Genomic DNA, 57,671 nt, shown 5'->3' with positions numbered 1-57,671 from the left:
TGGGCCTTTTATTCGCGCAAAAAGCACACGACAGTGTTTTGGAAAAAATTATAATGTGAAGGAGAAATGAAAAATGAATCAAGTAAGTTTAGTGGGAAGACTCGCACAGGAGCCGGAAATATTCTACAGCAAAGAAGGAAAGGCAGTTGCCAAGTATCGTCTTGCCGTTCCTAAAATGAACAAAAAGCAAGCAGATTTCATTCAATGCGTATCGTTCGGCAAAACTGCCGAAACCATCGGAAACTATGTAACGAAAGGCCAGCAAATCGGCGTTACCGGCCGCATTGACACCGGCAAGTACACAACACGGGAAGGTCAAACGCGCTATTATACGCAGGTTATCGTACCAACCTTTACCTTTGGCGCGAAACCACAGAATTCCAGTCACTCTTCTCCCATTTCAGAAGAAATTCCATTTTGAAAAGGCTTCGCCTAGCATCGCTTGACGCCAAAACTGACGTCAAGCGATGCTTTTTATTAAAAAACGTAAAAATACCGGCTATCTTGCCGGTAGTAATTCTATTGCAAAAATATCGATTCTGGCATAAATAAAGGAGGTTGTTTACGATGGCAATTGCATTCAAGGTTATTAGCGAGGTGCAAAAAGTGGTTGACAATAAAGGAAGGGCGCGAGGCTTCGGTGTGTTGTTGGAACTATATTTCCCTGACGGCCAAACACGGCAATACCGGTATACGGGCCGCAGAAAAAAAGATGTCATGGCGGACATGCATAACGGCAGGATGGCAAGGTGGGTCAATTGCGCCCGACTGGATGACCGGGGCCATCTGGTATTTGAAATTCAGCTTTGCTAAGTAAAATCCCTGACCAGTGCAAATCAGCCAGAACCGGCCGATATTCAATATCCCATTCACTCCGAAAGGATGGTTGTAGCTTGGATTTTTTCAAGATAAAGAAAGCAGGTGATAAATAATGACACTCATAGAAGCGTTAGAAATTTTAAAGGACAAAGGGATTACTAAATTGTCCGGTATGATGGGAGAAAGCGACATTGATAAATACATTGACCGTGCTGTACAAAGCCATGAAATCAGTGCAAGCCTGGCTCACATCCCCTGTCACCAATACCACCTAGACCATGAGAATGACCATTATATCGTTGAAACCAATGGGCATTTCATCATTGCCACCCATTATGGCACTTTTGACATGGCCACTTATGGCAATTATGACATGGAAGAAGAAATGTATGCCGACTTTGACGAGTATAGAATCATTAAACAAGCGGAAGCCATTGCGGACCAAAAAGTTAAAGATGGAAGCAATTGTCCGCGTGCCGTATGGCTAGCTGTAGCTATTAACGAACTTCGACAGGCTCACGCCGCAGCCCATGCCGCATTTGAACGTGAATATGGATGCCGGACCGCTAATAAAGGGGAATTGAAATGATTGGTTACGAAATCAGCCAAGAAGAAACGAATATAACTACCACGGTATCCACCAGCAGTATGGTGTTTGATTTGATATATGAAATCATGAATGATGAAGCCATCGCAATCGAAGTGTCTAGCTGGTCAGAAGTGGCAAGCGTTGGCAACAGTTACGAAACAGACAATTTTACCGTGAAAGTGATTTGGTTAATGTAAAAGGGAATCAGGCATCCACCCGGAACAGTCCGCTAGCTGCGAAAAAAATCCCAGTTTGAGCGCTATATGCACAACAGCACTTGACGCAACAATGACGTCAAGTGCTGTTTTTTCTTGAGAAACGTAAAACTACCGGCTTATCCTGCCGGTAGCTATTCTATTGCAAAAATATGGGGAGGTAAGGATATGGACATCATGGAACAGGCCATTTACAAACTGGACACGGAGCTGGAAAAGGCAACCGCGGATCGCGGCTACCTTTGCGCGATCAACCAAATTGTCCGCATGTTGCTCATCGAAGATGAAAACTATGCGGACAAGGTATTGGAAGAGAAAAACACGCTGGAACGCGCCTATAAAACCATGCGGCATATCGCACAAAAAAATCGGGGAACCGCTACCTGCGTATGCATCGCGCCTGATGAAGCCCAGGATATTATCGGCAGATTTTACGGCTTTTGGGGAGATCCCTTTGATTTTGATCCGGATGAAAAAATCAAACAAACAATTCCTGCGGCAGCCAAACAACGGTTAATTCCCGCTGCTAAGAAAGACAAGCTAATGCCTCCGCCAGCGGCAAGCAAGCCTGCTGACCAAATCAGCCTGTTTGGGGAGGTATAAGCCATGCTGCCACAGACTACCGACCAAATACTAGCTCATTTTTGCAAAGACCCCGTTACGAAAAACTTACAGGAATTCGTAAGAAAAAATGCATTTGAGCACCAATATCTATTTATCCGCGAGAAAGGCGCTGCAACGGGGTATTGTTCGTTCTGCCAAAAAGACATCCCCCTCAAGGACCGTTCGTCAATGCCCCACAATACGGAAACGACCTGCCCGCATTGCCAGCAAGAAGTCACAGTAAAACATGTCTGGCGCGGCATAAAAGGTATTGCTGACGTTGCCTATGTGTACCATTTCGCACGGTCTGTTAAAAATAAACAGATGATTACCTGCCAGACATTCTATGTCTACCGTTTCTTGGACGGCAAACCGGAAATGATGGAATACTCCCCTTCCTGCTATTATGTTTTCTCCGTTGAAGGCAGCAAAATGATGTATGTTTACCCCTACACCGGAAGTCATAACTTAACCAAAAGCATATATATTAAAAATCCTGCCGGTGATTTTTACCAGCACTGGCGTGGCAAAATTTCCGCCAACTTAGACAGTCTCGCACGCGCAATACGCCAGACGCCGTTTCAGTACAGCGCCTGGGAAAAATACACCGATATGGAAGAAAAAATTCTACTTTATATGGCACAGTTTGCTAAATACCCGCAGCTGGAATATCTCAGTAAATGCGGCCTCAGCGCATTTATACAGTCCTATCTGGAAAGATATCCAGTCACCAGAGGACTATTGAATTGGCGGGGAAACTCCTTGCGAAAAGTGCTAGGCTTTCAGCCAACGAAACAAGAGCTTCAGTATATCGAAAAGAAGAGTTTATCCGGAGTGACACTCGCCTGCTGGATTGCACTTAGACAGAGCGGCTGCCCGGTGCTCTTGCCGGACCTCCATACCTATGGCTGGCTCACGGAAACTCAGGTTCTTAAAAATTTAAACGAAACAGTTCCGTTTGATAAACTTCTTGCTTACCAAAAACGTCTGGAAAAGCGCGGTGAATTAACCGCGTATTTTTTTCGCGATTATCTCGACTATTTACGGGAATGCAGGCAGCTTGGCTATGATCTATCCCATAAAGACGTCTTATGTCCAAACAAGCTGGCAGAAAAGCATTTGCAAAACCAACTACGAATCAAACAAAAATCGAACCGGCAGCTTGATAAAAAACTCACCGAACGGTATCCCAAACTGGTGGAGAAATATCAATATGCCTCTGCTGACTTTTGTATCGTTATTCCCAGAACATCCGGTGATCTTATTGCCGAAGGTTATCATCTGCACCACTGCGTCGGTGGTTATATCGACCGTTATGCCAACGGGTTAACAGATATTGTCTTTTTGCGGAGAACGGCAGAGCCGGCGGTTTCTTACTACACGATGGAAATCCAAAACGGCAGAATCCTACAATGCCGGGGATTTAAAAATTGTGTTCCCACAGATGAAATCTATGCTTTTTTAGATGAGTTTAAGCATTCCTGCTTCACGAAAAAGCGGCAAAAACGCGCCGGCTAAAGGAGGGTTTTACCTTGACAAAAGAAACACCGGAAATCGACTTTGCTTTTCATACGCTCTTATACCGCGCTTCTATTTATGCCCGAAATCGGTATTTAACGCAAAAACACCGTCAATTGATTCGCTACTATGGCTCACTGCTTGAATATTCCCGGGAAGAAATCGACCAACACATCTTGGAAAACCATAAATACGCGCTGGCTGTCCGTAGACGCAAGGAAAAAGCGGCTATGAAATATTCCAGTAAACCGGCATAGCAAGCCAAATTTCAAAAGAAGCAGATCCTTCCGAATTCACTCGGAGGGATCTGCTTCTTCTATGTCTTCAGGGCCACCCATAATAAGCGTCCAATTTCTCTTGTTGTGTAAAATACGATGTATCTCGATCACTGACCCATTCCAGACCCATAGAGCTGAATAGTTGGTGTGTACGGAAAATCGGAAGTATCCTTGTTCAGCTAAAAAAGGATACGCTCTAGGCGGTAAACATATATTGGGACTGTTCACTAAAACATCATTTATTCTAGCCCTTACGTCTGCGACAAATTTTCTGGCATTAGCAGGACTATTTTGAGCTACATACATAGCTGCATCCCGAAGGTCTTTCTTAGCCGTAGGTACGATTTTAACCTGATACTTTTCGTTCTGTTTGCCTGTCGTCATTTTCCCTCTCCCTTAATTCAGCGTCTAATTCGTCCAGGACATCATTAACATCCTGACTTTCACCTCTACGGCTCTCACTTGCCGCTTGAATAAGAGATTTATACAATTGATTTTCTTCTTTAAACTTTTCGATTTCGGACACTAGGTTTTCATAGTGTTCGTGACCAAGGACAACCAGCCTGCCAGTACCTTTTTTCGTGATATATACAGGTAGGCTTTCTGTAATACAAAAATGTTCAATTTCGTCCATTTTTTTTGCCAAATCTGTCATTGGACGAATTATAGCTTTCATATTTTTTTGCACCTCTTTACATGAGATTTCTCTCTATATTATACCCAGATAATCAATATAAAATCAATATAAAATCGTTTTATAATCAAATATATCTTGATTATAAAGCGATTTGTCAGCGCTAGTATCAAAATATCGTGTAATGAGCGTTGCTTTAAAAGGCCTAGACAGAATTGTCATACCTCATTCGCGGTGGTGGTTTAGCGCTCACTTTACCATCCGTCATAGCCCAAAGCAAGGGTACGCTTACGCCTCACGCCCTTGCTTTGGGCTATGACGAATGGTTTTTCTCACGCATAAATCACCACACGAATGCAGAAAGGATGGATAAGAGAATGGCTCAATTGGAGAAAACACAGCAAGAATTGGAAACTTTGGTATTAAAACAAATCATATCAAATATGGCAGCTTGGAAAGCCTTTTTGGCGACAGTCGGAAGAATGTATAAATACCACTATACCGATCAACTCATGATCCATGCACAGCGCCCACAAGCCCAGGCTTGCGCCGAAATGGAACTCTGGAACCGCTGCTTTCAGCGGCGAATTAAACGCGGTGCAAAAGGGATCGCTTTATTCTGCCAAAACGGGCGCTGGCAGAAAATCAAGTATGTTTTTGAACTTAATGATACCTACAAGAAAGACGCCGCAGCTCCGTCGGTTCTGTTATGGACCCTGGAAGAAACCGGGGAACATTTGGTTTGTCAGACGCTGAAAAATATATACAAAAGTGAAGAAACGAGTTTTTTGCCGCTGATTTCAGATATCACCACACGACTGATTGACAATGCAGCTGACAAAAAAAATATATTCGCCAGCCTGCCGGCCAGCTCTTTTACACAAGGCGATAAAAACAAACTGGAAAGCAGTCTGCGGAGATTTATCGTTGATAGTACCTGCTATGCCATACTCTCCCGCTGCCATAAAGAACTGACCGTATCACTGGACGAATATGAAACATTGTTGCCTGCTTTTTCAACTATGGAAAGCATCTTTTGTATCGCAGAATATGTTAGCCACTATACGGCTAATCTGTTGCGCTCCATCGAAAATGCTATTAAAGCACCGCAACCGTTGCAGCCGATTTTGTCACAACCTGCAAAACTTCATGTTGTGACAGAAAAGGAAACGCAGCCTGCCGAAGCGGAAACAACTTCACAAACGCCAAACGATCAAATTGTTCCCCCGCAGCCATTGCCGCTGGAAGAAAAGACATTGGTAACACCACCTCTCCCGCCATCCACTGCCAGAAGAAATTATCGTTTGACAGTAAAAAGTTATCCCGCGGGCGCCAAAGCCCGATATCAGCGCACATTCAATGCCTTAACGCTTCTAAAACAGTTGGAAGCAGCGAATGGTCAGGCAACCGAGGCGGATCAAGAAATTTTAGCCGGGTATGCCGGCTGGGGCGGACTTTCTCAGGTTTTCGCGCCAAACAATCTGACCTGGCAAAAAGAATCTCAGGAAGTGCATGAGCTATTGACTGAAAACGAATACCGTTCAGCACGCGCCTCAACCCTAACCGCGTTTTACACGCCATTGCCGATTATCCAGGCGATGTACGAAGGGGTTGGCCGTTTGGGCTTTCAAGGCGGTAACATTCTGGAGCCGTCGTGCGGAATTGGCAACTTTATCGGTGCGCTGCCGGAAGACTTAGCAAAAAGTTGTTCCTTTTACGGCGTAGAAATTGATGATCTCACAGCACGCATTGCCAAACAATTATATCCCCAAGCAACACTGCAAAGCATTGGCTTTGAAAGAACCAAATTCCCGAATGACACTTTCGATTTGGTGATCGGAAATGTCCCCTTCGGGAATTTTACTGTTTATGACCCGAATTACAAGGAAAAGCTGTCCATTCATGAATACTTTTTTGCAAAATCTTTGGGTGTATTAAAAGAGGGTGCGCTACTGGCGCTCATCACCAGCAAATTTTTACTGGATAAGCAAGACTCTGCATTCCGTGAATATTTAGCACAGCGCGCACATTTGCTAGCTGCTCTCCGACTGCCGGATACAGCTTTTTTGCAAGCTGGCACAAGTGTGTCAATGGATATTTTATTTTTTAGAAAAACAGCGGTTCCCCCTGTGTCAGATTGGCTGGAGCTTGGTGAAACTGCGGATGGAATTGTGATAAACCGCTATTTTCTTGAACATCCTGACCATATTCTAGGCACACTCACCAAGAGCAGCAACCGTTTTTCCGGCGGCAGCACCTGTATGCCAAATAAGGAAAAACTGACTTCGCTTTTGTCCGGTATCATGGAAAGCTGGTCAACCGATTCTCCCCAAAGTGAAGGCAGCAAAAATACAGATCAACCTTCCGCCCTACTGCATGACGAACCATCCGGCGTTACTCTTGAGCCTCAGATCCCTTCCTTATTTGAATTTAACTTTGCAGTAACCCCCAGTGAACCGGAAACGCCGGACGAAACGGCTGCAGCTGCATCAGATATAAAGAGGCCTTCCCCCAAAAAAGAAATGGCTGTATCTCCAGCGCTGCACAAGGCAACCACTCCTGCCGACTTATTTAATGATGAAGACGAAACTGTCCTTAAAACGCTGAAAGCACCTGATGAAATTCGGAATTTCTCCTATGTTCTAAAGGATAACCACCTGTATTACTGTGAAAATCAGGAACTTATTATACAGGAAGTCTCTGACGGAACCTATCGCCGGATCGCTGCGCTCATTACCCTGCGGGATATTGTGCACGATCTTTTATTTGCGCAAATGCATTCACTGGATACGGCTTTGATTCAAGCCAAACAAGCGATATTAACCCAGCGCTATGATGCTTTTGTCCGCACCTACGGCTTAATCAACGGCCGCGCCAATAAACATGCCTTTGCAGAGGATTCTTCGTATTATCTGCTTTGCTCCCTTGAAATCCTGGACGAAGACGGTAACTTGGAACGCAAGGCGGATATTTTCACCAAACGGACAATCGCTCCGCATCAACCTGTGACACAAGTTGAAACCGCCAGTGAAGCCCTCACCGTATCCATGAATGAAAAAGGCCGAGCTGATCTTCCTTTTATGGCAACCCTGCTCGCCAAAGAGCCAACTGAAGAGAGTTATAAAGCAATTACCAATACCTTAAAGGGAACACTTTTTTTCGACCCTGAGCGGGAAACCTGGCAGACGGCAGATGAGTATCTGTCAGGGAATGTTCGTACAAAGCTTTTCTTTGCCGAACAACTGGCAAAAAAGGACCCGTCTTATGAAATCCACGTGGAAGCCTTAAAACAAGTACAGCCGAAACTGCTCACGGCCGCGGAAATTGATGTCCGCCTGGGCGCAGTATGGATTGATACAAAGTATATTCAAGCATTTATGTTTGAAGTTTTTCAAACCCCAAACAATCTCCGCCAACACATGCAAGTGGAATATTCCGCCTATACTTCTGCATGGAATATTTCCGCCAAGCTGCAAGTATCTAGCGATGATGTCGCCGCCTATACCACTTATGGCACGAAACGCATAAATGCCTATCAGCTCTTGGAAGAGTCCTTAAACTTAAGAGACATACGAATCTACGACACCGTTATCGAGCATGGTCAGGAACAACGGGTTTTTAATCAACAGGAAACCACACTGGCGACACAAAAACAGGAAGCCATCAAACGCGCTTTCCGGAACTGGATTTTTGCAGATGTCGAACGGCGCCAGACACTGGTTTCCTTGTATAATGAACGGTTTAACTCAACACGACCGCGCGTTTACGACGGCAGCCACCTGAATTTTCCGGGAATAAATCCATCCATTTCGCTCCGCCAGCATCAAAAAGATGCAATAGCCCATATCTTATACGGCAATAATGTCCTGCTGGCACACAAAGTCGGTGCCGGCAAAACCTTTACGATGGCGGCAGCGGCAATGGAATCCAAACGGTTAGGGCTTTGCACAAAATCGATTATCGTTGTCCCTAACCATTTGGTAGAACAATGGGCAATTGAATTTTTACGGCTGTATCCAGCAGCTAATTTACTGGTGACGCGCAAAAAAGACTTTGAAAAATCCCACCGGAAACGGTTCTGCTCCAAAATTGCTACCGGCACCTATGATGCGATCATCATCGGGCATTCGCAATTTGAAAAAATTCCAATTTCCCAGGAACGCCGGGAAGCGATGATTAAAAAACAAATTGACGATATTACCGAGAGTTTGGAAGATTTAAAAAGAGAACACGGTGAATCCTTTACCATTAAACAGATGGAAAAGACCAGAAAGCAACTGGAATTTCGTTTGGAAACATTGCTTAAAACCGAACGCAAGGATGATGTCGTAACCTTTGAACAGTTGGGCGTAGACCGGTTATTTGTCGATGAGGCGCATTCGTACAAGAACCTTTTCATTTATACCAAAATGCGCAATGTAGCCGGCCTATCCACGACCGACGCGCAGAAATCTTCGGACATGTTAGCCAAATGCCAGTATATTGATGAAATCACTAATAACAAAGGCATTGTATTTGCCACAGGCACACCGGTGTCCAATTCCATGACTGAGCTATATACCATGAAGCGCTATCTCTTATATAAACGTTTGGAAGAAATGGGTTTAAGCCATTTCGATTCCTGGGCGGCAACATTTGGCGAAACGGTTACGGCCATTGAATTGGCTCCGGAAGGAAAAGGCTACCGCGCCCGGACCCGGTTTGCCCGCTTCTTTAATTTACCGGAATTAATGAACGTATTCCGGGAAGCAGCCGATATCCAGACCGCCGATATGCTTAAATTGCCTGTACCGGAAAGCGTTTACGAAACCATTGTCGCCAAACCGACAGACTATCAAAAAGATATGGTAGAAGCTTTGTCCAAACGTGCCGAACGGGTTCATAAAAAAATGGTCAAACCTAATGAAGACAATATGCTTAAAATCACTGGTGACGGCAGAAAGCTGGGGCTTGACCAGAGACTTATTAATCCTGTTCGGCCAGATGATGCCGATAGCAAAGTCAATCAATGCGTGCAGAACATCCTGAAATTCTGGAATGACGGCAAACCGCAAAGATTAACGCAGTTGGTGTTCTGCGATCTATCCACTCCGAAGACAGACGGCAGTTTCAATATTTACGACGATATGCGTGAAAAACTCATTCGCCTGGGTGTTCCGTGCGAAGAAATTGCCTTTATTCATGAAGCGGAAACGGACCAAAAGAAAAAAGACCTTTTCGCAAAAGTCCGGGCAGGCAAAGTACGCATTCTGTTTGGCAGCACACAGAAAATGGGCGCCGGCACGAATGTGCAGGACCGGTTAATTGCCATTCACGATCTGGATTGCCCGTGGCGGCCCGGGGATTTGGAGCAGCGCGCCGGCCGTATTGTGCGGCAAGGGAATAACAATAAGACGGTCTATATCTTCCGCTATGTAACAGAAGCCACCTTTGACAGTTATTTATATCAGACGATTGAAAACAAGCAAAAATTCATTTCACAAATTATGACCAGCAAAGCGCCTGTCCGGTCTTGTGAGGATGTGGATGATGAAGTACTTTCCTATGCGGAAATCAAGGCGCTATGCGCCGGCAATCCGTTGATTAAAGAAAAGATGAATCTGGATATTGAATTAGCCCGCCTACGGCTTTTAGCGGCAGATGATCGGTCTAAACGCTATCGGCTGGAAGATAAACTTATAAAAAGCTATCCGGCACAACTAAAAAACACGGAGGATACTATCGTTGCCTTACAAGAAGATCTACAGACGGAAAAGCAGCACCCGCTTGTAAAAGATACGTTTATCGGCATAGAAATATTGGACAAATTCTATACGGACAAAAATATAGCCGGTGAAAAGCTGATTGATATTTGCCGGGAAAAAACCGATTGCGAACCAACCCTTATTGGAAAATATAGGGGTTTTCTTTTTTCCGTGCGTTATGACACGTTTGACAGTGCTTTTATCATTCAATTAAAAGGAAACCGTACGCACGAATGCACGATGGGTACCAGCGTAACCGGTAATTTTACCCGCATGGATAATTTATTAATGGACATCTCTAAAAAACTATCTGAAAGTCAGGATAAGTTACAAAGCATCCATACGCAAATTGCCGCCGCCCAAAAAGAACTCGAAAAACCGTTTGCGGAAGAACAGGAGCTAAAAGAAAAAGAGGCCCGGCTGATAGAACTCAATGCATTATTAAGTACAGAATCGCAGGACAATACATCCTCTGAAACAGCAAACCAACGCGAAGAGTACATTGCATAGCTAATTAAAATTTCTGTTCCATGCATGACAGCCGCAACAAGAAGGACTGGTTAAGGATTGTTTTTTCTTTCCAGTCCCTTTTCATTTTCTTAAGTATCAAAACTTATAATTCCCAACCCATCTATTGACAATTCTCCCTATCAGGGATACATACTAAAGGAGGCCATTTGTTATGCTCATAACTTTTCAAAAACTAGCTATTGTGAAAGAAGAAAGAAAACAGTATTCCCTGGCACCCTTCATTCAATCGCCAAGCGATGCGGCCCAGGCCTTCCAAACCATATTTGAACTTGAAAAAGCTGCAGAAGAAATTTTCTGCGCTTTATTCTTAAATACCAAAAACAAAATCATCGGTGCCGCCGAAGTATCGCATGGCACTCTCAATGCCTCGTTGGTCCATCCCCGTGAACTCTTTAAAAAAGCGTTGTTTCACAATGCGGCGGCTGTCATTATAGGTCACAATCACCCAAGCGGCAATCCGCAGCCAAGCCATGAAGATATTCATATCTTAAAAAAGTTGAAAGCGGCCGGTGAAATACTGGATATCCAGATTCTTGACCAAATTATTATCGGTGAAAACGGAGATTTTTACAGTTTTTCACAGCACAGTCCAATATAACTTACCGTCTCTTTTTCAAAACAATAGATTTTTTCTAATGCTGTTGTGGCAGTCTAGATAAGGTGTCTTTGATCCACCTGCAAAAAGAGCAAAAAAGCATCTGCCATGAACAGATGCCTGAAAGCCTATACCAGCTTATATTAATTTGGAATAATCCTGCGCACTATAGAAAACGCGCATAATACTAACGGTTCGGGAATTTTCATTGACTTTGTACACAAGCACGTAATTTCTAATTACCGCTTTGCGGTAGCCCTCTTTTCCTAATCGCCTATCTTGGCACCGTTCATACATCATCGGATTATTTTTCAAAAAGCTATAGCATGTAGTCACTTCATCCAGAAAGTCTCCGGCTGCCTTTGAATTAGATAACTGTATGTCAATATAGGAAACAATATTATCTAAATCCTGGTGCGCCAGCTCCGTAACAAACAGTTTATACATTATACTTTTCTCTTAAACTTTTTAAAGAAGCGTCACCGTCAAGCACCTTTCCCTCCGTCAATTGCTCTTCGGCAGCGATCAGTTTGCTGTAAACGTCGAGCATGAACATTTTCTCTTCATACATCTTCATACTCATAATGACCATATCACCATATCCATTTTTTGTAACAAAAATAGGCTCATTAGATGCATGACACCTTTGAGAAATCTCGCTAGTGTTTTTTAAATCCCGAATTGGAATGATCTGGGGCATAATACCAACTCCCTTCGTGGCTTTATTATACCACAATTATGCCCCGCTCTCAATATTTTTAGCATGAAGATAGTATTACTTCATGCTAATTCTTTATATTCCCGCCACTTTTGGACAAACTTAGCTTTGCCATATTCAGTTAGAATTCGTTTGCAAGCAATTAAATCCTGTTTATTAACCGCGCAATACGCCAAAGCTTCTTGTCCCAAATCCAGTTCGTAAAGCCGGCAGCCAAGCTCCGATACATAATAGTATTCTTTTTTCGGTGTTGCCTGCGTAAGAATTTGCAGTTGCCGGTCGTTTAACCCAAAAGCCCGGTACATTTTTTTTGAACGTTCCTCAAACGCATTTTTATTCGGCAGGAAGATCCGCGACGGACAGGATTCAAGAATGGTAGAAAAGATTGGCGAATCCGCAATATCCGCTAAGGACTGCGTTGCAAAAATAACGGCTGCGTTGCTTTTGCGAAGAACCTTAAGCCATTCCCGGATTTTAGCCGCGAAAGTTGGGTTGTCAAAGAATATCCAACATTCATCCAAATCAATCAAGGTTGGTTTTCCATCCAGGGTCTGCTCAATACGATGGAAAATATACATCAGCGCTGGCGATAAAATTGCCGGTGTATTCATTAGGGTTTCCATTTCAAAGCTCTGCCAACTGGAGAAGGAAAGCCGCTCTTCCGCCGAATCGAACATTTTTCCGTAGGCACCCTCAATCGTTAATGGCACCAAGGCGTCTTTCAACCTTTTATCCTGCACTGTCGTTTTTAACGTAGAAATGGTGCGGTAGCATTCCGGGAGTACGGCCATAGACGATAAGGCTGTCCAGATATACTTTTTAATTTCCGGCGTAATTGTCACGTTTTCTTGCCGCAAAAAATCATAAATCCATTCCGCTGCCCACATTCGTTCTTTCTCATCATCAATCCACCGCAAGGGCTGGAACGACAGCTCTGTTTCATTGCCGAGATCAAAATAATTGCCGCCGACGGCCTCTGTTAAAATACGGCTGGAACCGCCTTTATCAAAAATAAACACCCTGGCGTCTTTATATTTTCGAAACTGAGCGACAATAAGATTCAGGTGCACGGATTTCCCTGCGCCAGTCGGCCCAATAAGCATGGTGTGGCCGACATCGCCAACGTGAAGATTTAAGCGAAAGGACGTATTCTCACCGGTTTTTGTGTACAACAGCACTGGCGCTTTTAAATGGTCATTGCGTTTTTTCCCTGCCCAAATGTCCGTAATCGGCAACAGATGAATTAAATTTCCTGTTGATAGCATGGGACGGCGGATACCATAATACACGTTACCGGGAATACTGCCGAAATAGGCTTCCAAGGTATGCATTCCCTCTACTTTTGCGTTGATAGAGCCTTGCTCCATATTTGTAAACAGCTGCACAATTTCTTCTGCATGCTTTTGCAAACGGGTTTTATCCTGATCCATAAGCAGCAAAGTGGAAGAATAATAGCCACACCCTACGGTATCGGATTCAACAAGCTGTTCCATATCCCGGATTTCCTCGACTTTTTCCACCGCATTTTCATTGACCTCGTTGCCGGCAAATCCCGTAAGCAGCTCTTTGAGCGTCGCCGTAAACGGCTTTACCTTCGACCGCCAGCCACGCGCAAAGGTTTTTATTTCAGAAAGGGCATCCTGCTTATCCAAGAAATAATAGCGCGTGATAAACCGGTAGGAAAACGGCAGCGTATTTAAAACATTCATCATGCCAAACATACTGCGGTCCGGATACTTTACAGGCGATACGACTGCTAAATAGTTATCACCAAGACAGGGTTCCATCCCGCCGTAAAGCGGGGTGTCATAAAGTAATCCATCCAGAAGTATAGGGTTTTTCGGCAACTTCAACGAAACCTGCGTTAAAGAGATCGTCGAATAGAGATAGGAAAGAAGGTCATCCGGCCCCAGCCACTCGGTTTCCGGCATACCGATAGTGGAACACGATGCAAACAACAGCGCTAATTGTTTGGTATAATCTTCAATATATTCTGAAGCGTCGGTGGGCGTTTCCGTTTGTGCCGCACCCTCGACGAAGAAGTTTTTGAGCTGGCTAATAGTATCAGCTGGCGGCATCCAGTACAGCGAAAGATAATAACTGTTTTCAAAGTGCTGTCCGCTCTGAAAGTTTTTTCGCCGTTCCTCGTCTATGGCCCGTGTCACTACATCTGGAAAACAAACATCCGCATCATAGCTAACCGAAGGAGCGCGCTGTGCCTCAGCGTACAGCACCCAGCCTGTACCCAGCGTTAACAAGAGGCTGTTCATCTGTCCGGTCATCCAGGCAAGTGTTTCCTCAATGGCGCTGTCTAAATCCGGACCGCGATAACGTAGCGTCGAAAGAAAAGCGCCATCTTTTAAGACGCAAAGCCCTGCGCCGTTGTCTAAATACAGAATGCGCCCAAAGGGCATGACATTTTGTAAAAGCACACGCTTTTCCCGGTATTTCTTCAGATGAATCATGCCGAAGCCCCTTCTTCTCCCAGAAACAGCATGCCTATATCGTCAAGTTGAAACATGGGCGCAAGCAGGTAAGCGCGAAAATTACCCGGAACAGCGGCAAACCATAGTTCCGGCTGCGCATGTTCGGCATTAGCAAGCTGCCCTGTGGAGGAGATAAGGAACTCTTTTATCTGCCTACTTTGCCGGGCAAGGGCTTCCGCGTCCCTATTCCAGTGCACTAAAAGATGGGCGTAAAAGCCGCAAAGCTTCTGGGGATTTTCTTCATAGTCAAGAAGGGGAGCAATGGTCCGGCGATTTTTGCACCATCCCGCCATATAGCGATTTGCCTCCTCTGCCGCTTCGTCTTCAGTAAGGAATAAAAAGCGCCGCACCGAACGGAACGGAATGGAATTGCTTCTCAAAAAGGCATATAGCCGACCGGCTTCCGCTTCCATAAAGCCATTTAAAACCAGTACCGCTATTTGAAATCCGTCGATATAAATTTCTTGCGGATTTAGCTTATATGTCTGCTCAAGAGAAAGCATCGCATCTAAATACATCGGTATAGCAGGAAATGCAATTTGTTTTTGAATGGCAATGCTCTCAAAAAGATACTGTAACAGTTCTCCTGTATATAAACGCTGCAAGGGCAGGGTTTCTGCTAACGCATTCAACGTTTGGTCAAATTGGCCGGCAGGGTCTTCATGAATAGCTTTCGGCAGCCAGGAAAATGCCACGTAGCATCTGCCTTGCCGGTTCTCGCACCATATCGCCCACCCGGAACCCCATTCCCTGATTTGTTGAGCCAGACAATCACTGTCAAACTTCACTTCGCAGGAATAAAAAAATGCCCCAAGAAAAGAATGGTCCTTATTTTCCACGACTCCCGCCATAGGCATGGAAGCCCAGGGCAGCCATTCGGCTACTTTCGTTAGATCCCTCTGGTATTCCTGAAATATATTCATTCGTTCCTCCTCATACACCGTAATATGTTTTTTTGTGCAAATAACGCCTTAAGATGTCAAAAAACTGTTCATCCTTTTTGGTCAAATACACCGCCGATAAATGAATCAGCAGATTGACCGGCACAATCCAGGGAATATGCAGCGCCATAAGAAAGATGGACGCAAGACACATATTGAGGACAATCATACCGCGCGGCGCACCGGCAACGAGCAATTGCCCGGTAAGAGCGCGAAACAGCGGCTGAACAGCAAGCGTTTCCCCTTCCGTTTTCTGCACCATCAAAATAACACTCCCGCCGATACATCAGGCGCAAATACCTGGATTACCTGCGGAGCTAACAGGGCAATACCCGTACCGATACAAATTCGCATAGCCGTGCGCGTCATTTGCCCTTCCCCCAGCATGTACATGGCCCCGCCGACTGCGATGGCAATTGTCCCGCCAATCAAGGGAACCGTGCCCGTAAGCTCCGTATACATCGTTGCCAGGGCCGTCTTATACGGCAACTTCATACTGCTAGCATCGGTTGCCATGCCAGTACCGTGCAAAAGAAAAATACTGGCCAGCACTACTGCAAATAATAGATACCGGCTGTTTTTCCCTGTTCTTGTTTTTCGCTTTTTCATTTGATTCACTAAACTCGCCTCCTCAAAATCCATTCATGGCTCCGATTTGAGGATAATAAAAAAAGAGCGGCTGTGTGCCACCCTTTTTCCGCATTTCGTTTATACCCAAAAACGAAGCTTATGAATCAGATTCGAGTATGTTCATCCAAAGCTTCTAAACGTTTTGCTTCCCCATAAGCGCGATCCAGTTGGCTTTGGTTCACCAACACGATTGACCATGGGCCAAGCTTCATACAATTTTGCGGGCAGTAAAAACTAACCACATCCATAGCATTGACTTCCACCATTTTCTGACCGCAGACATGACATTTTGCGTGCCATATTATCGCATCGTCCTGGGCGCTACCTGGCTCATCGCCGCTTAATAAAATACGATGCACAACTTTTTGAAAAATTTCCGATGTGTGAGGCTTTACGATAAAGGCGTCAATGCCTATACAAACACTTTCCTGAACGGCATCTTCTGCATTTCGGCTGCTGCACATGATAATTTTGGCCGCAGGCTGCGTTCGCTTCACTTCTTTCAGCACCGTGACACCGTCCACATCGTCCATAATGATATCTATGATGAAAAGATCAAAGGTCTTTTCTTTTATTTTTTCCAGCGCTGCTCTCCCGCTGCCGGCCTGCTGTACTTGTTCTTCGTTAAATCCTATAGTAAGCAATTCTCGTGTAATCAAGGTCCGTGAAAATATAGAATCGTCAATAACCAAGATTTGCGCTTGATCATATGATTCTTTAATTCTATCACTGATTTTTTGTTCCATAGGAAAGCCTCCATTCTAAATTTTAGTGAAAGGTGGTCAATTTGACCACCTCCCTTTAAGCACACAAATCTCTGACCAAATATTCTTCCTTGGCAGCATCCCAGCCGTCAACTGCAAGAATCTGCTCTACTCTCCGTTGCAGCCCGCTGTAGCGCAGATACACGATAATGTCAATGGCTTCCCCGATCATGTACTGGTGTGCCCGTGCCTCGGCCCGCGCTGCCAATTCTTCCAGGCGGCGCAGTGTCTGCCGCGCGCTGTTGGCATGGACGGTTGACGCCCCGCCTTTATGGCCGGTGCTCCATGCATCCAGCAAAATAAGCGCTTCCGCGCCACGCACCTCCCCGACGATAATCCGCTCCGGCGTGAGGCGCAGCGTATCGCGCAGCAGGTCTTCCAGCGTTTTGTTTTCCGTCGTCAGGAGCCTGTCCATATCCTTTGCCGCGCATTGCAGTTCTTTGGTATCTTCCAAAAGAACAACGCGGTCCCCTGTTTTGGCAATCTCCGCCAAAACGGCATTCAGGAACGTGGTTTTTCCTGACTTGGTGCCACCAGCAGCCAGGATGTTTTTATGGGAATAAATAGCTTCCAGCAAAACCTCCCTCTGCCGTTTTGTCATAATCCCGCTTTTCACATAATCGTCTAAAGTCAGCAATCCGGCACAATGTTTTCGCATATTAAAGGCAGGTTTTTCAACAACACGCGGCAAAAGCCCCTGAAAACGAATACCCTGGAATTCGGCGGCCAGCGTTTCGTTGGTATCATTACAGACTTTTCCGGTCAGATCGGCAATCGTGTAAATGACGTTTGCCGCCGTCTGCGCATCCATCATTTTTCCTGTCGCCACTCGGCCCTTGTCTTTGGTATCAATCCAGATTACATCCGAGTTGGAATTGAGATAAATTTCTGTGATGTTATCGTCAATTAAGTAGGCGCGAATATCTTCGCCCAGCAAATAATACAGCGTTTCTTCCGTACGGCTTGGTTTCCCCAATAGGCTTTCCTCCCCCCTTATTTATTCAATAAACCGAAATGTTTCTTGTCCAACTATCGGCTCCGCTTTTTCTATGGTAACGCTTGATATCTCGTCCAGTTCATCCGTCATTTTCATGGCTTCGCAGGAGAAATCAATCCATTCGGCAAGCTGATGCTGCTTGCCCTCAAGTTCGGCTATCTCCTCTTGCCTTGCCAGGGCATAATCGGCAGTTGGCACACACATTCCCGGCGGCAACAGGTCTTCATAAGAACGAACCACGCTTGCCGTGTCCGAATGCAGGTTCAGCGCCTGTGCCTGCCCGCAGCTTTCAATTTTTTTCATAAAGAACTTCTCTTTGAAGTAAAAGAGTTTATCGGCTAAAATCGGCCGGGTTTGCGCGACAAAGACCAGTTCCTGTTCTTTGGGCAGGCGCTTCACTTCATCAGGGGTCATCAAATCGCGTCCGGTCTCTGAGGTTGTATACGATGCCGTGCCAATTCCCTGTCCGCTATTTTTACTATCCACGCGGATTGTCTTTTTCCCCAGGGACTTACTGAGCATTTCCGCCGTTCCGTCTTCGTTTGGAGTATAAAAGACCCTCACATGGCAATTCGCAATAATCGAATTGTCCTTCGTATAGGTTTTATCCAACTGATGAATGTCCTGGGCTATCAGTAGTGCTTTCAAGCCGTAGCCGGCCATGACTGCAAGCCCCAATTCCACCGAATCCATGCGCCCGAACTGAGGAAATTCGTCAAACAGGAGCAGGCAACGTTGTTTCTGCTTGCTGCCAAAATCCATTTTTTCTACATTGCGTTTAATGACAAAGTTCATAAATAAGCGAAACAGCGGTTTGATCGTATCCAGATCGCCCGGAGCCGTAACAAGAAAAACCGATACCGGGTAATCCGGCCGGAGCAAATCGGCAATTTTAAAGTCACTGGCCCCGGTATTTTTGGCGATAACGGGATTCCGGTACAGCAGAAAGGCTTTAACCGCCGAGGATAACACGCTGGACTCTTCCTTTTCTTCACGGTTCCCCATTTCCCGTGCACCTTCCAGTACCTTCGGATGCACCAATAACTCTGCATAAGGCAGCTGCGTGAAAATCTCCGGATTTTCGCTATAACGTTCTTTCATATAGGCGCGTACGTCTTGCAGTGTTTTCAGCGCTTCGACGACGCGTTTTTCCTCAGGTTCCTTTAAGCAGTCCGCCACATCTCTCTTCCAGTTGCCAATGTCAACATATGGTGTATCCGGCAGGCTGTAAATTTGATCAAGGATATTCGTTTCGCTAAAAAATTCTTCCGGCGTAATATGCGGGTAGACTTTCATTTCCGCAATGATGGCTTTGTGCGGCAAGGAAAGAAAAGTAGCAACTTCCATCATCGTTGGCGGCAGTTTCCCTTCCTGGTGCTTCTTGTACATAAGGTGCATAATGACGGTGCGCATGAGGGAAGAGGCCGTAATGACCCAGTGCGCTCCATCGCCGCTGATATCCTTGCCGTCGGGATTAGCCAGCATATCGGCGATGATTTGCACATCACCGAATTCCCGCACCGTCCGGTAGCGGATCTCCACAAGCGGGTTCCATCTGGCGCCCGTACCGTCGATGCAGCCAGGCTCAAATTTAATCACTCGGTTCTTTAGCACTTGCCGGCGATAGGGCGCAGAAAAATTCCAGTTTTCTGCCTTAACATCCGTCACCAACATTGAGTGCTTCCAAACAAGGCACGTCGGGATAATAACCCCGACGCCCTTGCCGCTGCGTGTCGGCGCGAGCAGCAGAATATGCTCCGGTCCATCGTGAAACAAGAATTTTTTTGTAAATGGATTGCGGCCTAACACAACGCCTTCTTTTACACATAAACCGCTTTTTTTGATAGCGCTGCGGCCCGCCCAGTCCGCGCTCCCGTGAGAATCAAGCGGCCTGAGCTTTGTTTCGATATAAAAACTAAGGGCGACTCCGCCCAACAGGCCAAGCAGCAGATATTTACCGGCCAGTGCCGATAAATGCGGCACCACGGCTGAAAATTTCCAGCGCCAGATAAAAATATCCCAAGGAAGATAAAGCTTTGTCCCATCGGTAAGCAGAAATCCCCAGCCTAACAGCGGATCATAGTCGCAACGTCTGGCAAACCACTGTGTGGTCAGCCAGCAAACAATCAACATAACGAATCCAACCGTACCCAACAGAACCAGGATACGCCGATTCTTTTGATCTTCCATCCTTAGCCTTCGTACGGACGAAGCGGCAAGATATCGGCGACACGCAAGAAAAAGGTGGTTCCGGGTTCAACGGTAATCGTTGGCATACGGCTCATTTTTTGATCCATCAGCTTACCTGCCGTATTGAGCAAATTGGTGGCAGCTCCTTGCGCGGCCATATTCGAAGTGCTGTAACTATCCCCGCTCGATGTATTACCGGCGGCAATCGAACCGAGAGCACCAAGCGCTGTTGTGACCAATCCGGCTGAAACAACCTGATCTCCATGCGTATCCACTTTTCCTAAAATTCCCGGAAAGCCGTCCATCCCGGCCGTTACGAGGGTTTCACCCATTTGATACGAATCGCCGTTCGGAAACAGGATACGGCTCCACTTGATATTCACGCGGGACTCGCCGAGCTTCGCTCCCCCTTCATAGGTGCCGACAAGCCGCGCTCCCATAGGAATGAGCAGCGTATCGCCATAAAGGGAATCATAGACATCAGCGGTAAGCTGCGCCGTGACTTGTCCGCCATTATCGGAATTAATGCCGCTGATCAGCATAGCCGGCAGCATAGTTCCCGGTGAAAGTGTATTCTCCCGGGCAGCTTGATAGGAATTCGTACTCTGTGCGGCTGCACTGCTATCCTGGCCATCTTTCTTGATAGTAAAGGCAATCGCCGAACTCCATATTTTTTCCTGTAAAGCCTGTGCTCTTTCCGCTGCATTCCGATTTTCCGTTTCACGTGGAGAATGCATCTCCTCCGGTAAAGTCGGCTTAATTCCCGGATTGTAAGTCTGATATACCGTCCGCGCCTGCGCTTCCCTTTCTATGCCCGGTGACGGCTGCTGCCGGTTGGCAACAACAGTCTCTTTGCCGGTGATTGTTTTTGGTTTTGTATCTTTTTGCGCCAATCGCGAAAGATCACCGTAATCATCGGACAATTGCGGTGCGGCAAGCTTTGTGTCCGCGGTTTCAATCGTCCTCTTCTTGGGTTTTGCAGCATCTTTGGAGAAAATAAAGAAAGAGCCAATAAACGAAACCAGCAGCAAAATGCAGAGAAGGTACACTTTCTTTTTATTAACGGTACGGCTTTGAGTGGTTTCCGCTTTTGTGGTTACCTCCACCTCTTTTGTAGCTGCTGCCCCGGTCGATGTCTCCCGTTTCAACCGCGCTCGCAATTGTTTTATTCCTTCCTGTAGTTGGTCCAGCATATCAGGATGCACCGCCTTCCTGGTTTTTCTGCCGTACAATCTCCACTTTTTCGCCTTGGGCGCTTTGAAGGCGCGCATGATCTAAAACGCCGCTTACAACAAAGTAGTCACTTTCGTGCTTATATTGCACCGGAGCAGTCCGGCCTTTCTCTTTGACTGCAAACAGAATCGGAAGACCTTTGCGGGTATCACCAAGACGAATGTACGTGTTTTTGCCATCATCCCATACTTCACGCGGCAGCCATGCAGGCGTCGCTTTATCTTCTGCCCGCACCGTATAATGCGACGTAAAATTTCGAATGACCGGTTGTCTCTTTTGCGCACGGTTATCGGCTTCATAACGGGCAATTTCTTCCTCTGTGCTATACTCCCAGGTGATGATGGGGTTATACCAGTCGGTCGCTACCAGCAGCAGATGATACCGGTGCCGGTCCGTATTGACAATCAAATTGGTCCTGGCCTCCGCTGCGAGCGGCTTGACATAGATATGCGGCGTGTCTTGCGCCGTATTGGAATCCACCATCCACTGCGCTGTATCGCCTGCAGCAATGTATATCAACTTGTCACCGGTGTGAATATCAATATCCGTCAGGTAACCGGGACGGCAATAGACGGTGTAGACGCTTTCCGGATTATAGGAAAATATCTTTTTGGTTTTGTCCTTTGTATCGGCGGCATCATAAAACTCCCCATACGAAAACAGGGGAGGCGCCGGGGGAATTTCTATTGTTGCCGCGTGGGCACGCGACATCACATTTTGTAAGGACAATACCAAGCTAAAAACCAAAATAAGCCGGCTGATTTTATGCTTCATTCCTTATTCTCCCTTCACGCTTTCTTTGGTCCAATTAAAGTCAGCAATAAAAATGCCCAGAGGATTAATTTCCAGTTCTTTTTGCTGTTTCGGCGGTTGCAAACGGATCGTAAAAATACCGCTCATCGGAATACTTGTCTTTTTCCCTGAAGCAATATCATAATGGTCTTCCGTCCAACGGATCTGATAGGACGAGCTGCCATCGCTCATTTCCAGCATACTTCCGATTTTAATTTGCACGGTTTCTTTCCCGAAATGCTCTAGCGGATTTTCGTTTTGCAACTGCACGTTCATTTTGTTTGCCGCCTGCTTAGTCAAAAAACCGTATGCCGATTCAATGTTTTTCTTATAGACGACTGGATCAAGCGGGAGAGAGCGGACATTTCGAATAAACTGTGAAAGAAAGTACTTCATTTCTGCTGCCTGCGGCGTATATTCTTTCGCTTCGGCCAGTCCGGCATTCTTCACTACGCCTGTTGTACTGTCCACCTCAACGACATACGGAACTACGCTGGATTTTAACGACTGAATAACCAAACCGGCTGAAATGACCAAGAGCACAAGCCACGACATCAGCAACAGGCGGCGCAAGTTATAATTTTGAATAACAATGTGTCCTTCCCGCCTGTCCCATTCCTCTTTGGCCTGATCAAACGGGGTTTTGGGCGTTGAGCTGTTGGAATACTGTTTCGGTTCGGAAAAAAACTCCTTAATTTTCATGAACTGCGCCCTCCCTGCCCCCGGCATGCTCTTTTACTCTTCATCAATAAAACACCTCCATAAGTTTCATTGTGAAAAGAGGATACACATGCTTATGGATTGCGGTGAGCGGCAGTTCTCCGAAATAGCGGCCGTCAAAAGAACTGGGCCGGTATGTTGCCAGCGGCAGAAAATAGCCTGGCTTTACTTGGAAAGTCCCACGCAGTTGCGGTAAAGGCTTTTCCTGCCGATCTACAGCGACAACCGTGCCGGCATACCGGCCGTCAATGTAAATTCCGGTATCGGTAATGGTGTACGTATCGCCTTCAACTGCGGCCACTTCCTTTAGCCAGTACCGTTCCCCCTTTGTCCAGCCGCGATCGTTGGCCAGCTGCCAAAGCTCCTGTGGCGGCGTAAAAGCAACGATATCTCCTGTCTTTACGGGCCGGTCCGGTAAGATGACGTAGAAGCCCAGTGGCATCGATTCCGTATCATTGCGAATAAACAGCCCCGGCATCTGCTGACGAAATAAAAACGGTAATGCCATCACCAGCCAGAAGAGAAGCGTCAGAACGCATTTTCTACGGGACACTCTTTTCATGCGCACCCTCCTTTCCGCTTCAGCTTAATAAAAAGCAGCGGAGGATAACGCACCCATTTCCTGCATCTTTCGTAAGCGTCAAACAAGAAAGTGGATAAAAAAGAACAAAACCTGATGTATACTAGGAATCATCAAGTTTTGTTCTTTTTGCATCTTGTTTGAATCTGCGAATTCCAAGGAAGATAATCTTCTAGAATTTCAGGATATTGCCTAAACGGAAGTCCGGGTAAATCCTGGAGAAGGAATTCTAAATAGCTATACGGGTTTAGCCCGTTGGCTTTTGCAGTTTCGATTAGACTGTATACGGCAGCGCTTGCAGCAGCTCCTTTAGGACTACCGCTAAACAGCCAGTTTTTGCGGCCAATGGTAAAGGGACGTATGCTGTTTTCCGCTAGATTGTTGGAAATGGAGCAGTGCCCATCTTTTAAATAATTCATCAGGCCATCTTTTTGATTCTGTACATAATTTAGTGCTTCACCGATTGCTGACTTTGGCGGCACTTGCCGCCGAAGAGAATCTGCCCATGCCCAAAAGGCCTCTAAAATAGGAATTTCCTGCTTCAGACGCTTTTCTTTACGCTCATCAATCGAAACATTGTGAAGAGACTTTTCGATTGCAAATAATTGATTGCAAAAAGCAATACCTTGGCTTGCCATAGCAGCTTCTGGAGCCTTTGTATCCTTAGGAAGAATATCAACAAATTTCCTGCGAACATGCGCCCAGCATAAACAACGGGTAATCTTCGGCACTTTGTTGTATCCAGCGTAGGCATCGGTGTGTAAATATCCTTCAAATCCTTTGAGGAATTTCTTGGGATAACTGCCGCCTCTGCCAGGCTGATACTCAAATATCCGAATGGAATGCTTGGCATATTGACCAGTGCTGTATACCCACATGTACGAGTCTGTGGTATTTTTGCGGCCTTCTTCCTGCATGACTGAAACCGTAGTTTCGTCGACATGCAAGTAATTCTCCTGCAGTATCTGTTGATGAAGTAAATCCACTAGAGGAATAAGCCAATCTCGTGCAGCAGCTAAAATCCAGTTTGACATTGTTGCTCGGCTTAAGCTCACTCCAAGCATCTGCCATTCTTTTTCCTGACGGTACAAAGGAATGGCATTGACGAACTTTTGATGCATGACCCAGGCGATAGTAGAGGGCGATGCCATAGAATGCAAAATGACTGGATCGGGAATTGGCGATTTTTCCATATACGGATTATCATTTTTTCGGCAAGTACGACATTCCATGGTTTCGCGATAATAGTCAATCACTCTGACTTGAGCCGGAATGAATTCTAACTCGGAGCGGACAAATTCTTCCCCTACCGATACCAGTCCATCCCCGCAGGTGTCACAAGTTCGGTCTTCTTCGGCAAGTCGGTAAACCTTTTTAACATGTTCAAGATCTTTTAAAAGTTCTTTCCGCTGACCTTTAAACCGTTTTTTTCGGTAGTTATCCGCTTCTTTGCTTAGATCTGGTTCTCCTACTTCAGGGTTGGCCTTGCTTTCTGCTTCATCAAAAAAAGATTCTTCCTCTTCAAAAAGAGATACCTGTCCTAAGGAAAGAACAGCTGTTTTTTCAGAACTTTTACCAAAGAGCTTACGAGTCAGATACTCAATTGTATTATGAAGCCGCTTATTCTCTTGCTCTAATTCCGTTATGCGTTTTTCGAAAGTAGCCATTCGTTCAGATACTGTCATAACAAATTCCTTAAATGTTATTTTATGTATCTATTATACCATAAAAACACCGCAAAAGCCACGTTTTATAAGGCTTCACGGTGTTTTTCATCATTTTATCCAAGAACTTGTATCCATCTTTTGTACCGCTTTAGGCTGGTCAACGCAAAGTCCTTCCAAAAGCCAGCGAAGCTGCTGATCGGTAATGGTACGGACAGATTCAGCACTTTTAGGCCATTGAAATGTTCCGCTTTCAAGACGTTTATACAATAAAACAAAGCCATCTTCTTCCCAAAAGAGTGCCTTCATTCGGTCGCGTCGCCGTCCACAGAACAAAAACAAGCTACTTTGAAACGGGTTTAACTGGAAAGTATGCTTTACAATCATCATGAGTCCGTCAATAGATTTGCGCATGTCGGTATAGCCGCAAGCAATATAGATCTGCTCGGCTTTTGAGATATCACCGAACAAGGCTAAGTGCCTTCAAAGTATTTTCAATTAAGGCTGTGGATGCTCCGTTATGAAGTGCAAGCGTAACGGAGCCCATCTGCAGGGTGATGTGGGAAGATGATTCTTGCACTGTAGGACTACCTGCGGTAATAGATGATGATATTTTCACTGGTACAATTGACTGAGTATTCTCACCGACAACCGGAAGAGACTCACAGGCAGCCGTACGCACAATTTTTAACCAATAATAATAACTTTGGAGCTTTATATTATGAGCAGCACACCATGAGGAGATTGTTTGCCCACTACTGCGGCATTCCTGAATAATTTCTATCCATTGATTTAAACGATATTGACGAGTGACTTCTCTAGTATTCAACTCTAAACCTCCTTAGAAGTTTTTCAAGTGTAAGCGTCCAATAAGAGAGTGGATAGAAACTTAAAACAAGCCGTGGGATAATAACTCTAAAAAACTATATGGAGTTTTTAAAGTAAAGTCGAAAAACTCCCAAAGGAGGTTTAGAGTTGGATATCCAAAAAGTAAAGCGGCAATACCGGCTGAAACAGTGGATCGAGATTGTCAGCCAGTGCCGTAGCAGTGGCCAGACGGTGGCTACCTGGTGTGCTGAAAATAACATAAATCCCAAGCAATACTACTATTGGCTGCGCTGTGTGCGTATGGCAGCCTGTGAATTTTTGCCGAAGAGTGGAAGTAGTGAGTCAAGCATTGTTCCGGTTACGCTGCCCGGTTCTTTACTTGAAGCAAATCAGGCTGCTCCGACTACTGCCGGATCGCCTGCCCCTCTCATTCTTCGCCTAGGCTCGGCTATCATAGAACTTCATAATGATGCATCGCCAGAACTAATTGCCCATACGGTTAAGGCCCTTGCTTATGCTCGGTGACATTACCCAAGCTAATCAAATCTATATTGCCTGTGGCTATACGGATATGCGAAAATCCATTGATGGGCTGGTTATGCTCATTAAACAGCACTGGGCTCTAAATCCTTTTCAAAATAGCCTGTTCTTATTCTGCGGCCGCCGGCGCGATCGCATGAAAGCTCTCCTGTGGGAGGGTGACGGTTTTGTCCTGCTGTATAAACGCCTGGAAAAGGGCCGCTTTCAGTGGCCACATAGCGCTGAGGCAGTTCGGGCCATTACTCCACAGCAGCTTCGTTGGCTGTTAGAAGGTCTGTGCATCGATCCGCCAAAGGCAGTACAAAAGCTGGATACTTCGGCCTGGGTATGATAGAAAAAAACATCCACAACCCTTACAATTCCTGGGTTTTTAACGGTTTTTGTGGTATAATGGATATAGCAAAAAGATCGTACAAAGGAATTGCCAGATGACGTTTCTAGATCGGATGGAAGCTTTTGAAAAACGAATTACAGAGCTGGAAGCAGAAAACAAACGGCTGCATGATACAGTGGCCTATTTGACGAAACAGCTCTTTGGTAAGCGATCTGAGAAGACATCTTCCCTTTCTGAGGGACAGGTGTCTCTTTTTGATGAGTTACCACCGGTGTTCAACGAAGCAGAGACTGAGGCTGATCTCAAATTAGTTGAGCCTGACCTTAAGCAGGAGGCGGACAAGTTCGCCAAGAAACGCTACAAAGGCCAACGTAAAGATCAAATCAAACATCTGGAACATGTGAAAAAGGTCTATCACCTAGTTGACGAGGAACGCTCCTGTGAAACCTGCGGCACCGAACTGGTGGCTGTCGGTGAAGAGTTCGTCCGGTCTGAACTGGAATTTATTCCGGCTCAGGTCCGGGTTATCGACTATTACCGTGAGACGCTGGAATGCCGGACTTGTCGGAAAAGCGACAGACCATATATGGAAAAAGCCGAGGTTCCTGATCCGGTCATTCTGCATTCTTTAGCTTCACCATCCACGCTAGCTTGGATTATGCATCAAAAGTTTGTCAACGCCATTCCCTTATACCGACAGGAAGCCGAGTGGAAGATGCTGGGTGTAAATTTAAGTCGGGCTACCATGTCTAACTGGATGATGGTGGCCGCACGAGATTGGCTGCTACCAGTTGTTGAACGACTGCACCAGGAACTGTTAAAAGAAAAATATCTGCATGTCGACGAGACGCCCATCCAGGTCTTACAGGAAGAAGGAAGGAAAAATACGACAGAGTCGTACATGTGGGTCTACAGCACTGGTCAGTATGGAGAGTATCCTATTCGACTTTTCGAGTATCAGCCCGGCCGTGGCGGCAATTACCCGAAAAAGTTTCTTAAAGGATTTCAAGGATATTTGCATACCGATGCGTATGCCGGGTATGACAAAGTCGAGAAGATGACCCGGTGCTATTGCTGGGCCCATGTACGAAGAAAGTTCGTGGATGCTCTGCCCAAAGATGTACAGTCGCCAGAAGCGACATTGGCTGCAAATGGAATTCAATTTTGCAACCAGTTATTTGAAATGGAAAAAATACTGCGCGACTTACCGGCAGATGAGCGCTACAAAGAGCGTCTAACGAAGCAAATGCCCTTCTTAGAGGCCTTTTGGTCGTGGGCAGAATCCTCGAAACAAACCATACCTCCCAAAAGCAAAACCAGTGAAGCCTTGCTATATGCCTTAAAGTACAAAGAAGGTTTAATGAACTATTTGAAAGACGGAAACTGCTCTATTTCTAATAACCTGGCGGAAAACAGCATTCGGCCATTTACGATTGGGAGGAAAAACTGGTTATTTAGCGGCAGTCCCAAGGGAGCAGCCGCTAGTGCTGCCATTTACAGTCTGGTAGAGACAGCTAAGGCCAATGGATTATCTCCTCATCATTATTTAGAGTATATTTTAGGAGATTTGCCTGGTGTTCCTTTTCGGCAATATCCCGAGAGTTTAGACGACTATCTCCCATGGCAACTGAACATTCAGAAAAGATGCTCTCTTAGTAAAACCGGCAAATGAGATTGCCGGTTTTGTTTTTTTCTAGCCACCTTCTTGTCTGACGCTTACTTTCAAGTTACTCGAAAAACTCTATTTTTTGATTTAGAGCAATTATCTCACGAATGATTCTTCGATTCTATCCACTGTCTTGTTTGACGGTTACCATCTTTCTGACGAAAAGTAAAAAAGACTTGCATCGCTCAAATGATGCAAGTCTTTTCCGTGGTACCGCAAAATGGCTAACCCATTTTATTATTCTCATTAATTAACTCTGCTTTATCTGAAATTCTAACCGACTATACCCTCCGGCGAAATAGACTAATTAGCCTGATCTTTTAAATTAATGCTTTTTCTCTCTAATCCGTGCTTCTTATACTTATATGAGATATAACTCGCAAAGGATTTTTCATGTGTAGAAATCAATAATTGAGAATCTTCAAATTCGCTTCTTAAAAGTTCAACAAATGAAACTATATTTAGATCATCCATACATTGCACCGGATCATCTATAAAAATAGTATTCAAACCATCTTGGGCAAAAATTTTATTTAAAGCAAGAGAAAAGCTCAATAAAACACCAGAAAGTTGGCCAGAGCTCATTGTATATAAGACATCATGCTGCTGTCCAGGAGTCGTAAATCTAATAGAATCCACTTCACCTTTTGATGCATGCGCTTGACGGATAAAAATTCCCTGACCGCCTTGGTATGATTGCAATATACGTGCACTATAGATATAAAAAGGAATCTCAATTTTCGATATAATTTGTGCTTGATATTTTGATAGTAAGCGTCAAAAGGCACAAAAAAAACCGCTACCGAAATTAATCAGTAGCAGCTTTGGGGACTTTGCAGAAATCTGGAGCCGCAGAAGGTAATAGCCTTGATAGGACATCTGGGTTACTGTGAATATCAAGATTCGGTGCTTGTTTAAAGATGTGGGTTAAATAGGCATATGGATTTAAGTCATTTTCCTTTGCCGTTTCAATCAAACTGAAAATAATTGCACTTGCTTTAGCTCCACGCGGCGTATTGGCAAACAAGAAGTTCTTCCTGTCGATTACGAACGGTTTTACACTTCGTTCCGCACGGTTGTTGCTAATTTCAAGTCGACCATCCAAAAGATAGCGTTCGAGATATTTCCATTGGTTCAGTGTATATTGAACTGCACGGCCAAATCCGCTCTTGGTAGATATTTTGGCGGCATGAAGGTATGACAAAAATCCGTCAAGCACTGGTTTTGCCAGTTCCTGCCGTTTTTGTTGGCGTTCTTTTGCCGTATAATCTAGGAGTTTTTTTTCAATAGCAAACAATTCATCACAATACCGTTTGCCCTTTAATGCACCTGACCCTTCCCGGTCTTTTTCCGGCAGACTCTTTAAGGCTTCATCAAACTTACGCCTCGCATGAGCCCAACAGCCAACGGTGATGATTTTTTCCGGTAGACTTTGATATCCTGCATATCCATCGGTATGCAAATATCCTTGGAAATCTGTCAGAAATTCCATAGGCCGTTTTGCCTTTCGGTCAGGCTGGTACTCGAATAAAACAATTGGCATTTTGGCATCACCGCTTGTTCGATATACCCACATATAGCTTTTGCTTTGCGCCGATTTTCCAGGTTCATGCAATACTTGCAGAACCGTTTCGTCAGCGTGAAGAATTTCTTCTTGGCAAAGTGCTTTATGCATTATCTGATATATCGGTTCTAGCCAATCTTCGCTACATCGCAGCAGCCAATTGGACATCGTCTGCCGCGAAAGGTAGATCCCCATCCGGTGCCATTCTTGTTCTTGCCGATATAATGGAAGACCGCATGCAAATTTCTGTGTCATAATATGAGCTACCGCTTCAGCGGAAGCAAAGCTCCCCGCAATAACCGGTTTTTCCATTGGAGTTTTGACAATGGGAACTTCGCAGGCATTAATCTCGCAGTTTCGGCAGGCATAGGTATGGTAAACATGTTCTACGATTGTAGCTTGTGCCGGAATAAGTTTGAGTTCCCGGCGAATTTCTTTGCCCATGATATGAAGTTTTCCCTGGCATGCAGGACAGGAATCCTCTTCTAAGAAATGTTCCACCACTTCTACTGGCAAATCTGCTGGCAGACGATCTTTGCGTTGTTTTGCCGCTTTGCGATAATGGCTTTGTACTTCAGCAAGTTTTGGTTCTGGCTCTTTTTCATCTGCCAGAACTTCCGCTTCATTGAATAAATCCATGCAGTCGTACTTACTTTTTTCACTGGATGCGCCAAATTGCTTTTGCCGTGTGAGACGCATTTGTTCCATAAGCCAATTGACCTTTTTCGCCAATTCCTTATTTTCGCTCTGCAGAGATTCATATTCAGCACGAGAAACCATAATGATTTCGTCTTTTGTTGTTTCAGGTAATTCCGCTCTTTTTTCCATAAAGCTAGTATACTATACTTTTTCCAATTTCCCAACAAAAATGCTTATGTCATCTGCAGAGGATCGACTTTTTTATGCGCTTTGGGCTGCTCAGTTGTAAGCCCTTCCATCAGCCAGCGAAACTGTTGCGCGCTAAGCTCTTTTACTTGACTTTGCGTTTTCGGCCATTGGAAGCTGGCGTTTTCCAGACGCTTATATAAGAGAACAAAGCCGTTATTTTCCCAGAAAAGTGCTTTCATCCGATCACGTCGCCTGCCACAGAAAAGAAACAGACTGTTGGAAAAAGGATCAAGGTGAAAACTTTGCTCAACAATGCCTACCAATCCATCAATCGACTTTCGCATATCAGTATAACCGCAGGCGATGTAAATATGTTCGGCTCGAGAAATATTACCTAGCATAAATGCCGCAGAGCCGAAAGAGCAGACGCAATCGTCTGACTGGCAGCGCCCTCATAAATGTGAATAAAGAGCCCGTTTTTTTCGATGGTGAGTGCAATGACTTCTTTGGGACGTAAAGGTTGTGTTACTTCCGCAAAAACAGGAATTTGCGGAGCCCCAATTACCTCCGGTGCTTTTTCTGGCTGAGTGCAAAATGTTTGGCAAGTCGCTTCATAGACTAGTTTTTGCCAATGGTAATAGGTTTTTATATTAATTTCATGTTTTTCGCACCAATCTTTAATGGACTGCCCGCTGCTGCGGCAGTCGGTGACAATTTGCTTCCAATGCTGGAGCCGAACTTCGTGCGTAAGCTTTTGAACCAAGTACCTAGACCTCCTTCGATCTTCCGGGATTCTTTAAGAATCTATATGTGTCCATTTGATTCTCTCAGAATCTATTTTCGCATCGGAAGTCTTGATTGTACATGTGCGGCTCGGCTTGACGCTTACTTTTGATATGCATTTTTTCCAGAACTTTAAATAATTATCTAAATCCTTATGTACCTCACTTGCTAAACGATTTTTAAAATCAGTGAGTTTTTTTATTTTTGTCATCAAATCGTTTTGTGAAATGATAAATTTATAATGTATGTATGATATTTTTTTATCAATATTCAATGGTAAAGTTTCTTCAATATTCTTTATTGAATCAAAAAACAACTCAACAAATTGCGAATATTTATGCGTCTCCTTCTCATTAATATATTCTGTTGGTAATAAAACAATCTTATTACCTATGCCTTTTTCTATGCGTTCATAAACTTCTTTAGCGTTATCGGCGTTAAATTTATAAGAAGTAGTATCCAGTCCAATTTTTTCTAATAAATTTTTCACGTTTTCATATTTTTGTAAATTACTTGTATTATGAATTTGATTAAATTCAACTAACAATATATTTGAGTTGAATGTATCCAGTTCTTTTTGCAACGCATTAGAAAGCTGCTTTTCAAATAAATCTTTCAATTCTGCCAAGATATCCAGGCATCTCTTTTCTGAACCGTTGACCAGTTTCGACAATCTTTCTGATGTTATTTCAACATTTTTAGCAAAAACTTCTGCATCTTTCCAATCAAAGCCACAATATGGGCATTCACCATTAGATGAAAAAGCTTCTTCAGTTTTAAATTTATCTATTAACTGTTGCCGAATCCTAATAATATCAGAAAGAGTTTGCTGTGCACTTACAGATGAATTCTTATTCTCTTTATAATCCTTAATTAATTGTGTTATATGCAGAATAATATTATCTGAATCATCAATCTGTAACATCTCAAACAATTTTACAAAATCTACATCGTTGAATTTTCCTTCATTAGCTAGCTGCTTTTGTTCTTGAAGCAGTTTCATATTTTTCTGTTTTGTTATATATATTGGCATATTACCAGCTATCTCATTGTATAAACAGAAAGCTCGTAAATCTGCATGCCTTACATTTTCATTCAAGTCTAGAAACTTCTGGCACGCAATGTTTTTAATATCTTCTTTATAAAATTTAATATTAGTTACAATTGACTTTATTGCTCTTAGTTGCTGCAAAATACTTTCCAAATCTTTCTGATTATTTATTTCTATAGTTTCTAAATCCCAGGGGACATCTTTAACTAGCAACTTTATGTAATCACATTGATGTCCAGCAGTATTGCCCAAATCCTTAGATAAATTTTCTGATAGTCTCTTTATCTCATTGTCAAGATTATCTATAACATTTTTTAAATTCTTTTTTCCATCATTTATATTTTTCAATTTTTCTTGTTCCTGTTTTATCTGGAAAAGAGAATCTATTGATTTTACTCTATCTTTTTCAGTATTCTTAAAAAAATCTAACCGATCTTCCTGTTTGACATAGTACAACATAAAAAATAAATTTTGAGAAGTATCTCCAAATATTTCTTTTTGGAAATTCTCTAAATCAGACTTAGATATAATTTGACTAGAATTAAACTCTTCAATATCAAAATCCGTAAGTAAATATGTATTCGTAATGTCTGTTAACTTTTTGGGATTATAATTTGTAGTACCAGATTCATGTCCAACAGCTAATACTTTCTTTGCAATTATTACCTTTTTTTCCGAATTGGATTCATCTTTTTCCAAATTGGTTTTATCACTAATAGTAAATTCCGCTTTTATAATTACATCTTTTGAAGAATCATTTGCCAGAAAAAGCTCATCATATTTCAGCGCTCCATTTATTGATGAATTTTCAGTAATACGTTTTATAGTACCTGTAATAATAAATTCAATGGCGTCAAAAATACTTGTTTTACCATAGCCGTTTGGTCCATCAAAGATATTTAACCCATCGCTAAATTCTAACGTTGTAGCTTGAAATAGTTTATAGTTTTTTAAATATAAACGAGTTAGTCTAATATTTTTCAAAATTCACTCCCCCTCTACATTACTCAGCTTCATCCCATAATTGCATAAGTTGTTCAGCTAATTGCTCATTCGAGATTTTACTGTCGGCATTTACAATATCAATGACTCGGTCCAACTTTTCCTTACGATTTTGGATTTCTTCTTCTTGAAAGAAATCTTGAACAGATAATATTTTTTCAGTTTTGCTAAACGCAATCGAAATTACTGGAAGCTTAACTAACAAATCTGAAACCATTTTATAAGTTTCAGCATTTGCCGGATTATCTTTGAATGCCGTAAAATTCGTTGAGTTTATAACATATTTTTGAATAAATTCTGTATTATTTTCGCAGTTATATTCTTTTTTTAATTGTTCAAAACTTTTAGCATCGCTATTATGATAAGCGAATAGATACTTTTTAAAATAATATGGATTATCTTCTATTGCTATTGCTTCTCTTACTAATTTTATAGAATCAACATCTCTGTTAACGCAAATAACCAAAGAGGTGTTCTTTTCCATTTCAGGCTCATACTGTGTAGTTTCCTTAAATGAAGCTGCGATATTTGGAAGAGTATCTAATAAATTAATCTCCAGTAATTTAGATTCCAATATCGGAAATAACAAAAATACTTGACTTGGATTTTGCCTCGATATTAAGCTTTGAATTTCAAAGCTTTGCTCATAAGCCTCAATCGTAAATGCTTGTCCAAAGATAAAATCGTTTTCACACAATATTGTTTTAATTATTCCAATCATCAAACTTCCCCTTATATAATGTATTTAGGTTAATAAAGGAAACCTATAATCCTTTATTGACAGATTAATTATCCAGAACGCTGTATAATTAATCCATTAGGTAGAGTGATGTCGTATTCTCCTTGAGATGTAATCTCGTACTTGAAAGACTGACACCTCTAACTGATTAACTGTTTACGAATAAGTTGGATGTTGGCTTTATTTAAGCACTTCGTATCTGCAATAAGGCGGTAACGTTTTTCAGCGTAGAGGAACCTATCTAAAATTCTTTGTCCAGGTGATCGTATGCTTTATCTTGGTATTGATATTGGAAAAAACAATCATGTGGCTTCTCTTCTAGATGAAAAAGGCAAAGTCGTTTTTAAAGCTTTTTCTTTCTCTAACTCCACGGATGGGGCCAACTCCTTACTTGAAAAGATTTCCGCCTATTCTTCGGCACTCGAAATTGGCATGGAGGCCACCGGCCATTATTGGCTGGCTCTTTATTCGTTCCTGGTTGAACAGGGATTCGTGATTCATGTCATCAATCCCATTCAAACTGACGGCTGGCGCAACGCTACTGAAATCAGAAAGCATAAAACAGATGTGATTGATTCGGTTCTTATTGCTGACTTTATTCGGTATGGTGAATTCCTCGAAACATCTCTTGTCAATGAGAATGTCTTATCTCTACGCAATTTGTCTCGGTTTCGAAATTACCTTGTCAGTTCGATTGGTGATCACAAAAGAAAAACGATTTGTATCCTTGATCAAATATTTCCGGAATACCAAGCTGTTTTTTCCAATGTCTTTGGTAAAACATCAAAGGAAATTCTCCTGCATCTCAGTACACCTTCGGAGTTTGAATTCATTACGGCTGCGCAATTAGAATCCGTGCTGAAAGAAATAACTTTTAAAAAATTTGCTGCGAAAAAGATTCACAAAATCTCTTCTGTCGCTAAAACTTCTTTCGGTATCACTTTCGGCCTGCAAAGCATGACACTGCAGCTTCGCCTTTTAATTGAGCAAATGAATTTCATTGAGGAACAAGTTAATGAAATAGAACGGCAAACCAAAACGTTGCTTGAAAAACTCAACTCGCCAATCACCACAATTCCGGGTATTAGTACTGTTATTGGTGCAACCATTCTCGGCGAGATTGGCGATATTTCAAGATTCAGCAATCCTTCTAAGCTTGTTGCTTACGCCGGTATTGATGCTTCTATACACCAATCGGGCAATTACCAAAGTGCGAATAACAAAATGAGTAAGCGCGGTTCACCTTATCTTAGAACGGCGTTGTTTCGTGCCGCACTCATTGCGTCTACTCATGATCCGGTATTCAAAGCCTATTATCAAAAGAAGCGTTTGTAGAATAAAAATAAAGTTGGCAAATTTCATCCCTGTTAAATCCTGATACTTCGGCGCATAAGAAAATAAAGTTGGCAAATGATTTATTGCTTATAAGAATTCTTTAAAAATAAAGTTGGCAAACTGTTACTTTAACCATAAGTTTGCCAAGAATCCTTATGTTCTACAGGGTCAATACAATTCAAACACGACAGCCCGCCAAGTCAGTGGGCTTGAACTGTAACTATTGGTATTGATGGAAAGATCCGTAACTTACAGATCCACTCATCTAAGTTATAATCATGTTCCTCACTACCCGGGCGACAGTATGCTCTCCTAGACGTATTGTTTTGATAGGAAGTGAATACTAATACGCGGAATCGAAGTTTCGCGAAAGTTTCACCCCCTCTTAAAGTGAGGGGGCGCAATCTAAAATGCTTTTTTTACAAATGGCATACACTCAGCGTGACCAAATATATTTTAAAATGTTATTAACTGTACAACAAAAATAAAGTTGTAAACTTTCAATGTGTTTAAACCCTTGGTTTTAAGGATAAATATAAATAAAGTCGTAAACTTAATTTTATTATCCATCTTGTAAAATAAAGTTATAAATTAACAAACCACTACTTCATTAAGTAGTGGTTTGTTAATAGCCCTATAAAGAAAATTACTTACTATGCCCAAAGGGGTAAATACTGACCGCTTGAGGTAGCGCCCCCTTGAGTATTATATTTCCAGATACCCTCTGTAGAATAAAAATAAAGTTGGCAAACCCTTCATTCTTAAAGTTACTATTAAATTATTCTCTTTTGCGCTTGTTTATATATTTAATAAGAGTCATTCTACTTACTTTCATCTTTAATTCAATTTCTTTCATGGTAAATTTTCCCGAATTCACAAGATTATTTAACGCATCTTCCCAAACTGAGCCATAAGAAATTACATTGCCAACCCTATATCGATCATCGTTAGTTTTATCAGGTCCCACCCTAGAATATATATAACCACATTCGCATGTAAAAATTCCGTGTGTTTTTTTAAAGCTTCCTTGATATATGTAACAATCATTTATAACTAGCATTCGATAATGAGAGGCTACAGGATTTAAGCATGGCCATGGACCTTTCCCAAAAGGAAGATATTCGGTATCAGAAATATTGAAGCTTTCCAATGATCCAAATAAATACTTTATAAGCAATAAATGTCTAAGTGGATGATATAAACGTTTATATCCATCTCGCCATATCATAATACGCAGCCAACTTGTTATATTGGTATCAACATGCGATTCTAACAGATTAAGAAATTCATTTCCAAAATACTCTATAAAAGAAGCAGTAAAATTGCCCGGGTTGATTAGGTGCCCCTTTAATCCCACAAATCCTAACTCACGTAACTTTATAATATATCGCTGGCTAATTGCTTGTGGTTCATAACAACAGTCAGTAAGCAACAATTTATATACTTCATGAGCATAACTAATTAAATGCTCTAAAGTTTTTTTCGCTATATTATTCACTTTGGGTTCAGATAAGGATAAGTCATGTCCATTAACACAGCAGGCATCTAGGCAAGCATACTGCATTCCTTGTGATAAAATTGGAATGCCACACATAGGACATGTATTTCTTAATACTATTTCATGCCAAGGGCAAATTAAAACCCCTGGAGCTTGGTGAATTCTATGCCAGTATGGCTCTCCATAACTTTCAATATCCGCCTTCATGCATTCAGGACAAAATTGAAGACTCTTTTTTCTACCTATATTACTTAGGTGGCTTCCTATAAAACCGGTAGTATTCTTTGCAACATCCACTATCATATTATGAAACATCGTATTTTGAACGTCTCTTCCAGAAAAGGCTGAAAAAAATGGCCAAAGAGTGTGTTGAAAAGCTAATTGTTTCGCACTATAACACTGTCCCAATAATGTATTATCCAACAGCTTTTGCAAGCGATTAACTTGATACCCTCTAAAAGGATATTTAGTTTTTCCCCATAAAGATCGAATGAGTTCACTTTGCGAGTTACCAAAATGCCTCTGAAATCTTGCAATAACACTATATAAAAGTTCATCTGGATAAGGTCTGGGGAAATACTTTATCATAATATGCACCTTTTTTAGAAGAGTTTATTTTGAAACGATAGCAGAGTATTGTAATAAATTCTTCGTATCTTCTTCTCGTAAAACATGAAGCATCGGTTGCACTAATTTATATTTTTCTCTATTTACCAGCGTAATAATTTCCGGAGTCACCCGGGCAATATCTCTATTAATACAATATTGTTGCGCTGCTATATACAACTTAATAGCAATATCTGTTATACCTAAAGAAACCTCAAATAGTTCTCGCGATATATCTGAAAAATTTTCCACTTCATGCAACGTCCATTGATATTTAAGTAATTCATGCACCAGACTATTCCATTCCTCATTAAAACTAAATTTACTCCATCTTACAATGGTAGATAGAAATACGTCCGGAAGAACTGATAATGCCGACGGAGTTCCTATTAGTAATGTTGGTATTCCTACTACAATATTGATCTTTTCTAAAAAATCAAGTATTAACCGCTTCTCCATCCCATTTGCTTTTGTAATACCTTGAAATTCATCAACAATAAACAATCCGACTCCATGAAGCCATAGTATTTTAGCAACCTGTTCTATACGTTCTTCCTCTTTTTGCTTTTGGTAGCTAAATAGCGAAAAATAATCGGTCCCGAGTATTTGGTCTATCTTATCTAAAATACAAAGACAAAAACTGCGCATTGTTGGTTGACATGGGAAATCTATTTTTAGCCATACTAACTGATCCATTAGCAAATAACTTTTTTCGAATTTAGCATGTTCTATAACTTGGGTACAATATGTTGTTAATATTCTTTCAACAGCTACGGATTTACCTGTTCCACTAATCCCGATTAATACGGCTATTAGTGGGTTAGCATTAGCTATTAACTTGCTTTCCAAAAGATTATTATTTCTCGTTTTTATTATATATTCCGGAGCCAAAGGATTGCGGTTGCTATATCCGTTAATGATAAACTGCTTAATTAAAACCGTTAAATAATAATATTGAGACCCAGCATATATGAATTCGCGTAATTTCTCAACGCAATGCACTTGCATGTGACTAGGAAGGAGTCTTTCTACTTTAGTTGCATTAGGTGGTAAAAAAGAAAGGTTACCTAATTCTATTTTACTATTAAGCTTAGGTAAGAATTTCAAAAAGAATTTTTCTTTCTTTGACTTATCAAATTCGCAATAAATGGAGTCATGCCCTTCAACAATTTTAATATCTTTTCCCCCAATGCAACCAAATTATCCTTAATCTTACAATATTTTCTCCTTGGGGGTGTTATTTCCTGCTAAACTTTCAGCTCCTGAGTATAGCTTGTTTTTTTAAATTTTCCCACGTATTATACAGATAGTCTCTGAGTTATTATCTGTTCCATCCGTTGTCACTCATTATCAAACCATAATTATTTCGTAGAATTATTTTTTGTTGATCCCTCATTATGGTTATGTCCCATCCCTCGCATCATAAATAAATGCATTAATGGACATAACAATAGCACTAAATAGTTCGCCTCACCATCATAACCACTTTGTCGCAAAAGCAGAACCAGACCAAGCGGTGCAAGACAACATAGTAACATCATTACCATATGTTTAAAGCCACCGCCACAATTATGTTGCTGACCTTGATTTTCGTTATTTTCCAAACTATTCTGGGATTGTTTGCAGCATTTCATATTCATCTTCCTCCAATCGTCTATTCAAAACTTAATTGAATCCTAGATATTTCATTGTGGCTGCACGCCTAAAGCCTTCCATTTGCCCTTATTTTAACAAAGCTTTGTGAAAATGTTATGAAGTAATTATGAATAAGGTATGATATTTTAGCAGTTAAAATATATACCGTAAATACTGCACTTTAAAATCAACGAACCCTAGCCGAAGCTAGGGTTCTATAATGTGGGGGAGGGAGAAATCTATATAAACCAAATAGTTTTGAAAACCATCTGGGCTACTGTTTCTACTCTTTTTGAGCCTTTAGTTTTGCAATTATATGGATAATATAAATTATCACAAACAAATTCATAAAAAACAAAATCCACATCATCTAGCATCACTCCACATCAGTTTTCCTCTGTCCTATAAATATATAATACAAGATAAATTTGAAGATATTATGAAGAAATTATGGCATTTTTATGAACTTTACAGGCAAGAAGACGTAAAAAGAACTCCCTTTGCCAATTTCGCTTTCAACTTGTGTCTTCCCACCGTGAATCTCGACGAGTTGTTTAACAATTGCTAGACCAAGTCCTGTACCCCCGCTTTTTCTATCCCGCGATTTATCTCCTCGATAAAAATGATCAAAAACGAAGGGGAGATCATCCGCACTAATACCCGGGCCGTTATCAACAACAGTAACCTTTACCCACTCTTTTTCTTCATACAGAGCTAGTTCTGTAGAAACAGTTACATGACCGCCGTCTGGAGTATAACGAATAGCGTTAGTAATAAGGTTATAAAATATCTGATTAATTCTATCGGCATCAGCTGAAACCGTTGGCAAATCAGGTGCCAATCTTTTCGTAACAGTAATTTTTTTCTCGTTTGCAAGCGGGTTCAACATATACAAAGCCTGCTCAACGGTATGGTTAATATTAACATCGCTGATCTCTAACGATAGTTGCCGTACCTCGGCTAATGACAAGTCCTTTAAATCCTTGATAAGACGTGATAAACGAACAGCCTCTTCATGGAGGGATGTTAGTTTTTTAGGGTTAGCTTCAATAACGCCATCAATCATCCCTTCCAAGTGACCTTGGATAATAGCCAAGGGGGTACGTAGTTCATGAGCTATATTAGCAAGGAATTGTTGTCGAAGTTTATTGTTACTATCAAGCGTTTCCGCCATCCGGTTAAATATTAAAGCTAAATTCCCAACTTCATCTTTTGAATTGACAGAAACCTTCTGGGCAAAGTTTCCCCGCTCTATCTCTATGGCAGCCGCACTAAGTTTTCTAAGCGGCGTAGTAATACTTCGAGCCAAAACATAGCTGGCACCCAATCCTACAGCCAATATGACTACGCCAACCCAAATGAGCGATTGATGTACCGATGATAAAAAATTTTGTTCGGATATCCCCATCATGCCAACTTGTCCTTGGTTGTTCGGACTCATGTGTGTAATCATACTGTGACGCACTTCCATTTGCTGAACGGTAACATACTCTTGGAAAAGATCAGTCATTTGCGAATTAGCCAAATAGACCAGTAAAAAGACGGTTATAGCAACTGCTAAAAACATCAATCCGGTAATCCGATAGATGATACTATTCATTCTGACTCCCTACCATCCGATAACCTACACCATAAACAGTTTGTATGAATACTGGCTCTTTAGGATTATCTTCAATCTTTCGTCGCAAGTTTTTTACATGCGCATCAATTGTACGTTCATAGCCTTCAAATGAATAACCTTGCGTTTGTTCTACAATTTGTAACCGGCTGAAAACTCGCCCCGGATTTGCAGCTAGTAGTTCTAATATCTTAAACTCAGTCGGCGTGATTTCAACAGGCTGGCCACCCTTTGTTACTTGATACTGTTCAGTGTTAATAACGACATCTCCCATTTGTAATGGTTCTGTTTTCACTTTCATTCCTTTGGTTCTGCGGAGTATCGCTTTAACACGAGCCACCACTTCTTTAGGGCTAAAGGGCTTTGTCACATAATCGTCGGCACCAATCTCGAGCCCAACTAATCTGTCGCTCTCTTCATCCCGGGCAGTTAACATTAAGATAGGCACCTCGCTATCCCGTCGAAGCGTTCTACAAATATCCCGGCCATCCATTCCAGGAAGCATTAAGTCAAGTACCAAAATATCAGGTTGTTTGTCCTGTGCTATTTGCAAAGCAGTCAGACCATCATTGGCAGTGTATACTAAAAATCCATCTCTTTGAAAATATATCTGAAGTAACTCAACCAACTTTTCGTCATCATCAACAACTAACACTGAGCTTTGTGACATAAATATCCCTCCCACTTTATAAAGGCTGGCACCGCAAAAGGACGCCAGCTAACTATATTTTAAATTTTTGTACAGCCGCTTCTAGTTGTTGGGCCATGTGAGCTAAATGCTGGCTGGATGCAGCCATTTCTTCCATTGAGGCTGATTGCTCTTCGGTGGCCGCCGAAATAGTTTGCGACTCTGCAGCTGTATTCTTACTAATCTGCTCGATATTTTGGATGGAACAAACTATCTGACTGCTGCCGCTTGCTACTTCATTAATTGAGGCTGAGATATCAGAAACTTGGCCTGATACCTGCTCAACAAGTTCTCTAATTTGTTCAAAAGCTTGTCCGGCAGTATTCACTACTTCATTACCTGCCTTAACTTCCTTAGTGCCTGATTCCATAGCAACAACCGCTCTTGTGGTATCTCCCTGAATTTCATTAATTAGCTCTGCTATTTGCTTAGCTGCCTCTTGTGACTGTTCGGCTAACTTGCGTACTTCTTCGGCAACTACAGAGAACCCTCGCCCGTTTTCTCCTGCTCTGGCAGCCTCAATAGCTGCGTTTAGTGCTAGAAGATTGGTTTGATTGGCAATTCCGGCAATGGTATCAACGATCTGGCCGATTTCATTTGATCTTAAACCAAGTTTAGATATTAACGCCGCCAAGTTTGCTACTGTTCTTTCAATACTTCCCATCTGTTGAACAGCGGCTAAAACAGCCTTATTACCATCCTGAGCAGTCTCTGCTCCTTGACTAGCAAACTTAACCACCATTTCCGCGTTTTTAGCTACGTGATGAATATTATCTGAAATCTTATCTACTATACCCGATGTCTCATTAACGGCCCCAGACTGCTCTTGAGCTCCTTGGGCAACTTGCATTACTGACGCAGCAACTTGGGTTGATGCTTGAGCTGATTGATCAGCACCTTCAGTTAGAACCGCTGACGCAGTTGCAACCTGCTCAACGGAATTCCTCACTTGCGACACCAGTGTACGTAGATTATCTGACATTATTATAAAGGCCTTGCCAAGTTGCCCGATCTCATCCTGATAAAGGGGAATATCGGTCTTACCAGTGAAATCGCCCTGGGCCATTTCTTCTGCTATATCAACCATTCTTTTCAATTGCTTGATAATCATTTGGTGGGCAATATACCGTCCAAGGGCAAGTGATACCAGCATAGCAATACCAGTTAGGATGATAATCCAAGTTATTGACTCTGAAGCCTCTTTGGAGCTATGCTCTGCCCTAGCAGCAGCTTGTTTCGCTTCGTTATCAGCCATTTCCTCGAGCATACTGTTAGCATGCTCGACATGGCCAGCGGCATTTTTCTCAAAATAGGCATAGGCTTCCTCCTTCTTCCCCGCTAACGCTAATTCTATCGCCTTATGCCGTTCTTGATGATAGCTGCTGAACATCTTTTCAACTTGCATTAGTTTTTCTTTTTCTTCACCTTGAACTACCGTCTCATATTGTTTCAATAGCTGTTCAACATCCTCCATGCGAGTCTTGGCTTCTGTAAGCAGCTTATTTTCTTTACCTTTATCCGAATGAGCCAGAAGAATTTCTTTCGTAGTCCCGAGTGCAGCTTGTGACTGGCTGCGAGCAGCATTTACCCATTTAATTGGCAATAAATTTCGGGCATACATTTCGTCTTGCGACTTTTTAATATGATCGGTCGATTTATAGCCCACGAAGCCTATACTACCGGTGAACACCACCATTATAAGTACTAAACCAAGTATCTTCCGTGCTATGGGTAAATTTCGAAACCATTGCATCTTTTAGAATCCCCTCCCCTATTCTGCTCTTTCAAACTGTCATAATACCTTATGTTTCGATCAATTTTTCTTAGTATCCTCTTACTTTTAAAGGCAAGGGAAAACTAAAGTATTATTTAGACAATATAGAAGCAACCACGGGTCTCATCCTCTCATCATTACGTGCCATATGGTCAAAATGTTTTACATACCACACTGCCAGCGTAAAAAAGACAACACCGCCTACAATAGAAGCTATCAAGCTATTCATTCCAATATAAGAGGATGCATACGTTCCAGCTAGTGCCCCAGCAAACGCTGCAAGAAGTGGAGCCATGTAGACAATAAACGCTGCCTTTAGCATATTCACCTCACGAATCTCAATAGCAACTCGCTGACCGGGTTTAGCATCAACCGAATTTAGCGCTTCAACAACAATGGCCGTATTGCCCGGACATGAGCCACAGTTTTCGCAGTCGCTATGTCGGCTAGCTTTAACTTTAGCCATCTTCCCGTTAACAGCCAAAACAATTCCTTCTTGCTGTTTATTCATATTGTTCACTTCCGTTCTGTTGTTTTTACTTAGATTTATTATACAAACCAAATGTGAATTATTTATGAATACAGTGTGAAGATATTATGAGATTTCAGAATTCTATTAACTAAACACAAAAATTGTTTCGATTACCCATATGATATTTTCCCACGCTATTCTTATTGCCGTTTATCACAGAGACTGACTGTAATTTTCTTTCGTAATTTTTTATTTTTTCAACCTAATACTGTTAAAACAGGACAAACGTGTAACACGTTTGTCCTGTTTGCGTTCCGAGCAATTCACTCTTCCATTTGCCCTTTTAATTGACTGAATTTGTTCCCTTTTTTACAATAACGCCGTCAACTGCCGTGTATACTACACCGTCTTTGATCCATCCTTCAATCACATGGGCACCTACTACCTGTTTGCTATAGCGAGTAGGATTATGGTCAATTACGGCATACTGGGTACCATTTTTACTGCCGCCTTGCCTTACTATGACCGTTTCGAGATCCTTATTGATGCGATATGCTTTCGTCTTAGCTCCGTCAACTGCCGTGTACACTACACCGTCTTTGATCCAGCCCTCAATGGTGCGGCCGTCAACTACCTGTTTATTATATCGAGTTGGATTATGGTCAGTCACAACAAACTGTGGACCATTTTTAGAGTTTTGATTAACCATGACTGTTTCAATATCCTTATTGATGCGATAAGACTTGGTAGTGACTCCGTCAATTACTGTATTAACCACACCATCTTTGACCCACCCCTCGATGGTATGGCCGCCTACTACCTGTTTGTTATATCCAGTAGGATTATGGTCAATCACAACAAACTGTGGACCATTTTTAGAACTTTGATTAACCATGACTGTTTCAATCTCTGATTTTATTTTGTTTGTTTCCGGGAGAAACTCATTAGCTGATGCCACGCCTGCTACCATCATGCTCATCAATAAAGATGCGGTTATAATTGTCTTTTTCATTTTCATTACTACCTCCTTGATATCTTTACCACTATCATATCTAACGAATATGAATATCTGATGAATAAATCATGAAAAACTTGTGTTATTTTACCAGTTCTACTTTGCGAAGAATTTTATACATATGTTGCAAATCAATCAGGAACTTAAGACTGAAGTTACGATAATACCCTATATTAAGTCTCTTAAAACCTTGAAAAATAAAACAGCCAGCTAAGCTGACTATTTCTAATGTAAACAAACCATACACCAATGCAACGATAAATCAATGTTAGAATGTCCATCAAAATACCATTCTATGGAGTTTAAGTTGTTTTATAAATTGACGCCTACAATGTTGTCAACGAAAAATTAACGGGATATTCGGCTTATTTAAAACTGAATATCCCGTCAAATTCAATTAATTATTTTGCGACTACCGTGGTCATCATACCACCATCCTCGTGATCAAGAATGTGGCAATGGAGCATCCAAGTACCAGGGTTAGTCATAGTAAAGGCAATATCTACATACTCACCCGCTGGCACGTTGATGGTATCTTTCCATGTTTCTCTTGCTGGTGCTTTTCCGTTTTGAGAAACAATCTGGAACTCAGTACCATGGATATGGATAGGATGATCCATCTTCTCCGCAGTGCTTATATCGTTATTAACAATCCGCACCTTAACAATTTGTCCAAGCTTAACTTCCAATGGCGGAACATTAGGGTACGATTGCCCATTAATAGTCCAGCGCATACTGCCTTGCATCTGCATCTCACTAGTTACAGCCTGAGCCGGTGCACCATGACCGCCATGACTGTTAATAGGAGCAGCAGGAGGAGTCGAATTACCATGGCTAGCATGCCCAACCGCCGGAGAAGCCGGAGCCATATTATTATGAGAAGGCATTTCCATAACGGAGTTTAGATCAAGCGTAAAGTCAGGAGTGCGACTCTCAATCCCCGCAAACCCTTTTGCCTGAGGAGGAACGAAAGGAGAAGCAACAAGATTAACCTGTCCATCTTGATACTTTATGGGAATTATGAGACCGAGTTCAGGGCGGTCGCTCTCTATAGCATAAACTTGACCAACATCACCAATTGCTGCGACTTCTGCATCGATACGTTCACCTGGTGATAAGGTTAGTACGTCTGATTCGTATGGTGAAGGCAAAGCATGACCGTCGGTATGAGTCACGCGGAAACGATGGCCTGATATCTTTATTGTATGGACAGCAGCAGTTGAGGCGTTAATGAAACGCAGTTTATGAAGTTGGCCTTTCTTGACTGCTAGTGGTTCAATAGCCGAACCAGACTTGCCGTTGACTGTCTCAATATTCCCGAATCGTTCCATTTCGCCTCTGGCCGTTCCACTCAGGCGGTTTCCGTTGGAATCAAGATACCAATCATCAATAATATAAATATGATCCCCGCTATATTTTTCATCTTCCGGTGCCTTAACGATAATTGGGGCGTATAGACCATTATCAACCTGATCTAAAACAGGGCGATAATGTGAATGATACCAATAGGTTCCACTTTCGTTCACCTTAAAGGAATATGAGTACTTCTCACCTGGTTTTATAGTCTTTCCCGGCCCATCTTGATCATTAGGAATTACAAGGCCATGCCAGTGTATAGTAGTTGCCGAAGGCAGATTATTGACTCCAGTAACATTTACTGTTTCACCTTTCTTAATAATAATAGGTGTCCCTGGCACTGTCCCGCCATAACTCCATACCTTAGTAGTTAAACCCGGTTTTATTTCCCAGTTAACTTCCTTCATGTCCAGTTTGATACTTGATGCCTGTCCTGAAAAAGAGTTAAAAGACAAAGCAATGGCCGCAGTTACTGCGATAACACCTATTGCAATCGTTTTCTTGGGTACCATAGATGCATTCCCCTTTCTGAATGTCGATATCACCGCTTCTAGACAAGCTTATGTAAAGTTTATCATAAAAATATGAAAAAGTTATGAATTTTAAATGACTAAAAAAAAGAATTCTTAGCATTACTATGAAACATAAAAATCATAAAGAAGCCACCCTGCGGTTAACCTCTTTACGATCTAAGTGCACAGTAATCGGGCAGCTTGACTAATTTATGTTTTAGTCACCATAACAATCCTTAGCAAAGCCGTACCATCTATAACATTCACCGTTAAACAAAAATGATTATATTTATAAAACGAGAAGTAGTTCTTTAGCAATGTCCCTGATATTATAATTAAATTAGTAAGCCGCCGCTATTATGTTGGCTACTACTTATACTTGACAACAGTAAACATACCTCCCATTTCTTTGGTCATGTTATTAGCCGAATGATGGGGAATATGGCAGTGAAGTGGCCAACACCCTGGATTGTTAGCGTAAAACTCAAAATCCCACGTTTCTCCTGATGCAACAGGTATAGTATTTTTCCGCATGCGTGCGCACGGACTTATCTCATTCCCATCAGTTGCTACAACAACAAACTGATGACCATGTAAATGAATGGGGTGTTCCTTCATGGCCGGATTAGCCAGCCTAATTCTAGTAACATCGCCGTAGTTAACAGGCAAAGGAGATGTGAACGGAAAACACCGCCCGTTTATAGTGAAAAACTGAAGATCATCGTTCAGGGGATCGACCTCATAACTCCCAGACTTGAGTACGCCCATCTGCAAGCCTTTAACCGCAAATTCTTGCAGCATAATAAAATAGTCACGATCAACATAATCATTTGGATCTAAAATTATCAGGCCACCGGCTAGCCCCATCATCTCCTGCTTGGCAACATTAAAATGAGTATGGTACATATGGGTGCCCGGCGGGTTAATTATCTCAAAGTGATAATCAAAATAACACCCTGATTTAATCTTGGGTGTTGGCTCTACATCCGGCGCCCCATCCATGTTATTTGGCACATCCAAGCCATGCCAATGAACACTTGTGGCTTCAGGCAATGAATTGTACACCCTTATATTAACGTAATCCCCTTGATACACCTTGATAGTAGGCCCCGGAATACTGCCATTATATCCCCAACCACGAATAAAAAGGCCGGGTAACAGTTCCCTCTCAACTGGCTCAGCCACTAGCTCAAAATACTTTACTCCTTGTCTTAATTCATACGGTAAATCAAAGAGGTCAGGACTCGTGACCATGTTGTCACTCTCCTTATACCATTTACCATATTTTATGCACATAATTTCGCATACGCGACTACTATGATCTAACAGTGATTAGGAAAAAACAAAACAGAGGCTACCCTCTGCTTTACATTAACATATTGTCAACCGGATTGAATGTTACTATTATCTTTACACGAACAGTATAGCGTGCCGGTAGAGTCAATCATTGCTACATAAACTGCATTAGCATTATCTATTCCTTTTTGTTGCAGTTGGTTATGAAGCCACTTTTCATCATGGCCAGTCTTATATAAATTAGTAGTAACAACCTTTCCATCATTGATTAAAAGCACCGGAAAACCTCCACCACTTGTGGCAATGTTTAAATCTTGCACGGTAACCGGGCTATGGTCGGCCTTTTTTAATACACTAATATGACCGTTAGTCTCAAAAGCAGCTGCCTCAATTTCGTTTAAATTAGGCGCATCAACCGTCCGTAATTCAGACAGTAGTAGTTCTAACGGCAATAGATTTTTCTTTAAATTGTGACGCAGCACCTTTCCTGCAGAAATTAATGGTACGGCCTCGCCGACAAGCAGTTTAGCAAAGGCTCTATTTTTCACAATCGCATAGGAAATTAGATAATGCAAGAGATACAAAACCACAATAATAGCGACTGTATTAACCACACTAATTTTGGGTTCAAACAAAGGTCCTGCGGTTATCCCCCCCATCATCCAGAAAAAAGTAAAATCATATCCTGCGAACTGCCCCCCTGATCGGTGAGGTAAAAATCGACCCTCTAGGTACAATAGAATACCTACAACTAAAGTCCTCAAGAAAAATGTAGTGGTGCTAATGTGTTCTGCTGCCCCCAAAACCTCGGAAAGTATATTCACGCTATCCCTTCTTTATTACTAATATATAGGGTTCCATTTGCCTCAATCATTGCAAGGAATACCTTGTGATGGTCGTTGATCCTGTTTTCAAGCAGCTTCGTGGACAACCACTGTCGGTCAAACCCTAATTTCCTAATATTTTCTTCTTGAATGACTCCATCGTAAATCAGGATTGTCGATAGGCCTGCTGGCATAGAAGTTATCTGCATATCCTTTTTAGTCACCGGCATCGAAGATGGTTTCTTGCTGATACTTATTTTTCCATATGGCTCCAAAATAACAGAATCCAGTTCAGAAAGACTATGAATCCCTTTTAGGCGAAGCTGCCCCAACAAATTATCAATTGTAATGTGACAGTCCATTAGACTTGACTTAATAAGCTGTCCACCTTCCATCAGGACACTGGCTGTCTGGTCAATTTTTCGTGGCCATTTAATATCAAGATAAGAAAGAAATACATTCACACCAGCAAAAGCAAAGATAATCATTAGTCCTGTTGTTAATGATGACTGGGGATTAACCATGCGCACGGCAGCCAAACTCACAATACCAGCTGCGACAAGATAGTTGTGTCCAGATAAAATGCCCACCTGCCGGTAACCCATTAGACGAGTGGCGATTATTAAAGCAATATACAAAACAACCGCACGGCTCATTAACATTAAAATGGAAAGATCTTTACCACCTTCCCAGAATAACTGCCAATCCATCAGATTCCCTCCAATAAATGGTACTAGTAGTTTAGTATGCCCATATCTTTCATAATAATATTTGTCGATTAACTGTTCCCCACTCATGCACTCTAATGTAAAATAGTAAAACTGCTCTAATAATATGGATAAAAAACAGCCAGCTCAAGTTGAGCTGACTGTGCTTTACCCTATATTTAATTATCTAGCACTTCCACTTGCTTAGCTAATACAACAGTTTGTGGAGACTGTGTTGTATTCTGTTTTGCTTTAAACGTTTCCCACAGTGCTCTCGCCAAAAACACTGTCCCTGCAACTAATACTGCTAACAATAATAGCGTGATTCCTGTACTAAGTATACTGCCTAGAAAACCTTCTAAACCTGATCCAGGCATCATTCCCGGCATGCTTGCCATATTTGTCATATTACCTTGAGGCATCATCCCCATGTTCGTGCCTTGATTCATTCCCATGTGCATTCCTTGATTCATCATCATTTTTAGAGTCCTCCTTATCTTGGGTTAATCAGTTGGTTCTGATTTGTCTTAAGTATAGCAAATCCAAATGAATATCTTATGAATCTCAAATGAAAATCCTGTGAAGTTTTCTTACAATGAAAAACCTTTGCGTACATCGCAAAGGTTTTTTAACATCAATGAGCCATAATCTTATTAGGAACTTCTGCCATAAGTTTTCTGACATTTTCCACCTGCTTGTCAACAGTGGCCTTATCTGGAGTTGGTTTGTTCACTTCAGTATTTAAGGCAGTAATTGTTTGGCTTAGCTGATCTCTAAAAGCAGTATCGGAAATATGAGGTGACAGACGATTATTAAGTGTAACTAAGTTACCCGTCGACGTCCTGGCCTCCGTCAATTTATTAGTTTGCGACTTACTGGCCACCTCATCCACTGCTTGATTCATTTGCGCAATAATCGGCTTAGGATCTTCCATATTTGCCATATTATGCTGAGCCTGTTGGCCACCGCCTTGCTGAGCGGGCGGCGTTGCTGGCGGCTGGCTTTTTTGTCCGCAACCGGCAATTAGCATTATACTAATTATACAAACTGTAATAAGCAGTTTACTCATGTTACATCATACCCATACCGCCGCCTGAAGAACCGCCTGACGATCCACCTGACATACCACCGGACGAGCCGCCAGACATATTCATGCCCATGCCGCCACCTTGCTGCATGTTACCCATCGGCATCATCATACCCATACCGCCGCCACTTTGCATATTCCCCATCGGCATCATCATGCCCATGCCGCCGCCACTTTGCATATTCCCCATCGGCATACCCATCATACCCATATTACCACCTTGCATTCCCATAGGCATTTGACCTTGCATGCCCATATTACCGCCTTGCATTCCCATAGGCATTTGACCCTGCATACCCATATTACCGCCTTGCATTCCCATAGGCATTTGACCCTGCATACCCATATTACCGCCTTGCATTCCCATAGGCATATTAACTGGAACCATTATTACGGGCACCATCATTCCACCATTGAAGGATGCGTTGCCCATAGGCATTTGCATGCCGCCGCCAGCAAAGCCAGCATTCATACCTGGCATCATCTGACCACGACCGTACATAGAAGGTTGATTCGGCGTTAATAGACCGACCACCGCCATTAATAATAAGATCCCCAAAAAAGAATACAACGCATATCTGAGCCACGGATTATTTTCCATTAATTTATATCCTCCCTTAGATGTTGTAGTGTTATTTTGCTTGGAAGTTACTGTATCTTGCTTGCCAAAAGCGTTCACAGCACTATGTGCCAAATAGTTGGCACCCGCGCCGAGCGCCACCACCAGCAAAGCTATGAGAAAAAACATGTACATGGGTCCAAGGAATCCGAGACTACTCAAATACATTCACCTCAACTCAAATGCCAAACAATCAACAGTAATAGTGTGCCAGCTAAGATAAACGGTGTTAAAAAAAAGATGATGCTGGTCGTAAAATCATGCAGCCACCTTAAATATCCGCCCTGATCATGCATGTTCATATTCATCGTTTGGGCCATTTCCTGCTTCCAAGTCAAGAGATCTGATAACGTGATATTAGAGGCGTGCATCATGCGCATCATGTCACCCATACTTTGCCCCATCATCTGAGTCATCATGTCACTACTCTCGGCTTGATTATTTGACCATACCTGGAAAAGCGCCAAGACAGCAACCACTAAAAAGATAAAGGATAGTTGCCAAAAATGAAGTTTAGCTTGGTTCATTAGGTTTCGCATTCCTCCATACCAAGTAAGCTGCCAGAATTAGCGCAAACAAGAGTAAGTCTGTAAATAAGGGGACAGACAGCGCCACCGCTTGGTTCTCAGTGCCGGAATCCATCGCCGCTATACCCATTAATGAATTCATCATAGCCTTCATCATTCCTGACATAAAGGCCTCAACCTGCTGTTTGCTCGGATCAGGCCCTCCAATAGAAATCATTATGACCGCTACGGCAAAGAAAAAACTAGAGGCAACAAACCATATAGCTACTTTAAACCATCGCTGAGTCATGAGATTACCCGCTACCTGCTGTTGCGTCCATAAAAAAGCATAGGCCTTCTGGTACATATGCCATACTAGGCTTGCCATTACAATGTAAGTCAGCTTTTCGTGCACAAACATCGAAAATGAAAGAGCAGCCATATTGCTGTGGTGGCTTTTCCACAGGATAATGCCAGTTACAATAAACATTAACATGGTAAGCATGGTAAATAGCCCATACCCTTGCCTACCAAATATTCCCCAGCCTAAATCCCCTTGACTTTCGCCTGTTAGTACCCTGGCAAGCTCCTGACCAATGACTATGAAGGCTATTATTACATAAGGAACAGCAAGAACCCTATGCACCAAATCAGCTGTAGCAATATCATAGCCAAGTACCCAGCCAAACCTAGCTCCGACCATGGCTAACCCACTGATGGCAAGTACAGAAAAAATAATGGTTAACAGCCAGTGGAGTACAAAATCCAGTCTAAGTTTCACAGCAACAACTATTTCCCTTCGCGTTTATCTCCTGGCTTATAACCGTTAGAATTAATAACTGGCGGAGAAGACAGCTGTGCAGGTTCAACCTGAAGTGTACTAGCACCATTTGATTGCTGGCCCTGTTCGCCATCAAACTGAGCTTTCAAATACTGAACTAAGGCAACCGTTAGTGTGATAACAAGCGCTAACATCAATAACTTTACGAGAAACCCGATAAGCATAAACAGCATAAACTGCGGCGATGCGCCATATCCACCAAACTGTATGCTGTTAAACAGCGCCGAAATAAAGTATAAGCCAAAAACTGCGGCGAGAACTATCGCCATGGTTCTAAGCACAGGATCTTGATTGACATATTCCAAAGCCTTAGACGATTGAATGAAACCATTCGGTTGGTTGATGAACTTTCGAATGCCCATAATCAGACCGGCAATCAGCGCAAAGACCAACACCAGGACTAAAAGATGCATAAGGAACCCGATGAGCCCAGGAATTAACCCACCGAAGAACATTCCTCCACTGTAGCCGCCAGAAGCAGCCATACCATGATGACCGCCACCGCCGGCCATGTTACCGGTTCCACCGAAATTCCCTCCAAACAAGAAACCGAATACCAATAGTCCCACAAAGACAATGAGGACTACTCTTAAAATCGGATCCCCTTTTGTCGTATCACCCATACTGTCCCTTCCTTTCTGTTTTAATTATGGTAAATAGTTACTGAGAGGCCCTCACTTCATTTATAAGTCGTTTAATGAGTATCAAGACCCCTAGCACTATACCAAACGCAATAATAATTATCGCTAAATTAAATATCCACATACTATCGCCCGACATGGATCCATGCTGCATATTTGCCATATTCATACCTGCCGTGGAACTCATCCCTGCCATATTGTTCATCCCGATCATAGAGCCTGACATTTGTACTCTAGCCATCCGAGCCTCATTTGAAATCTGAATCATTTGCTGGTTTAAGTCTTCACTGAGACGGCTCAGCATTAGCGCACTGCGCCCTAGTTCATAAATCCCTTGATGCAGTTGCTGCATCTTTTGGGTATTGTAAACATATCCATCAGTAGGGGCATATGGGTTAACATTTGCCATTGCAATTGATTCTTGTAGAAATCGTCCGGCCTGAACCAGCTTAGCTCTATTTTGCTGAGTCAAGTTATATCTGATCACGTAAGTATCTCCCGTAGGAGGATTAGCTTCAGGCATAACACTCTGGTCTGTTAAGTCGTTATTAAGTTCATTGAGTAGCATTAATGCTTGAGAGTACTTAAATATTCCCGTGTGTAATTGCTCTAATTTTGTCTGGTCGTACACTATATTGCCTGTATTAGGTGGAAAATCCCGGCGTTGACCTGGATTAATATTAATCGTTACACCGTCGCGCGGCGGTATTGTTATAGCACCTGCATTATTGTTACTAACAGCTCCAGTACTTGGGGGGCTGGACTGCGTGATCTGAGAATAGGGGTCGTTCGTTATCAGCTCCATTGCTTGATTGAGTATAGTAGTAGCCTGCACCAACCTATCTTTGTTTTGAGTGGCTAACTGGTTAAATGGACTAGAAGGCATTTGATTGCCACCTTGCATGCCCGGCATCTGATGACCAGCATGCCCGCCACCCGGTGACATATTAGCAAAGAATTGAGATACATACGGTATCTGGATGCCCATCATTTGTGCTCCATAGGCTACCGCACCTACAATTAAAACAATAACAAGTACAGCTAACAGGAACCTCATCACATCAACTCCAACTCATGGTTTCAAGGTTAATATGAGAACATTTCTTTTATGTTATGCACTTTTTTTAGTATGTCATAATAAGTAACTCCACGAAAACAGAAAAAGACGGGATAAACTTCGACTTTAAAAGTTTTTCTATCTCTCTATCGATACCTTCAGCCGCTTTTCGGATAATATCGCTTTGACTCTTTAAGTGAAAAGGTAAAAACAAACAGCGCCGTTATTTACGACGCTGTTTGTGCCTTTGTCTATTCTTGTTTACAGTGCGCTCAAATCTTCTTTCAAAGAAAGGTATTCTTCACGGCTAATTTCGCCTCTCGCATAACGCTGCTTAATGATTTCAAATGAATCTACTGCAGGCTTTTGTTGTCCAAACTTTTGTCCTGCTAAATCCCAAGACCACCTAATCAGATAGGCGAAACCTACTATCACAAGTGCCCAGAAAAGAAATGATGCCAAAGTGGATGCCAAGCTTCCTAAATAGCTGCCTCCCGAAACATAGTTATAACCATAATACATAAACTTTTCCTCCACTTATAAATATTATTCTAGATGCCTGTCATACTGCTAATCACGAACATCAACATTTGGTTAATGCCATGCTACTCAGTTGGCATCGTTGAGGTGAATGATTTTTTAAATTCCCCTCCTTCGAAATTATTTACCACTTAGTTGCATTATAGCAACTCAATATGAATTCTTAATGAAAATTATGTGAATATCTGATGAATAATAAGTACCTGGATATTTTCCAGGTACAATCACGGAAATATTAATCTAGCTAAAATCGTAAAGTCAGATCAAGCCGGATGTCATTCATTGGGCGATGCAATAATAAGCTTAATTATCTTTCCTGAATACTCTTCCATCTCCAGAGGTTTTATCCCTGCAGTATGTATATTCATAACTGTATCCCGGTTAATATTGGAACCAATTATATGTAGCGCTAATGGATTTAAGATATCCATTAATAGCCCTAATATCGGATTCTCACTGCGCACATGCTCAAGCAAAATTATCCTTCCATTGGGCTTACATACTCGTTTGGCTTCTTTCAAACCTTGAACAGGATCAGGAACTGAGCAGAAGACGCAGGTCGAAATTACTGTGTCGAAGGTGTTATCAGGAAAGCTCATATTTTGTGCATCCATCTCTAAGAGTGTAACAGGTACCTTTGCCTTAAATTGCTTCTGCATAGCTTTCTCCAACATACCTGGACTAAAATCAATGCCTGTCACCTGACAGCCTGGCAAGTAATATTCTAAGTTTGCACCAGTACCTACACCAATTTCAAGCACCTTACCCTCCGCCTGTTGAATAGCTTTTTGGCGTAGTTTAACAGAGATCATTTTATCCATCCAGTCGTAAAACAAGGCCGTTCGATTATAACGCCTTCGGATTGTTTCAGTCTGACTATCAGATATTGTCATCTACATTACCTCCAGAGTGCATATAAGTAGTATCTCCAAATGCTTTGTAAATAAATAAGTAAGCAGAACTAGCTTAGTTTTATATTTCCTTTGATAGTATAAAAGGGCTAACTCAAACCTTATGAACTGCCCCCTGTCAAGTAGACAACTAAAAAAGAAAAATTGTTAAGAAGATGGATGCCGATAGGTATCCATTTTTTTTAGATCACGCGGTGGCCAGTAGCATTGTACGATGCTCCAACGGTGCCAAACCTTTCAGGCGTTCTTGAAATCTCGCGTTGTTGTAGAAGTCTATATAGTCATCGATGGCAGCTTTCAGGCTGTCATAGTCGAAGAATCTGTAAAGATAGTACATTTCCGCTTTCAGGGTTCCCCAAAAGGCTAGCCATTTGTAATAAGAGGAACGGTTAAGTCTCACTATGGCGCACTGGGTGCTGACCGAGTATTGCTTTTCTTCGTTGAGTTCTTTAATGGCTATGTATTTGGATTCAAGCCGTACCTTGCTTAGTCTATACCTTGCCTCCTTTCTACCTCCTCCAATTTTTTTAGCAGGTCGTTCTCCATTTGAAGCCTCCGATTCTCCGCTTCTTTGAGTTTCAACTGAGCTCGTAGTTTCTCAATCTCGCTCATCGAAGCTTGGTCTTTTCCTTTACCGCGGCGGTCGGAAAGACCTTCGGCACCGTCTTTCTCATATTTCCGGACCCATCCGTAGATTTGTTGATAAGACACACCATACCGTTCAATTGCCTTACCGTAGTCTTTGCTGTTGGCAATGCAGTAGCTGACGATGTCGACTCGTTCTTTTAGAGTAGTCTTGGCGGCCTTTTACCATATAAATTTTACCTCCGCTGTTCGGTTGCATAAAATCTCTATGGCTATTATACCGTTTTATCCATTTCTGTAACATCTGCCTATTGCTGATGTCATATTTTAAGCAGATATCGCGCTGTGAACCACCGCCTGACAGGTATTCCACAACTGCCTTACGTTTAGTTTCGGATGTGTAATGGCGGTTTTCTGCCGTGGGTGCTAATCCATCTGCTCCGCGCGTCTTGTACAGTCTAACCCACTCGTACAATGTTTGTTTGCGTACCCCATACTTTTGCCTGAATTCGTTCGGACCCCTCGCTCCCGAAAGGTACTCCCTAACAATCCTTACTTTGTCTTCTACCGACAAGCGCCCTTTTTGCGGCACGAAAATGCCCCCTTCAAAGTGTTCAGATGTTTTGTTATTTCATCTGTCTACTTTAAAGGGAGCATATCATTATTCGAGTCAGCCCTTTTACCTACTTTTATACGTCATTCAACAACTTATACTTATTTAGTTACTACAACTTGTGCCGCCTCGACTGGATTTTTCGGCTTGAATAATTCCCAAAGTCCTCTGGCCAAGAACACGGTGCCACCAATCAAGAGTACCCAAAACAACAAGGTAATTGCAATGCTGGCGAAATTACTGAGAATTGACTCAAAACCCGAACCTGGCATCATACCAGGCATACTTGCCATATTGGCAATTCCAGCATGCCCATTCATAGTCATATTACCCATTTGGTTATATGCATCTACACCTTG

62 protein-coding genes (1 of these 62 running past the window's edge) are annotated in these 57,671 nt (G+C 42.4%); 13 read left to right on the top strand and 49 right to left on the bottom strand.

The features are described from left to right. The first annotated feature begins 73 nt into the window (after positions 1-73). The 7 genes from BLR65_RS04505 to BLR65_RS04475 all read left to right on the top strand — a co-directional run bounded on the left by BLR65_RS04505 (position 74) and on the right by BLR65_RS04475 (position 4,001). The gene (locus BLR65_RS04505) at positions 74-421 is read left to right on the top strand and encodes a single-stranded DNA-binding protein (RefSeq protein ID WP_093792924.1); all 348 of its coding nucleotides are present in this window, start codon (positions 74-76) and stop codon (positions 419-421) included. Between the two features lie 146 nt (positions 422-567). Then, the gene (locus BLR65_RS04500; RefSeq protein ID WP_093792922.1) at positions 568-813 is read left to right on the top strand and encodes a hypothetical protein; all 246 of its coding nucleotides are present in this window, start codon (positions 568-570) and stop codon (positions 811-813) included. Between the two features lie 118 nt (positions 814-931). Next, positions 932-1,408 carry a hypothetical protein gene (locus BLR65_RS04495; RefSeq protein WP_093792920.1) on the top strand — a complete coding sequence of 159 codons (477 nt, stop codon included), beginning with the start codon at positions 932-934 and terminating at the stop codon, positions 1,406-1,408. Continuing rightward, positions 1,405-1,605, top strand: a complete 201-nt coding sequence (locus BLR65_RS04490; RefSeq protein WP_093792918.1) for a hypothetical protein — start codon at positions 1,405-1,407, stop codon at positions 1,603-1,605. Before BLR65_RS04495 ends, BLR65_RS04490 begins: the two co-directional genes overlap by 4 nt. Positions 1,606-1,791: 186 nt before the next feature. Continuing rightward, positions 1,792-2,226 carry a hypothetical protein gene (locus BLR65_RS04485; protein ID WP_093792916.1) on the top strand — a complete coding sequence of 145 codons (435 nt, stop codon included), beginning with the start codon at positions 1,792-1,794 and terminating at the stop codon, positions 2,224-2,226. 3 nt (positions 2,227-2,229) lie between these two features. Further along, positions 2,230-3,744: a PcfJ domain-containing protein gene (locus tag BLR65_RS04480; RefSeq protein ID WP_093792914.1), complete on the top strand. Its 1,515-nt coding sequence runs from the start codon at positions 2,230-2,232 to the stop codon at positions 3,742-3,744. A gap of 14 nt (positions 3,745-3,758) precedes the next feature. Then, positions 3,759-4,001 carry a hypothetical protein gene (locus BLR65_RS04475; RefSeq protein WP_093792912.1) on the top strand — a complete coding sequence of 81 codons (243 nt, stop codon included), beginning with the start codon at positions 3,759-3,761 and terminating at the stop codon, positions 3,999-4,001. Between the two features lie 36 nt (positions 4,002-4,037). Here the strand turns inward: BLR65_RS04475 and BLR65_RS04470 are convergent, their stop codons facing one another. Together BLR65_RS04470 and BLR65_RS04465 are read right to left on the bottom strand one after the other, a co-directional pair. Continuing rightward, on the bottom strand, positions 4,038-4,406 hold the full coding sequence (locus tag BLR65_RS04470) for a type II toxin-antitoxin system RelE/ParE family toxin (protein WP_093792910.1): 369 nt from the start codon (positions 4,404-4,406) through the stop codon (positions 4,038-4,040). Then, the gene (locus BLR65_RS04465; protein WP_093792908.1) at positions 4,369-4,698 is read right to left on the bottom strand and encodes a hypothetical protein; all 330 of its coding nucleotides are present in this window, start codon (positions 4,696-4,698) and stop codon (positions 4,369-4,371) included. The genes BLR65_RS04470 and BLR65_RS04465 overlap by 38 nt, the downstream gene beginning before the upstream one ends. 335 nt (positions 4,699-5,033) lie before the next feature. Here BLR65_RS04465 and BLR65_RS04460 point away from each other — a divergent pair, with 335 nt between their 5' ends. Together BLR65_RS04460 and BLR65_RS04455 are read left to right on the top strand one after the other, a co-directional pair. Then, the gene (locus BLR65_RS04460) at positions 5,034-10,910 is read left to right on the top strand and encodes an SNF2-related protein (protein ID WP_169716892.1); all 5,877 of its coding nucleotides are present in this window, start codon (positions 5,034-5,036) and stop codon (positions 10,908-10,910) included. 172 nt (positions 10,911-11,082) lie between these two features. Continuing rightward, a complete protein-coding gene (locus tag BLR65_RS04455) occupies positions 11,083-11,529 on the top strand; it encodes a JAB domain-containing protein (protein WP_093792904.1) in 447 nt (148 codons plus the stop codon). Between the two features lie 135 nt (positions 11,530-11,664). On the opposite strand, the gene BLR65_RS04450 is transcribed toward BLR65_RS04455, so the two are convergent. The 16 genes from BLR65_RS04450 to tnpA (BLR65_RS04375) all read right to left on the bottom strand — a co-directional run bounded on the left by BLR65_RS04450 (position 11,665) and on the right by tnpA (BLR65_RS04375) (position 26,070). Beyond that, positions 11,665-11,973 carry a type II toxin-antitoxin system RelE/ParE family toxin gene (locus BLR65_RS04450; RefSeq protein ID WP_093792902.1) on the bottom strand — a complete coding sequence of 103 codons (309 nt, stop codon included), beginning with the start codon at positions 11,971-11,973 and terminating at the stop codon, positions 11,665-11,667. Beyond that, entirely contained in the window at positions 11,966-12,226 is a 261-nt protein-coding gene (locus BLR65_RS04445) for a type II toxin-antitoxin system Phd/YefM family antitoxin (protein ID WP_093792900.1), read from the bottom strand. Before BLR65_RS04445 ends, BLR65_RS04450 begins: the two co-directional genes overlap by 8 nt. A gap of 80 nt (positions 12,227-12,306) precedes the next feature. Continuing rightward, positions 12,307-14,709: a TraG/VirB4 family ATPase gene (locus BLR65_RS04440; protein ID WP_093792898.1), complete on the bottom strand. Its 2,403-nt coding sequence runs from the start codon at positions 14,707-14,709 to the stop codon at positions 12,307-12,309. Next, positions 14,706-15,653: a hypothetical protein gene (locus BLR65_RS04435; RefSeq protein WP_093792896.1), complete on the bottom strand. Its 948-nt coding sequence runs from the start codon at positions 15,651-15,653 to the stop codon at positions 14,706-14,708. Before BLR65_RS04435 ends, BLR65_RS04440 begins: the two co-directional genes overlap by 4 nt. Before the next feature lie 10 nt (positions 15,654-15,663). Further along, positions 15,664-15,933: a VirB3 family type IV secretion system protein gene (locus BLR65_RS04430; RefSeq protein ID WP_093792894.1), complete on the bottom strand. Its 270-nt coding sequence runs from the start codon at positions 15,931-15,933 to the stop codon at positions 15,664-15,666. Beyond that, complete coding sequence (locus tag BLR65_RS04425) at positions 15,933-16,280, bottom strand: TrbC/VirB2 family protein (RefSeq protein ID WP_245692419.1); 348 nt, start codon at positions 16,278-16,280, stop codon at positions 15,933-15,935. Before BLR65_RS04425 ends, BLR65_RS04430 begins: the two co-directional genes overlap by 1 nt. A gap of 125 nt (positions 16,281-16,405) precedes the next feature. After that, the gene (locus BLR65_RS04420; RefSeq protein WP_093792890.1) at positions 16,406-17,047 is read right to left on the bottom strand and encodes a response regulator; all 642 of its coding nucleotides are present in this window, start codon (positions 17,045-17,047) and stop codon (positions 16,406-16,408) included. 55 nt (positions 17,048-17,102) lie between these two features. After that, positions 17,103-18,041: a P-type conjugative transfer ATPase TrbB gene (trbB, locus tag BLR65_RS04415; RefSeq protein WP_093792888.1), complete on the bottom strand. Its 939-nt coding sequence runs from the start codon at positions 18,039-18,041 to the stop codon at positions 17,103-17,105. A gap of 21 nt (positions 18,042-18,062) precedes the next feature. Then, entirely contained in the window at positions 18,063-20,252 is a 2,190-nt protein-coding gene (locus BLR65_RS04410; protein WP_093792886.1) for a type IV secretory system conjugative DNA transfer family protein, read from the bottom strand. A 2-nt stretch (positions 20,253-20,254) separates the two neighbouring features. Further along, complete coding sequence (locus tag BLR65_RS04405) at positions 20,255-21,445, bottom strand: TraB/TrbI/VirB10 family type IV secretion system protein (protein ID WP_169716890.1); 1,191 nt, start codon at positions 21,443-21,445, stop codon at positions 20,255-20,257. A gap of 1 nt (position 21,446) precedes the next feature. Further along, a complete protein-coding gene (locus BLR65_RS04400; protein ID WP_093792882.1) occupies positions 21,447-22,259 on the bottom strand; it encodes a TrbG/VirB9 family P-type conjugative transfer protein in 813 nt (270 codons plus the stop codon). A 3-nt stretch (positions 22,260-22,262) separates the two neighbouring features. Continuing rightward, positions 22,263-22,979: a conjugal transfer protein TrbF gene (trbF, locus tag BLR65_RS04395; protein ID WP_169716889.1), complete on the bottom strand. Its 717-nt coding sequence runs from the start codon at positions 22,977-22,979 to the stop codon at positions 22,263-22,265. 43 nt (positions 22,980-23,022) lie between these two features. After that, complete coding sequence (locus BLR65_RS04390; RefSeq protein WP_093792878.1) at positions 23,023-23,559, bottom strand: S26 family signal peptidase; 537 nt, start codon at positions 23,557-23,559, stop codon at positions 23,023-23,025. Positions 23,560-23,690: 131 nt separating this feature from the next. Continuing rightward, positions 23,691-25,262 (bottom strand): IS66 family transposase, encoded by a 1,572-nt coding sequence (gene tnpC / locus BLR65_RS04385; RefSeq protein WP_093792876.1) that lies wholly within the window; start codon positions 25,260-25,262, stop codon positions 23,691-23,693. A 90-nt stretch (positions 25,263-25,352) separates the two neighbouring features. Next, entirely contained in the window at positions 25,353-25,712 is a 360-nt protein-coding gene (gene tnpB / locus BLR65_RS04380; RefSeq protein ID WP_093792874.1) for an IS66 family insertion sequence element accessory protein TnpB, read from the bottom strand. Continuing rightward, on the bottom strand, positions 25,702-26,070 hold the full coding sequence (gene tnpA / locus BLR65_RS04375; protein ID WP_093792872.1) for an IS66 family insertion sequence element accessory protein TnpA: 369 nt from the start codon (positions 26,068-26,070) through the stop codon (positions 25,702-25,704). Before tnpA (BLR65_RS04375) ends, tnpB (BLR65_RS04380) begins: the two co-directional genes overlap by 11 nt. A 146-nt stretch (positions 26,071-26,216) precedes the next feature. On the opposite strand from tnpA (BLR65_RS04375), the gene tnpA (BLR65_RS04370) reads away from it, so the two are divergent. From tnpA (BLR65_RS04370) to tnpC (BLR65_RS04360), 3 genes are all read left to right on the top strand, one after another. After that, positions 26,217-26,594: an IS66 family insertion sequence element accessory protein TnpA gene (gene tnpA / locus BLR65_RS04370; RefSeq protein WP_093792870.1), complete on the top strand. Its 378-nt coding sequence runs from the start codon at positions 26,217-26,219 to the stop codon at positions 26,592-26,594. After that, entirely contained in the window at positions 26,584-26,940 is a 357-nt protein-coding gene (gene tnpB, locus BLR65_RS04365; RefSeq protein WP_093792868.1) for an IS66 family insertion sequence element accessory protein TnpB, read from the top strand. Before tnpA (BLR65_RS04370) ends, tnpB (BLR65_RS04365) begins: the two co-directional genes overlap by 11 nt. Positions 26,941-27,037: 97 nt before the next feature. Next, entirely contained in the window at positions 27,038-28,615 is a 1,578-nt protein-coding gene (gene tnpC, locus BLR65_RS04360) for an IS66 family transposase (RefSeq protein WP_093792866.1), read from the top strand. Between the two features lie 297 nt (positions 28,616-28,912). On the opposite strand, the gene BLR65_RS04355 is transcribed toward tnpC (BLR65_RS04360), so the two are convergent. The 6 genes from BLR65_RS04355 to BLR65_RS04330 all read right to left on the bottom strand — a co-directional run bounded on the left by BLR65_RS04355 (position 28,913) and on the right by BLR65_RS04330 (position 34,558). Beyond that, complete coding sequence (locus BLR65_RS04355; RefSeq protein ID WP_093792864.1) at positions 28,913-29,311, bottom strand: hypothetical protein; 399 nt, start codon at positions 29,309-29,311, stop codon at positions 28,913-28,915. Between the two features lie 106 nt (positions 29,312-29,417). Next, positions 29,418-31,001, bottom strand: coding sequence for an IS66 family transposase (gene tnpC / locus BLR65_RS04350; protein ID WP_093792862.1), 1,584 nt, complete (start codon positions 30,999-31,001; stop codon positions 29,418-29,420). 44 nt (positions 31,002-31,045) lie between these two features. Then, complete coding sequence (tnpB, locus tag BLR65_RS04345; RefSeq protein WP_093792860.1) at positions 31,046-31,402, bottom strand: IS66 family insertion sequence element accessory protein TnpB; 357 nt, start codon at positions 31,400-31,402, stop codon at positions 31,046-31,048. Next, positions 31,396-31,764, bottom strand: a complete 369-nt coding sequence (gene tnpA, locus BLR65_RS04340; RefSeq protein WP_093792858.1) for an IS66 family insertion sequence element accessory protein TnpA — start codon at positions 31,762-31,764, stop codon at positions 31,396-31,398. The genes tnpB (BLR65_RS04345) and tnpA (BLR65_RS04340) overlap by 7 nt, the downstream gene beginning before the upstream one ends. 33 nt (positions 31,765-31,797) lie before the next feature. Then, positions 31,798-33,819, bottom strand: a complete 2,022-nt coding sequence (locus tag BLR65_RS04335; protein WP_169716888.1) for an AAA family ATPase — start codon at positions 33,817-33,819, stop codon at positions 31,798-31,800. Between the two features lie 19 nt (positions 33,820-33,838). Further along, the gene (locus tag BLR65_RS04330; protein ID WP_093792854.1) at positions 33,839-34,558 is read right to left on the bottom strand and encodes an ABC-three component system middle component 1; all 720 of its coding nucleotides are present in this window, start codon (positions 34,556-34,558) and stop codon (positions 33,839-33,841) included. Between the two features lie 285 nt (positions 34,559-34,843). Between BLR65_RS04330 and BLR65_RS04325 the strand changes: the two genes are divergently transcribed. Next, positions 34,844-35,911, top strand: a complete 1,068-nt coding sequence (locus BLR65_RS04325) for an IS110 family RNA-guided transposase (protein ID WP_093792852.1) — start codon at positions 34,844-34,846, stop codon at positions 35,909-35,911. A gap of 778 nt (positions 35,912-36,689) precedes the next feature. Here the strand turns inward: BLR65_RS04325 and BLR65_RS04320 are convergent. From BLR65_RS04320 to BLR65_RS04200, 25 genes are all read right to left on the bottom strand, one after another. Continuing rightward, entirely contained in the window at positions 36,690-37,997 is a 1,308-nt protein-coding gene (locus BLR65_RS04320; RefSeq protein ID WP_093792850.1) for a TnsD family Tn7-like transposition protein, read from the bottom strand. Positions 37,998-38,021: 24 nt separating this feature from the next. Next, positions 38,022-39,122 carry an ATP-binding protein gene (locus BLR65_RS04315; RefSeq protein ID WP_143122498.1) on the bottom strand — a complete coding sequence of 367 codons (1,101 nt, stop codon included), beginning with the start codon at positions 39,120-39,122 and terminating at the stop codon, positions 38,022-38,024. Positions 39,123-39,376: 254 nt separating this feature from the next. Next, on the bottom strand, positions 39,377-39,619 hold the full coding sequence (locus BLR65_RS04310) for a DUF2933 domain-containing protein (protein ID WP_176772684.1): 243 nt from the start codon (positions 39,617-39,619) through the stop codon (positions 39,377-39,379). Positions 39,620-40,098: 479 nt separating this feature from the next. Continuing rightward, entirely contained in the window at positions 40,099-41,250 is a 1,152-nt protein-coding gene (locus BLR65_RS04305) for a sensor histidine kinase (RefSeq protein WP_093792844.1), read from the bottom strand. Beyond that, positions 41,243-41,938: a response regulator transcription factor gene (locus BLR65_RS04300; RefSeq protein ID WP_093792842.1), complete on the bottom strand. Its 696-nt coding sequence runs from the start codon at positions 41,936-41,938 to the stop codon at positions 41,243-41,245. The genes BLR65_RS04305 and BLR65_RS04300 overlap by 8 nt, the downstream gene beginning before the upstream one ends. 52 nt (positions 41,939-41,990) lie before the next feature. After that, positions 41,991-43,709, bottom strand: a complete 1,719-nt coding sequence (locus BLR65_RS04295; protein ID WP_093792840.1) for a methyl-accepting chemotaxis protein — start codon at positions 43,707-43,709, stop codon at positions 41,991-41,993. Positions 43,710-43,821: 112 nt separating this feature from the next. Then, positions 43,822-44,241 (bottom strand): SoxR reducing system RseC family protein, encoded by a 420-nt coding sequence (locus BLR65_RS04290; RefSeq protein ID WP_093792838.1) that lies wholly within the window; start codon positions 44,239-44,241, stop codon positions 43,822-43,824. Positions 44,242-44,545: 304 nt separating this feature from the next. Next, positions 44,546-45,214 (bottom strand): hypothetical protein, encoded by a 669-nt coding sequence (locus tag BLR65_RS04285; protein WP_093792973.1) that lies wholly within the window; start codon positions 45,212-45,214, stop codon positions 44,546-44,548. Positions 45,215-45,618: 404 nt separating this feature from the next. Further along, the gene (locus tag BLR65_RS04280; RefSeq protein ID WP_093792836.1) at positions 45,619-47,085 is read right to left on the bottom strand and encodes a multicopper oxidase family protein; all 1,467 of its coding nucleotides are present in this window, start codon (positions 47,083-47,085) and stop codon (positions 45,619-45,621) included. Positions 47,086-47,454: 369 nt separating this feature from the next. Then, positions 47,455-48,339, bottom strand: a complete 885-nt coding sequence (locus BLR65_RS04275; protein WP_093792834.1) for a multicopper oxidase family protein — start codon at positions 48,337-48,339, stop codon at positions 47,455-47,457. A gap of 128 nt (positions 48,340-48,467) precedes the next feature. After that, positions 48,468-49,205 (bottom strand): YetF domain-containing protein, encoded by a 738-nt coding sequence (locus tag BLR65_RS04270; protein ID WP_093792832.1) that lies wholly within the window; start codon positions 49,203-49,205, stop codon positions 48,468-48,470. After that, a complete protein-coding gene (locus BLR65_RS04265) occupies positions 49,202-49,915 on the bottom strand; it encodes a YetF domain-containing protein (protein WP_093792830.1) in 714 nt (237 codons plus the stop codon). The genes BLR65_RS04270 and BLR65_RS04265 overlap by 4 nt, the downstream gene beginning before the upstream one ends. A 176-nt stretch (positions 49,916-50,091) precedes the next feature. Beyond that, positions 50,092-50,391, bottom strand: coding sequence for a hypothetical protein (locus BLR65_RS04260; RefSeq protein WP_093792828.1), 300 nt, complete (start codon positions 50,389-50,391; stop codon positions 50,092-50,094). A 155-nt stretch (positions 50,392-50,546) separates the two neighbouring features. Beyond that, a complete protein-coding gene (locus BLR65_RS04255) occupies positions 50,547-50,981 on the bottom strand; it encodes a hypothetical protein (RefSeq protein WP_093792826.1) in 435 nt (144 codons plus the stop codon). A gap of 1 nt (position 50,982) precedes the next feature. Next, the gene (locus BLR65_RS04250) at positions 50,983-51,747 is read right to left on the bottom strand and encodes a hypothetical protein (protein WP_218130617.1); all 765 of its coding nucleotides are present in this window, start codon (positions 51,745-51,747) and stop codon (positions 50,983-50,985) included. Positions 51,748-51,791: 44 nt separating this feature from the next. After that, the gene (locus BLR65_RS04245) at positions 51,792-52,145 is read right to left on the bottom strand and encodes a hypothetical protein (RefSeq protein WP_093792822.1); all 354 of its coding nucleotides are present in this window, start codon (positions 52,143-52,145) and stop codon (positions 51,792-51,794) included. Continuing rightward, positions 52,132-52,905, bottom strand: coding sequence for a hypothetical protein (locus BLR65_RS04240; protein WP_093792820.1), 774 nt, complete (start codon positions 52,903-52,905; stop codon positions 52,132-52,134). The genes BLR65_RS04245 and BLR65_RS04240 overlap by 14 nt, the downstream gene beginning before the upstream one ends. Positions 52,906-52,913: 8 nt before the next feature. Continuing rightward, a complete protein-coding gene (locus BLR65_RS04235; RefSeq protein ID WP_093792818.1) occupies positions 52,914-53,588 on the bottom strand; it encodes a hypothetical protein in 675 nt (224 codons plus the stop codon). 37 nt (positions 53,589-53,625) lie between these two features. Next, positions 53,626-54,663, bottom strand: a complete 1,038-nt coding sequence (locus BLR65_RS04230; protein WP_093792816.1) for a hypothetical protein — start codon at positions 54,661-54,663, stop codon at positions 53,626-53,628. Between the two features lie 261 nt (positions 54,664-54,924). Further along, positions 54,925-55,185: an SHOCT domain-containing protein gene (locus BLR65_RS04225; RefSeq protein ID WP_093792814.1), complete on the bottom strand. Its 261-nt coding sequence runs from the start codon at positions 55,183-55,185 to the stop codon at positions 54,925-54,927. A gap of 293 nt (positions 55,186-55,478) precedes the next feature. Continuing rightward, a complete protein-coding gene (locus tag BLR65_RS04220; protein ID WP_093792812.1) occupies positions 55,479-56,096 on the bottom strand; it encodes a class I SAM-dependent methyltransferase in 618 nt (205 codons plus the stop codon). 205 nt (positions 56,097-56,301) lie between these two features. Then, complete coding sequence (locus tag BLR65_RS31695) at positions 56,302-56,514, bottom strand: IS3 family transposase (protein WP_143122496.1); 213 nt, start codon at positions 56,512-56,514, stop codon at positions 56,302-56,304. 86 nt (positions 56,515-56,600) lie between these two features. Then, complete coding sequence (locus BLR65_RS04210) at positions 56,601-56,885, bottom strand: helix-turn-helix domain-containing protein (RefSeq protein WP_093792808.1); 285 nt, start codon at positions 56,883-56,885, stop codon at positions 56,601-56,603. Continuing rightward, complete coding sequence (locus BLR65_RS31690) at positions 56,845-57,291, bottom strand: helix-turn-helix domain-containing protein (protein ID WP_093792806.1); 447 nt, start codon at positions 57,289-57,291, stop codon at positions 56,845-56,847. Before BLR65_RS31690 ends, BLR65_RS04210 begins: the two co-directional genes overlap by 41 nt. A 122-nt stretch (positions 57,292-57,413) precedes the next feature. After that, on the bottom strand, positions 57,414-57,671 hold the 3' portion of the coding sequence (locus BLR65_RS04200) for a hypothetical protein (protein ID WP_093792804.1). It continues 159 nt past the right edge of the window; the window shows 258 of its 417 coding nt (coding positions 160-417); its start codon lies beyond the right edge, outside the window; the stop codon is at positions 57,414-57,416.

Source organism: Sporomusa acidovorans (genome assembly GCF_900101845.1).
GTDB classification, from domain to species: Bacteria; Bacillota; Negativicutes; order Sporomusales; family Sporomusaceae; genus Sporomusa; species Sporomusa acidovorans.
This window is presented reverse-complemented; position numbering and strand designations above follow the sequence as displayed.

What these genes read in the sequence shown, in the direction of transcription:
- BLR65_RS04505 (WP_093792924.1), top strand. Translation starts at nt 74, where the DNA reads ATGAATCAAGTAAGTTTAGTGGGAAGACTCGCACAGGAGCCGGAAATA.
- BLR65_RS04500 (WP_093792922.1), top strand. Translation starts at nt 568, where the DNA reads ATGGCAATTGCATTCAAGGTTATTAGCGAGGTGCAAAAAGTGGTTGAC.
- BLR65_RS04495 (WP_093792920.1), top strand. Translation starts at nt 932, where the DNA reads ATGACACTCATAGAAGCGTTAGAAATTTTAAAGGACAAAGGGATTACT.
- BLR65_RS04490 (WP_093792918.1), top strand. Translation starts at nt 1,405, where the DNA reads ATGATTGGTTACGAAATCAGCCAAGAAGAAACGAATATAACTACCACG.
- BLR65_RS04485 (WP_093792916.1), top strand. Translation starts at nt 1,792, where the DNA reads ATGGACATCATGGAACAGGCCATTTACAAACTGGACACGGAGCTGGAA.
- BLR65_RS04480 (WP_093792914.1), top strand. Translation starts at nt 2,230, where the DNA reads ATGCTGCCACAGACTACCGACCAAATACTAGCTCATTTTTGCAAAGAC.
- BLR65_RS04470 (WP_093792910.1), bottom strand. Translation starts at nt 4,406, where the DNA reads ATGACGACAGGCAAACAGAACGAAAAGTATCAGGTTAAAATCGTACCT.
- BLR65_RS04465 (WP_093792908.1), bottom strand. Translation starts at nt 4,698, where the DNA reads ATGAAAGCTATAATTCGTCCAATGACAGATTTGGCAAAAAAAATGGAC.
- BLR65_RS04460 (WP_169716892.1), top strand. Translation starts at nt 5,034, where the DNA reads ATGGCTCAATTGGAGAAAACACAGCAAGAATTGGAAACTTTGGTATTA.
- BLR65_RS04455 (WP_093792904.1), top strand. Translation starts at nt 11,083, where the DNA reads ATGCTCATAACTTTTCAAAAACTAGCTATTGTGAAAGAAGAAAGAAAA.
- BLR65_RS04450 (WP_093792902.1), bottom strand. Translation starts at nt 11,973, where the DNA reads ATGTATAAACTGTTTGTTACGGAGCTGGCGCACCAGGATTTAGATAAT.
- BLR65_RS04445 (WP_093792900.1), bottom strand. Translation starts at nt 12,226, where the DNA reads ATGCCCCAGATCATTCCAATTCGGGATTTAAAAAACACTAGCGAGATT.
- BLR65_RS04440 (WP_093792898.1), bottom strand. Translation starts at nt 14,709, where the DNA reads ATGATTCATCTGAAGAAATACCGGGAAAAGCGTGTGCTTTTACAAAAT.
- BLR65_RS04435 (WP_093792896.1), bottom strand. Translation starts at nt 15,653, where the DNA reads ATGAATATATTTCAGGAATACCAGAGGGATCTAACGAAAGTAGCCGAA.
- BLR65_RS04430 (WP_093792894.1), bottom strand. Translation starts at nt 15,933, where the DNA reads ATGGTGCAGAAAACGGAAGGGGAAACGCTTGCTGTTCAGCCGCTGTTT.
- BLR65_RS04425 (WP_245692419.1), bottom strand. Translation starts at nt 16,280, where the DNA reads ATGAAAAAGCGAAAAACAAGAACAGGGAAAAACAGCCGGTATCTATTA.
- BLR65_RS04420 (WP_093792890.1), bottom strand. Translation starts at nt 17,047, where the DNA reads ATGGAACAAAAAATCAGTGATAGAATTAAAGAATCATATGATCAAGCG.
- BLR65_RS04410 (WP_093792886.1), bottom strand. Translation starts at nt 20,252, where the DNA reads ATGGAAGATCAAAAGAATCGGCGTATCCTGGTTCTGTTGGGTACGGTT.
- BLR65_RS04405 (WP_169716890.1), bottom strand. Translation starts at nt 21,445, where the DNA reads ATGCTGGACCAACTACAGGAAGGAATAAAACAATTGCGAGCGCGGTTG.
- BLR65_RS04400 (WP_093792882.1), bottom strand. Translation starts at nt 22,259, where the DNA reads ATGAAGCATAAAATCAGCCGGCTTATTTTGGTTTTTAGCTTGGTATTG.
- trbF (WP_169716889.1), bottom strand. Translation starts at nt 22,979, where the DNA reads ATGAAAATTAAGGAGTTTTTTTCCGAACCGAAACAGTATTCCAACAGC.
- BLR65_RS04390 (WP_093792878.1), bottom strand. Translation starts at nt 23,559, where the DNA reads ATGAAAAGAGTGTCCCGTAGAAAATGCGTTCTGACGCTTCTCTTCTGG.
- tnpC (WP_093792876.1), bottom strand. Translation starts at nt 25,262, where the DNA reads ATGACAGTATCTGAACGAATGGCTACTTTCGAAAAACGCATAACGGAA.
- tnpB (WP_093792868.1), top strand. Translation starts at nt 26,584, where the DNA reads ATGCTCGGTGACATTACCCAAGCTAATCAAATCTATATTGCCTGTGGC.
- tnpC (WP_093792866.1), top strand. Translation starts at nt 27,038, where the DNA reads ATGACGTTTCTAGATCGGATGGAAGCTTTTGAAAAACGAATTACAGAG.
- tnpC (WP_093792862.1), bottom strand. Translation starts at nt 31,001, where the DNA reads ATGGAAAAAAGAGCGGAATTACCTGAAACAACAAAAGACGAAATCATT.
- tnpB (WP_093792860.1), bottom strand. Translation starts at nt 31,402, where the DNA reads ATGCTAGGTAATATTTCTCGAGCCGAACATATTTACATCGCCTGCGGT.
- BLR65_RS04330 (WP_093792854.1), bottom strand. Translation starts at nt 34,558, where the DNA reads ATGATTGGAATAATTAAAACAATATTGTGTGAAAACGATTTTATCTTT.
- BLR65_RS04325 (WP_093792852.1), top strand. Translation starts at nt 34,844, where the DNA reads ATGCTTTATCTTGGTATTGATATTGGAAAAAACAATCATGTGGCTTCT.
- BLR65_RS04320 (WP_093792850.1), bottom strand. Translation starts at nt 37,997, where the DNA reads ATGATAAAGTATTTCCCCAGACCTTATCCAGATGAACTTTTATATAGT.
- BLR65_RS04305 (WP_093792844.1), bottom strand. Translation starts at nt 41,250, where the DNA reads ATGAATAGTATCATCTATCGGATTACCGGATTGATGTTTTTAGCAGTT.
- BLR65_RS04300 (WP_093792842.1), bottom strand. Translation starts at nt 41,938, where the DNA reads ATGTCACAAAGCTCAGTGTTAGTTGTTGATGATGACGAAAAGTTGGTT.
- BLR65_RS04295 (WP_093792840.1), bottom strand. Translation starts at nt 43,709, where the DNA reads ATGCAATGGTTTCGAAATTTACCCATAGCACGGAAGATACTTGGTTTA.
- BLR65_RS04290 (WP_093792838.1), bottom strand. Translation starts at nt 44,241, where the DNA reads ATGAATAAACAGCAAGAAGGAATTGTTTTGGCTGTTAACGGGAAGATG.
- BLR65_RS04285 (WP_093792973.1), bottom strand. Translation starts at nt 45,214, where the DNA reads ATGAAAAAGACAATTATAACCGCATCTTTATTGATGAGCATGATGGTA.
- BLR65_RS04280 (WP_093792836.1), bottom strand. Translation starts at nt 47,085, where the DNA reads ATGGTACCCAAGAAAACGATTGCAATAGGTGTTATCGCAGTAACTGCG.
- BLR65_RS04275 (WP_093792834.1), bottom strand. Translation starts at nt 48,339, where the DNA reads ATGGTCACGAGTCCTGACCTCTTTGATTTACCGTATGAATTAAGACAA.
- BLR65_RS04265 (WP_093792830.1), bottom strand. Translation starts at nt 49,915, where the DNA reads ATGGATTGGCAGTTATTCTGGGAAGGTGGTAAAGATCTTTCCATTTTA.
- BLR65_RS04260 (WP_093792828.1), bottom strand. Translation starts at nt 50,391, where the DNA reads ATGATGATGAATCAAGGAATGCACATGGGAATGAATCAAGGCACGAAC.
- BLR65_RS04255 (WP_093792826.1), bottom strand. Translation starts at nt 50,981, where the DNA reads ATGAGTAAACTGCTTATTACAGTTTGTATAATTAGTATAATGCTAATT.
- BLR65_RS04250 (WP_218130617.1), bottom strand. Translation starts at nt 51,747, where the DNA reads ATGTTTTTTCTCATAGCTTTGCTGGTGGTGGCGCTCGGCGCGGGTGCC.
- BLR65_RS04245 (WP_093792822.1), bottom strand. Translation starts at nt 52,145, where the DNA reads ATGAACCAAGCTAAACTTCATTTTTGGCAACTATCCTTTATCTTTTTA.
- BLR65_RS04235 (WP_093792818.1), bottom strand. Translation starts at nt 53,588, where the DNA reads ATGGGTGATACGACAAAAGGGGATCCGATTTTAAGAGTAGTCCTCATT.
- BLR65_RS04230 (WP_093792816.1), bottom strand. Translation starts at nt 54,663, where the DNA reads ATGAGGTTCCTGTTAGCTGTACTTGTTATTGTTTTAATTGTAGGTGCG.
- BLR65_RS04225 (WP_093792814.1), bottom strand. Translation starts at nt 55,185, where the DNA reads ATGTATTATGGTTATAACTATGTTTCGGGAGGCAGCTATTTAGGAAGC.
- BLR65_RS04220 (WP_093792812.1), bottom strand. Translation starts at nt 56,096, where the DNA reads ATGACAATATCTGATAGTCAGACTGAAACAATCCGAAGGCGTTATAAT.